At 56.2% G+C, this 56988-nt stretch carries 54 protein-coding genes and 2 tRNA genes (2 of these 56 running past the window's edge); 22 read left to right on the top strand and 34 right to left on the bottom strand.

What is annotated here, in order from left to right:
- Together ACUW6V_RS18075 and ACUW6V_RS18070 are read left to right on the top strand one after the other, a co-directional pair.
- Nucleotides 1-111, top strand: the end of a protein-coding gene (locus ACUW6V_RS18075) for a U32 family peptidase (protein WP_454038738.1). 768 nt of this gene lie to the left of the window's left edge; only the last 111 of its 879 coding nucleotides appear in the window; its start codon lies off the left edge, out of view; the stop codon is at nucleotides 109-111.
- A 152-nt stretch (nucleotides 112-263) separates the two neighbouring features.
- Nucleotides 264-1274 (top strand): luciferase-like monooxygenase, encoded by a 1011-nt coding sequence (locus ACUW6V_RS18070; RefSeq protein ID WP_454038737.1) that lies wholly within the window; start codon nucleotides 264-266, stop codon nucleotides 1272-1274.
- A 43-nt stretch (nucleotides 1275-1317) separates the two neighbouring features.
- Here the strand turns inward: ACUW6V_RS18070 and mtr are convergent, their stop codons facing one another.
- The 18 genes from mtr to rlmE all read right to left on the bottom strand — a co-directional run bounded on the left by mtr (nucleotide 1318) and on the right by rlmE (nucleotide 20834).
- Complete coding sequence (gene mtr / locus ACUW6V_RS18065) at nucleotides 1318-2562, bottom strand: tryptophan permease (protein WP_104678573.1); 1245 nt, start codon at nucleotides 2560-2562, stop codon at nucleotides 1318-1320.
- Nucleotides 2563-2844: 282 nt separating this feature from the next.
- The gene (locus ACUW6V_RS18060) at nucleotides 2845-4752 is read right to left on the bottom strand and encodes a DEAD/DEAH family ATP-dependent RNA helicase (protein WP_007888597.1); all 1908 of its coding nucleotides are present in this window, start codon (nucleotides 4750-4752) and stop codon (nucleotides 2845-2847) included.
- Entirely contained in the window at nucleotides 4745-4825 is an 81-nt protein-coding gene (gene yrbN / locus ACUW6V_RS18055) for a protein YrbN (RefSeq protein ID WP_097563900.1), read from the bottom strand. The genes ACUW6V_RS18060 and yrbN overlap by 8 nt, the downstream gene beginning before the upstream one ends.
- 106 nt (nucleotides 4826-4931) lie before the next feature.
- Nucleotides 4932-5816 (bottom strand): lipoprotein NlpI, encoded by an 885-nt coding sequence (gene nlpI, locus ACUW6V_RS18050; RefSeq protein ID WP_004385054.1) that lies wholly within the window; start codon nucleotides 5814-5816, stop codon nucleotides 4932-4934.
- A gap of 116 nt (nucleotides 5817-5932) precedes the next feature.
- Complete coding sequence (gene pnp / locus ACUW6V_RS18045) at nucleotides 5933-8068, bottom strand: polyribonucleotide nucleotidyltransferase (RefSeq protein ID WP_015387065.1); 2136 nt, start codon at nucleotides 8066-8068, stop codon at nucleotides 5933-5935.
- A 244-nt stretch (nucleotides 8069-8312) separates the two neighbouring features.
- Nucleotides 8313-8582: a 30S ribosomal protein S15 gene (rpsO, locus tag ACUW6V_RS18040; RefSeq protein ID WP_004385056.1), complete on the bottom strand. Its 270-nt coding sequence runs from the start codon at nucleotides 8580-8582 to the stop codon at nucleotides 8313-8315.
- Between the two features lie 143 nt (nucleotides 8583-8725).
- Nucleotides 8726-9670 carry a tRNA pseudouridine(55) synthase TruB gene (gene truB / locus ACUW6V_RS18035; RefSeq protein WP_007872882.1) on the bottom strand — a complete coding sequence of 315 codons (945 nt, stop codon included), beginning with the start codon at nucleotides 9668-9670 and terminating at the stop codon, nucleotides 8726-8728.
- Entirely contained in the window at nucleotides 9670-10071 is a 402-nt protein-coding gene (gene rbfA, locus ACUW6V_RS18030) for a 30S ribosome-binding factor RbfA (protein WP_004385058.1), read from the bottom strand. Before rbfA ends, truB begins: the two co-directional genes overlap by 1 nt.
- A 135-nt stretch (nucleotides 10072-10206) precedes the next feature.
- Nucleotides 10207-12918 carry a translation initiation factor IF-2 gene (gene infB / locus ACUW6V_RS18025; protein WP_454038736.1) on the bottom strand — a complete coding sequence of 904 codons (2712 nt, stop codon included), beginning with the start codon at nucleotides 12916-12918 and terminating at the stop codon, nucleotides 10207-10209.
- A gap of 24 nt (nucleotides 12919-12942) precedes the next feature.
- A complete protein-coding gene (gene nusA / locus ACUW6V_RS18020) occupies nucleotides 12943-14430 on the bottom strand; it encodes a transcription termination factor NusA (protein WP_007780472.1) in 1488 nt (495 codons plus the stop codon).
- 27 nt (nucleotides 14431-14457) lie between these two features.
- Entirely contained in the window at nucleotides 14458-14910 is a 453-nt protein-coding gene (gene rimP, locus ACUW6V_RS18015; RefSeq protein ID WP_004385061.1) for a ribosome maturation factor RimP, read from the bottom strand.
- Nucleotides 14911-15123: 213 nt separating this feature from the next.
- Nucleotides 15124-15200 (bottom strand) — tRNA-Met (locus ACUW6V_RS18010).
- 59 nt (nucleotides 15201-15259) lie between these two features.
- Nucleotides 15260-15346, bottom strand: a tRNA-Leu gene (locus ACUW6V_RS18005).
- 42 nt (nucleotides 15347-15388) lie between these two features.
- The gene (gene secG / locus ACUW6V_RS18000) at nucleotides 15389-15721 is read right to left on the bottom strand and encodes a preprotein translocase subunit SecG (protein WP_004385062.1); all 333 of its coding nucleotides are present in this window, start codon (nucleotides 15719-15721) and stop codon (nucleotides 15389-15391) included.
- A gap of 223 nt (nucleotides 15722-15944) precedes the next feature.
- Entirely contained in the window at nucleotides 15945-17282 is a 1338-nt protein-coding gene (glmM, locus tag ACUW6V_RS17995; RefSeq protein ID WP_004385063.1) for a phosphoglucosamine mutase, read from the bottom strand.
- Nucleotides 17275-18123 carry a dihydropteroate synthase gene (gene folP, locus ACUW6V_RS17990; protein WP_097649774.1) on the bottom strand — a complete coding sequence of 283 codons (849 nt, stop codon included), beginning with the start codon at nucleotides 18121-18123 and terminating at the stop codon, nucleotides 17275-17277. The genes glmM and folP overlap by 8 nt, the downstream gene beginning before the upstream one ends.
- Nucleotides 18124-18213: 90 nt before the next feature.
- On the bottom strand, nucleotides 18214-20148 hold the full coding sequence (gene ftsH / locus ACUW6V_RS17985) for an ATP-dependent zinc metalloprotease FtsH (protein WP_004385065.1): 1935 nt from the start codon (nucleotides 20146-20148) through the stop codon (nucleotides 18214-18216).
- Nucleotides 20149-20204: 56 nt separating this feature from the next.
- Entirely contained in the window at nucleotides 20205-20834 is a 630-nt protein-coding gene (gene rlmE, locus ACUW6V_RS17980) for a 23S rRNA (uridine(2552)-2'-O)-methyltransferase RlmE (RefSeq protein WP_004385066.1), read from the bottom strand.
- Between the two features lie 124 nt (nucleotides 20835-20958).
- Between rlmE and yhbY the strand changes: the two genes are divergently transcribed.
- Entirely contained in the window at nucleotides 20959-21252 is a 294-nt protein-coding gene (gene yhbY, locus ACUW6V_RS17975; RefSeq protein ID WP_004385067.1) for a ribosome assembly RNA-binding protein YhbY, read from the top strand.
- 220 nt (nucleotides 21253-21472) lie between these two features.
- Here the strand turns inward: yhbY and greA are convergent, their stop codons facing one another.
- The gene (gene greA, locus ACUW6V_RS17970) at nucleotides 21473-21949 is read right to left on the bottom strand and encodes a transcription elongation factor GreA (protein WP_004385068.1); all 477 of its coding nucleotides are present in this window, start codon (nucleotides 21947-21949) and stop codon (nucleotides 21473-21475) included.
- A 247-nt stretch (nucleotides 21950-22196) separates the two neighbouring features.
- Here greA and dacB point away from each other — a divergent pair, with 247 nt between their 5' ends.
- From dacB to pmrB, 3 genes are read left to right on the top strand one after another with little or no spacing between them, the layout of a single operon-like run.
- Nucleotides 22197-23630 carry a serine-type D-Ala-D-Ala carboxypeptidase gene (gene dacB / locus ACUW6V_RS17965; protein ID WP_007872860.1) on the top strand — a complete coding sequence of 478 codons (1434 nt, stop codon included), beginning with the start codon at nucleotides 22197-22199 and terminating at the stop codon, nucleotides 23628-23630.
- A 2-nt stretch (nucleotides 23631-23632) separates the two neighbouring features.
- A complete protein-coding gene (gene pmrA / locus ACUW6V_RS17960) occupies nucleotides 23633-24295 on the top strand; it encodes a two-component system response regulator PmrA (protein ID WP_007888632.1) in 663 nt (220 codons plus the stop codon).
- Nucleotides 24292-25356 (top strand): two-component system sensor histidine kinase PmrB, encoded by a 1065-nt coding sequence (gene pmrB / locus ACUW6V_RS17955; protein ID WP_105575919.1) that lies wholly within the window; start codon nucleotides 24292-24294, stop codon nucleotides 25354-25356. The genes pmrA and pmrB overlap by 4 nt, the downstream gene beginning before the upstream one ends.
- Nucleotides 25357-25417: 61 nt before the next feature.
- Here pmrB and cgtA read toward each other — a convergent pair whose 3' ends face one another.
- The 4 genes from cgtA to rplU form a co-directional block, all read right to left on the bottom strand.
- The gene (cgtA, locus tag ACUW6V_RS17950) at nucleotides 25418-26590 is read right to left on the bottom strand and encodes an Obg family GTPase CgtA (RefSeq protein WP_454038735.1); all 1173 of its coding nucleotides are present in this window, start codon (nucleotides 26588-26590) and stop codon (nucleotides 25418-25420) included.
- A 16-nt stretch (nucleotides 26591-26606) separates the two neighbouring features.
- A complete protein-coding gene (locus ACUW6V_RS17945; RefSeq protein ID WP_004385075.1) occupies nucleotides 26607-27572 on the bottom strand; it encodes a DMT family transporter in 966 nt (321 codons plus the stop codon).
- A gap of 95 nt (nucleotides 27573-27667) precedes the next feature.
- On the bottom strand, nucleotides 27668-27925 hold the full coding sequence (gene rpmA / locus ACUW6V_RS17940; RefSeq protein WP_004385076.1) for a 50S ribosomal protein L27: 258 nt from the start codon (nucleotides 27923-27925) through the stop codon (nucleotides 27668-27670).
- Between the two features lie 19 nt (nucleotides 27926-27944).
- Nucleotides 27945-28256 (bottom strand): 50S ribosomal protein L21, encoded by a 312-nt coding sequence (rplU, locus tag ACUW6V_RS17935; protein WP_004385077.1) that lies wholly within the window; start codon nucleotides 28254-28256, stop codon nucleotides 27945-27947.
- A gap of 257 nt (nucleotides 28257-28513) precedes the next feature.
- Between rplU and ispB the strand changes: the two genes are divergently transcribed.
- Together ispB and sfsB are read left to right on the top strand one after the other, a co-directional pair.
- Nucleotides 28514-29485 carry an octaprenyl diphosphate synthase gene (gene ispB, locus ACUW6V_RS17930; RefSeq protein ID WP_319738454.1) on the top strand — a complete coding sequence of 324 codons (972 nt, stop codon included), beginning with the start codon at nucleotides 28514-28516 and terminating at the stop codon, nucleotides 29483-29485.
- 304 nt (nucleotides 29486-29789) lie between these two features.
- Nucleotides 29790-30053: a DNA-binding transcriptional regulator SfsB gene (sfsB, locus tag ACUW6V_RS17925; protein ID WP_004385079.1), complete on the top strand. Its 264-nt coding sequence runs from the start codon at nucleotides 29790-29792 to the stop codon at nucleotides 30051-30053.
- A gap of 113 nt (nucleotides 30054-30166) precedes the next feature.
- On the opposite strand, the gene murA is transcribed toward sfsB, so the two are convergent.
- The 7 genes from murA to mlaF form a co-directional block, all read right to left on the bottom strand.
- Nucleotides 30167-31426 carry a UDP-N-acetylglucosamine 1-carboxyvinyltransferase gene (gene murA, locus ACUW6V_RS17920; protein WP_004385080.1) on the bottom strand — a complete coding sequence of 420 codons (1260 nt, stop codon included), beginning with the start codon at nucleotides 31424-31426 and terminating at the stop codon, nucleotides 30167-30169.
- Between the two features lie 52 nt (nucleotides 31427-31478).
- Complete coding sequence (gene ibaG / locus ACUW6V_RS17915) at nucleotides 31479-31736, bottom strand: BolA family iron metabolism protein IbaG (RefSeq protein WP_004385081.1); 258 nt, start codon at nucleotides 31734-31736, stop codon at nucleotides 31479-31481.
- A gap of 124 nt (nucleotides 31737-31860) precedes the next feature.
- Entirely contained in the window at nucleotides 31861-32163 is a 303-nt protein-coding gene (gene mlaB / locus ACUW6V_RS17910) for a lipid asymmetry maintenance protein MlaB (RefSeq protein WP_004385082.1), read from the bottom strand.
- Complete coding sequence (mlaC, locus tag ACUW6V_RS17905; protein WP_004385083.1) at nucleotides 32163-32798, bottom strand: phospholipid-binding protein MlaC; 636 nt, start codon at nucleotides 32796-32798, stop codon at nucleotides 32163-32165. Before mlaC ends, mlaB begins: the two co-directional genes overlap by 1 nt.
- 15 nt (nucleotides 32799-32813) lie before the next feature.
- On the bottom strand, nucleotides 32814-33365 hold the full coding sequence (gene mlaD / locus ACUW6V_RS17900; RefSeq protein WP_454038734.1) for an outer membrane lipid asymmetry maintenance protein MlaD: 552 nt from the start codon (nucleotides 33363-33365) through the stop codon (nucleotides 32814-32816).
- A 3-nt stretch (nucleotides 33366-33368) separates the two neighbouring features.
- Nucleotides 33369-34151 carry a lipid asymmetry maintenance ABC transporter permease subunit MlaE gene (mlaE, locus tag ACUW6V_RS17895; RefSeq protein ID WP_004385085.1) on the bottom strand — a complete coding sequence of 261 codons (783 nt, stop codon included), beginning with the start codon at nucleotides 34149-34151 and terminating at the stop codon, nucleotides 33369-33371.
- Between the two features lie 7 nt (nucleotides 34152-34158).
- Nucleotides 34159-34974, bottom strand: a complete 816-nt coding sequence (gene mlaF, locus ACUW6V_RS17890; RefSeq protein ID WP_007872833.1) for a phospholipid ABC transporter ATP-binding protein MlaF — start codon at nucleotides 34972-34974, stop codon at nucleotides 34159-34161.
- Nucleotides 34975-35207: 233 nt separating this feature from the next.
- On the opposite strand from mlaF, the gene ACUW6V_RS17885 reads away from it, so the two are divergent.
- From ACUW6V_RS17885 to npr, 11 genes are all read left to right on the top strand, one after another.
- Nucleotides 35208-36185, top strand: a complete 978-nt coding sequence (locus tag ACUW6V_RS17885) for a calcium/sodium antiporter (protein WP_007888668.1) — start codon at nucleotides 35208-35210, stop codon at nucleotides 36183-36185.
- A gap of 14 nt (nucleotides 36186-36199) precedes the next feature.
- Nucleotides 36200-37186 carry an arabinose-5-phosphate isomerase KdsD gene (gene kdsD / locus ACUW6V_RS17880; RefSeq protein WP_041460750.1) on the top strand — a complete coding sequence of 329 codons (987 nt, stop codon included), beginning with the start codon at nucleotides 36200-36202 and terminating at the stop codon, nucleotides 37184-37186.
- Nucleotides 37187-37201: 15 nt separating this feature from the next.
- Entirely contained in the window at nucleotides 37202-37768 is a 567-nt protein-coding gene (gene kdsC / locus ACUW6V_RS17875) for a 3-deoxy-manno-octulosonate-8-phosphatase KdsC (protein WP_032988971.1), read from the top strand.
- Nucleotides 37765-38340 (top strand): LPS export ABC transporter periplasmic protein LptC, encoded by a 576-nt coding sequence (gene lptC / locus ACUW6V_RS17870; protein WP_007872827.1) that lies wholly within the window; start codon nucleotides 37765-37767, stop codon nucleotides 38338-38340. Before kdsC ends, lptC begins: the two co-directional genes overlap by 4 nt.
- Entirely contained in the window at nucleotides 38309-38866 is a 558-nt protein-coding gene (gene lptA, locus ACUW6V_RS17865) for a lipopolysaccharide ABC transporter substrate-binding protein LptA (protein ID WP_004385091.1), read from the top strand. The genes lptC and lptA overlap by 32 nt, the downstream gene beginning before the upstream one ends.
- 6 nt (nucleotides 38867-38872) lie before the next feature.
- On the top strand, nucleotides 38873-39598 hold the full coding sequence (gene lptB, locus ACUW6V_RS17860; RefSeq protein WP_004385092.1) for an LPS export ABC transporter ATP-binding protein: 726 nt from the start codon (nucleotides 38873-38875) through the stop codon (nucleotides 39596-39598).
- A gap of 95 nt (nucleotides 39599-39693) precedes the next feature.
- Complete coding sequence (gene rpoN / locus ACUW6V_RS17855; RefSeq protein WP_004385093.1) at nucleotides 39694-41133, top strand: RNA polymerase factor sigma-54; 1440 nt, start codon at nucleotides 39694-39696, stop codon at nucleotides 41131-41133.
- Between the two features lie 22 nt (nucleotides 41134-41155).
- On the top strand, nucleotides 41156-41443 hold the full coding sequence (gene hpf / locus ACUW6V_RS17850) for a ribosome hibernation promoting factor (RefSeq protein WP_004385094.1): 288 nt from the start codon (nucleotides 41156-41158) through the stop codon (nucleotides 41441-41443).
- A gap of 82 nt (nucleotides 41444-41525) precedes the next feature.
- A complete protein-coding gene (gene ptsN, locus ACUW6V_RS17845; RefSeq protein ID WP_004385095.1) occupies nucleotides 41526-42011 on the top strand; it encodes a PTS IIA-like nitrogen regulatory protein PtsN in 486 nt (161 codons plus the stop codon).
- Nucleotides 42012-42075: 64 nt separating this feature from the next.
- Nucleotides 42076-42930, top strand: coding sequence for an RNase adapter RapZ (rapZ, locus tag ACUW6V_RS17840; protein WP_004385096.1), 855 nt, complete (start codon nucleotides 42076-42078; stop codon nucleotides 42928-42930).
- The gene (gene npr, locus ACUW6V_RS17835; RefSeq protein ID WP_004385097.1) at nucleotides 42927-43199 is read left to right on the top strand and encodes a PTS phosphocarrier protein NPr; all 273 of its coding nucleotides are present in this window, start codon (nucleotides 42927-42929) and stop codon (nucleotides 43197-43199) included. The genes rapZ and npr overlap by 4 nt, the downstream gene beginning before the upstream one ends.
- An 11-nt stretch (nucleotides 43200-43210) precedes the next feature.
- Here npr and mtgA read toward each other — a convergent pair whose 3' ends face one another.
- The 4 genes from mtgA to ACUW6V_RS17815 all read right to left on the bottom strand — a co-directional run bounded on the left by mtgA (nucleotide 43211) and on the right by ACUW6V_RS17815 (nucleotide 48209).
- The gene (gene mtgA / locus ACUW6V_RS17830) at nucleotides 43211-43936 is read right to left on the bottom strand and encodes a monofunctional biosynthetic peptidoglycan transglycosylase (RefSeq protein WP_004385098.1); all 726 of its coding nucleotides are present in this window, start codon (nucleotides 43934-43936) and stop codon (nucleotides 43211-43213) included.
- Nucleotides 43933-44586: an isoprenoid biosynthesis glyoxalase ElbB gene (elbB, locus tag ACUW6V_RS17825; RefSeq protein ID WP_454038733.1), complete on the bottom strand. Its 654-nt coding sequence runs from the start codon at nucleotides 44584-44586 to the stop codon at nucleotides 43933-43935. The genes mtgA and elbB overlap by 4 nt, the downstream gene beginning before the upstream one ends.
- A 236-nt stretch (nucleotides 44587-44822) precedes the next feature.
- Nucleotides 44823-47162 carry an aerobic respiration two-component sensor histidine kinase ArcB gene (arcB, locus tag ACUW6V_RS17820; RefSeq protein WP_007902689.1) on the bottom strand — a complete coding sequence of 780 codons (2340 nt, stop codon included), beginning with the start codon at nucleotides 47160-47162 and terminating at the stop codon, nucleotides 44823-44825.
- Between the two features lie 111 nt (nucleotides 47163-47273).
- Nucleotides 47274-48209, bottom strand: a complete 936-nt coding sequence (locus ACUW6V_RS17815) for a TIGR01212 family radical SAM protein (RefSeq protein ID WP_454038732.1) — start codon at nucleotides 48207-48209, stop codon at nucleotides 47274-47276.
- A 682-nt stretch (nucleotides 48210-48891) separates the two neighbouring features.
- Here ACUW6V_RS17815 and gltB point away from each other — a divergent pair.
- From gltB to ACUW6V_RS17800, 3 genes are all read left to right on the top strand, one after another.
- Complete coding sequence (gene gltB, locus ACUW6V_RS17810) at nucleotides 48892-53352, top strand: glutamate synthase large subunit (protein WP_454038731.1); 4461 nt, start codon at nucleotides 48892-48894, stop codon at nucleotides 53350-53352.
- A 13-nt stretch (nucleotides 53353-53365) separates the two neighbouring features.
- On the top strand, nucleotides 53366-54784 hold the full coding sequence (locus ACUW6V_RS17805; protein WP_023899580.1) for a glutamate synthase small subunit: 1419 nt from the start codon (nucleotides 53366-53368) through the stop codon (nucleotides 54782-54784).
- A 369-nt stretch (nucleotides 54785-55153) separates the two neighbouring features.
- Nucleotides 55154-56988, top strand: partial view of an autotransporter family protein gene (locus ACUW6V_RS17800; protein WP_454038730.1) — the 5' portion only. 745 nt of this gene lie beyond the right edge of the window; 1835 of the gene's 2580 nt are visible here — the first part of the coding sequence; the start codon lies at nucleotides 55154-55156; the stop codon falls past the right edge of the window.

The raw sequence follows: 56988 nt of genomic DNA, 5'->3' as shown, positions 1-56988 counted from the left end.
CTCGACGCGTTCCGGGCCAATGAAAACGGTGCCGCCCCGCTGCCGCTCGCCGCCCACAGCGACTGCAACGGGTACTGGCGCAGGCTCGCCGGGATGGCGCTGCAGTCATAAGAAAAGGCTCACTTTGTTAACAGCATTTTGCGGGAGTTCATGCAGTATGAAAGGACAGCTTTCCGGCCGGGCCGCGGGCAAAATCCCCGAAATGCGCCAGGCTGGAAGAAGACCTTCAATCTGATGACTATGCTGTAATTAAGTGAGCCGTTATGTCTGATAAATCTGTTGTGCCTTTTTCGGTGCTCGATCTCGCACCGATCCCGCAAGGCTCCTCCGCCCGTGAGGCGTTCCATCACTCGCTCGATTTAGCCCGCCTCGCCGAGAAGCGCGGCTACGACCGCTACTGGCTGGCGGAACATCACAATATGACCAGCATCGCCAGCGCCGCGACGTCGGTACTGATTGGCTATCTCGCCGCCAATACCACCACGCTGCGCCTGGGCTCCGGCGGCGTGATGCTGCCTAACCACGCCCCGCTGGTGATTGCCGAGCAGTTCGGCACGCTCGACGCGCTCTATCCTGGCCGTATTGAGCTTGGCCTGGGCCGTGCGCCGGGCAGCGATCAGCGCACGATGATGGCGCTGCGCCGCCATATGAATCATGACATCGATAACTTCCCGCGTGATGTGAAAGAGCTAACGGACTGGTTCGACGCCCGCGATCCGAACCCGGCGGTACGCCCGGTGCCGGGTTACGGCGCAAAACTCCCGGTATGGCTGCTGGGTTCAAGCCTTTACAGCGCGCAGCTGGCCGCGCAGATGGGCCTGCCGTTCGCGTTCGCCTCGCATTTCGCGCCGGATATGCTGTTGCAGGCCCTGCACCTCTACCGCACGCACTTCCAGCCGTCAGAGCGCCTGGAAAAACCGTATGCGATGGTGTGCATTAATATCGTCGCCGCCGACAGCAATCGCGATGCGGAGTTTCTGTTTACCTCAATGCAGCAGGCGTTTGTGAAGCTGCGCCGCGGCGAAACCGGCCAGTTGCCGCCGCCAATTGCGTCTATGGAGAATTTCTGGAGCCCGGCGGAGCAGTACGGCGTTCAGCAGGCGCTCAGTATGTCGCTGGTTGGCGATAAAGCGAAAGTCCGCCACGGACTGTTGTCCATTTTGCGTGAAACCGACGCCGATGAGATTATGGTTAACGGCCAGATTTTCGATCACGACGCGCGGCTGCACTCGTTTGATCTCGCCATGCAGGTGCGGGAAGAACTGTTAAGCTAATGCGGTTTTCGCCCTCTCCCGCCGGGAGAGGGCAAAGCAATGATTACTGATAGACCGGCAGCAGGTTGAAGCTGGAAAGTAAGTGCACTACCGCGTTACCCAGCCCAAACAGCAGGATCAACGCAATCATCCCCTTCCCGCCCCAGACGCGAAAGTGTGGGCTGCCGAAGCGCTTGCGTGACGCACGCGCCAGCAGTGCCGGCACAATCGCCGCCCAGATGGTCGCCGCAAGGCCAGCATAGCCAATCGCATACAGAAAACCGTTCGGCCACAGCAGCCCGCCCGCCATCGGCGGTAAGAACGTCAGCAGCGCGGTTTTGAGACGCCCGCGCGGCGAATCGTCAAAGCCAAAAAGATCGGCCAGATAGTCAAACAGCCCCAGCGTCACGCCCAGGAAAGAACTCGCCACGGCGAAGTTGGAAAACACAATCAGCAGCACATCCAGCGTGCGACTGTTCAGCACGTCGCTCAGCGCGCCCACCAGCACATCGATATTGCCGCCCGCCTTCGCGATGCCGATAAATTCCGGGCGCGGAATGTTGCCCATCGTCGCCAGCAGCCAGACGATATAAAGCGCCAGCGCAATCAGCGTTCCCAGAACCAGGCAGCGAATAATCACGCCCGGCGCTTTGCCATAGTATTTCATAAGGCTCGGCACATTGCCGTGGTAGCCGAAAGACGCCAGGCAAAACGGCAGGGTCATTAAGAGATACGGCGTGTAACTCGGGCTTGCCTCAACGGTGTTAAACAGCGTGGCGGGTCCGACATGGCCCAGCAGGCCGCCGAACGTCAGAAAGAACGTAATGACCTTGGCACCCAGTACAATGGCCGTCATCCGGCTTACGGCATGTGTGGAGAGCCAGACGATAAACGCTACCACCAGCGCGAAGCCGAACCCTGCCAGCCGCGCGGGCACGTCGATATTCATGCCCGCGAGCGTGTGGTGGAGCACTGAGCCGCTGGCTGAGATATAAGCATACGTCAGGATATAGAGCACAAACGCGACGGACGCGCCATTCACCACGTTCCAGCCCTTACCGAGCAAGTCGCGCGTGATGGTGTCGAAGCTGGCGCCGATATGGTAGTTGAGGTTGGCTTCCAGCAGCATTAACCCGGAATGGAGCATACAAAACCAGGTGAACACCAGAGCGAGCAGCGACCAGAAAAACCACGCGCCGGACATTACGACCGGCAGAGAGAACATGCCTGCGCCAATGATAGTACCGGCGATAATCACAACGCCGCTTAAAAGCGAAGGTGAAGCGCTGCGGGCAACGAGTGTGGTCATAAAGCTTTCCCGTGAAAGTGATGCTGATGATTCATTGTACCAGTACGCGAGTACAAAAAGGAGAAAAAATTACGTCTCTAATAAAGCATGACGTCTTCGGCTGGCCGCAGCGCAGTACAGCAGCGAATTTAGCAGGCTGTCGTTTGCGGTACAGCACGTTAGTTTTTATCGTCAGAAAGGCGTGCAGCCAGGAAGAATGGGGCTCTGCAAGGCGAGCGCGCTGAATGGCGCCCATAAAAAAAGCCCCGGCATGGCCGGGGCTTGTTGTCAGACTTTCTGCGCTTATGCGTCGCCGAAACGACGGCGCGGGGTCGCTGCGTCATCACGACGCGGGCCGCGGCCGCCTTCACGACGATCGCCGCCGAAGCTACGACCGCCTTCGCGACGTTCGCCGCTGAAACGACGACCTTCGCCACGGCCTTCACCGCGACCGCCTTCACGGCGTTCGCCACCGAAACCACGACCACCGCCGCCAGGACGACGATCGCCGCGCGGCTGTGCATCACCCATCAGTTGCATATTCATCGGCTTGTTCAGAATACGCGTACGGGTGAAGTGCTGCAGCACTTCGGTCGGCATGCCTTTCGGCAGCTCGATGGTGGAGTGAGACGCGAACAGCTTGATGTTACCAATGTAACGGCTGCTGATATCGCCTTCGTTGGCGATAGCGCCCACGATGTGACGCACTTCGACGCCATCATCACGACCCACTTCGATGCGGTACAGTTCCATATCGCCAGCGTCACGACGCTCGCGACGCGGACGGTCTTCACCGTTGCGGTCGCCACGCGGGCCACGATCGTTACGGTCGCCACGGCGCTCGAAACGGTCATCGCGATCGCGGAATTCACGCTTCGGACGCATCGGCGCATCCGGCGGCAGGATCAGCGGACGTTCGCCCTGCGCCATTTTCAGCAGCGCAGCAGCCAGCGTTTCCACATCCAGCTCGCCTTCCGGCTGAAGCTTGGTCAGCAGCGCACGGTACTGGTCCAGATCGCTGCTTTCCAGCTGCTGCTGGACTTTCGCGGCGAATTTTTCCAGACGGCGTTTGCCCAGCAGTTCTGCGTTCGGCAGCTCTACTTCCGGAATGGTCAGCTTCATGGTGCGTTCAATGTTACGCAGCAGACGACGCTCACGGTTCTCAACGAACAGCAGCGCACGACCTGCACGGCCCGCACGACCGGTACGGCCGATACGGTGAACGTAAGACTCGGAGTCCATCGGGATGTCGTAGTTCACCACGAGGCTGATACGCTCAACGTCCAGACCACGCGCCGCAACGTCGGTTGCGATCAGGATATCCAGACGACCGTCTTTCAGACGCTCCAGCGTCTGCTCGCGCAGGGCCTGGTTCATGTCACCGTTCAGCGCGGCGCTGTTGTAGCCGCTGCGCTCCAGCGCTTCAGCCACTTCCAAGGTCGCGTTTTTGGTGCGCACGAAGATAATCGCCGCGTCAAAATCTTCCGCTTCCAGGAAACGCACCAGCGCTTCGTTTTTACGCATGCCGTACACAGACCAGTAGCTCTGGCTGATGTCCGGGCGAGTGGTGACGCTGGACTGGATGCGCACTTCCTGCGGCTCTTTCATAAAGCGACGGGTGATGCGACGAATCGCTTCCGGCATGGTCGCAGAGAAGAGCGCGGTCTGATGTTCAGCCGGGATCTGCGCCATGATGGTTTCAACGTCTTCGATGAAGCCCATACGCAGCATTTCGTCTGCTTCGTCCAGTACCAGGCCTTTCAGGTTAGAAAGATCCAGCGTACCGCGCTTGAGGTGATCCAGCAGACGGCCCGGCGTACCGACCACAATCTGCGGACCCTGGCGCAGTGCGCGCAGCTGCACGTCATAACGCTGGCCGCCATACAGGGCCACGACGTTTACGCCATGCATATGTTTAGAGAAATCGGTCATGGCTTCAGCAACCTGAACCGCCAGTTCGCGGGTCGGAGCCAGAACCAGGATCTGCGGCGCGCGCAGAGTTTCATCAATATTGTGGAGCAGCGGCAGTGAGAACGCTGCGGTTTTGCCGCTACCGGTCTGGGCCATACCCAGAACGTCGCGACCACCCAGCAGATGCGGAATACATTCTGCCTGGATTGGAGATGGTTTTTCGTAACCCAGATCGTTAAGGGCTTCAAGGATTGGAGCCTTCAGGCCCAGATCAGTAAAAGTGGTTTCGAATTCAGCCATGTAGTACGAGTGCCTCAGAATTAATGGCGGCCAGTCTACATAACTCATCGTGAAAATTTTCTGCAATTTTCATTAAAAGTGTGAACCGGCTCAAAGTAGGTGTATTAACGAACAAACAAGCCCTCACCGGTTAAGGTGATGACTTTAGTAAAAAATCCGTGGGCTGAAATGTTCGTCAGCTATTGCTGGTCCGATTCTGCCAGGTCATCTTGCTCCTGGCCCAAGAGCGCTAATTCCAACAATGCATAACGGTGCTCAACGAAGTTGTGGACGTTGTTAGCAACCGCTAATTTGAACAGTGCCGTGGCGCTGTCCTTATCCCCCAGACTTAGGTAGTACTTACCTAAATAGAAGTTGGTTTCACTGAGATGCTCAGCGAGCGAGGTGTTATCCGTTGCGTCTGCCTTCAGGCGTTCCATTAGCGTTTTTTCGCTAATGTCGCCGAGCCAGAATTCGACAATGTTCCATCCCCACTGTTCTTTGTCCGATTTCTCAAAGCGTTCTTGCAAGGCCGCTTTGGCCTGTTTCTCATCCATTTTGCTTTCAGCAAGGAAGAGCCACAGACTACGGAAAGGATCATTGGGATCGTCGTGATAAAACGCCAGCAGATCATCTTGCGCTAATCGGTAACGTCCGCCGTAATAGAGGGCGATACCGCGATTCAAATGCGCGTAGTTGTAAGTTGGATCAAGCTCAAGTACAGAATCAAACGCTTCATAGGCAGCATCAAAATTGCCTGCCTGCGTTAAATAAATGCCTAAGTAGTTGAATACTTCAGGCATATCGGGGCGTATAGCCAGCGCTTGTGAAAAATCATTCCGCGCCAGTGCCCGCAAACCAAGACTATCATACAACACTCCGCGCTCATATAAAAGCTGTGCGCGTTCATCATCGGTTAAAGCCCGACTTGCGAGGATCTGCTCCATGCGTGCGAGGATCACTTCTTGCTGCAAGGCCGGTTGCAATGGCACCGCCAGGACCTCGCTCTTACGCCAGGCAGAGTTGCTGCATCCTGCCAGCGTGAGTGCTGTCGCAACGAAACACCAGCGCAATAAAGGCTTCATTTCCTACTCCCGAAGACAACTATTGGATGAACGTCCTGTCCCCCGGCTGCAAACGGGGCATCCTGCCTCGTAACAAATGGCTCTCCGTGTCGCCACGGAGAGCTAAACGGCAAACCTTACTCGGCTTCCGGCGCAGCAGGGGCTGCTGCTTCCTGAGTCTGCTCGGTTGCTTCTTTGATGCTCAGACGTACGCGGCCCTGACGGTCAACTTCCAGTACCTTAACCGGTACTTCCTGACCCATCTGCAGATAGTCGGTCACTTTCTCAACGCGCTTGTCGGCGATCTGAGAGATGTGTACCAGACCTTCTTTACCGCCGCCGATAGCGACGAAGGCACCGAAGTCAACGATGCGGGTCACTTTACCATTGTAGATACGGCCCACTTCGATTTCAGCGGTAATTTCTTCGATACGACGAATCGCGTGTTTCGCTTTCTCGCCATCGGTCGCTGCAATTTTCACCGTACCGTCATCTTCGATTTCGATGGTGGTGCCGGTTTCTTCGGTCAGCGCACGAATCACAGAACCGCCTTTACCGATCACGTCTTTGATCTTGTCCGGGCTGATCTTGATGGTGTGAATACGCGGTGCGAACTGAGAGATATCGCCACGCGGTGCGTTGATAGCCTGTTCCATCACGCCAAGAATGTGCAGACGCGCACCTTTAGCCTGATTCAGCGCCACCTGCATGATCTCTTTGGTGATGCCTTCGATTTTGATATCCATCTGCAGCGCAGTGATACCTTCACGGGAACCGGCTACTTTGAAGTCCATGTCGCCCAGGTGGTCTTCATCACCCAGAATGTCGGACAGTACGACAAAGTTTTCGCCTTCTTTCACCAGACCCATCGCAATACCCGCGACAGCGGCTTTAATCGGCACGCCCGCGTCCATCAGCGCCAGAGAAGCGCCACACACGGAAGCCATGGAAGAAGAACCATTGGATTCGGTGATTTCAGACACCACGCGGACGGTGTACGGGAAGCGGTCAGCTGCCGGCATGACTGCCAGTACGCCGCGTTTCGCCAGACGACCGTGACCGATTTCACGACGCTTCGGAGAACCGACCATGCCGGTTTCGCCGACAGAGTACGGAGGGAAGTTGTAGTGGAACAGGAAGCGGTCAGTACGCTCGCCCATCAGTTCGTCGATATTCTGCGCGTCGCGTTCGGTACCGAGCGTCGCGGTAACCAGCGCCTGCGTTTCACCACGGGTGAACAGCGCGGAGCCGTGAGTACGCGGCAGTACGCCAGTGCGCACGTCCAGGCCACGGATCATGTCTTTTTCGCGACCATCGATACGCGGTTCGCCAGCCAGTACGCGAGAACGAACAACGTTCTTCTCGATAGCGTGCAGGATGTCGCCCAGCTCGTTTTCGTCAAGCGCGTCGCCTTCGGCCTGTTCAGCCTGCAGTGCCGCGATAACGTCCGCTTTGATAGCGTCGATCTGGCTGTAACGTTCTTGTTTGTCGGTGATGCGGTACGCGTCGCTCAGACGAGATTCAGCCAGCGCTTTCACGCGCGCGTTCAGCGCTTCGTTAGCGGCTTCAGGCTGCCAGTCCCAGCGCGGTTTGCCCGCTTCTTTCACCAGATCGTTGATGTTCTGAATCACAACCTGCTGCTGCTCGTGGCCGAACACCACGGCGCCCAGCATCTGATCTTCGCTCAGCAGTTCAGCTTCGGATTCCACCATCAGCACGGCGCTTTCAGTACCAGCGACAACCAGATCCAGTTTGCTGGATTTCAGCTCATCCTGGGTCGGGTTCAGTACGTACTGGTCGTTGATGTAACCCACGCGCGCGGCACCAATCGGGCCGTTGAACGGAATACCGGACAGAGACAGCGCAGCGGACGCGCCGATCATGGCGACGATATCCGGGTTAACCTGCGGGTTAACGGAAACGACGGTCGCGATAACCTGAACTTCGTTAACGAAGCCTTCCGGGAACAGCGGACGCAGCGGGCGGTCAATCAGACGCGCGATCAGCGTTTCGCCTTCGCTTGGACGGCCTTCACGACGGAAGAAACCGCCCGGGATGCGGCCAGCAGCGTAGGTACGCTCCTGATAGTTAATGGTCAGCGGGAAAAAGTCCTGGCCGGGCTTCGCTTTTTTAGCACCAACTACGGTCACGAATACCGCAGTGTCATCCATGCTTACCATCACGGCAGCAGTGGCCTGACGAGCCATCATTCCGGTTTCAAGAGTGACAGTATGTTGACCATACTGAAATTTGCGGACGATCGGATTAAGCAAAATTATACCCTTTCTAAATGAAGAACAGCACGCCCAAAGCCGTGCTGACAGTACCCGATCTTCTTTGCATCCTCGCGACTAATGACAACCTTAACCCGCCTGTGCGGATAAAGCCTCTCATTAGCCGCGCGAACCTCTGCAACGAAGATCATACTTAGCAACAATACATGAGTTTACTCGCAATTGCTGCCGTCTGGTCGAAAAAAGGGGCCGTAAAGGCCCCCTTTTCTGAAACTCGCAGTGATTAGCGACGCAGACCCAGGCGCTCGATCAGCGCAGTGTAGCGTGCTACATCTTTACGTTTCAGGTAGTCGAGCAGTTTACGACGCTGAGAAACCATGCGCAGCAGACCACGACGGCTGTGGTGATCTTTTTTGTGCTCTGCAAAGTGACCCTGCAGGTGGTTGATCTGCGCAGTCAGCAGGGCAACCTGAACTTCGGTAGAACCGCTGTCGTTCTCACCACGACCAAACTCAGAAACGATTTTAGCTTTAGCTTCAACGCTTAGAGACATTTTTAACTCCAGTTTATAAAAAATAAGGGTGCCGATCTCTAATTCAGCCACCCGAGGCTACATCTGCATTTAAAATGACGATGTAGTGTTTAGCCGCAATATTCTACCTGTCGCGGCCTGTTATCGCAAGGTAACGACGAGGGTTAAACCGGATACTCTACGACCAGACGGCGAGGTGCCACGCGCCCTTCGCTGTCGATTTCACCCATGCCGAGAAACTTCTGCGCTTCGCCTTCCGTTACGCGAACAAGGCCTTCTGACGGCGCGCCCGTAGTGCGTACCGGATTGCCGTTCTTAAAGTAAACGGATGACGTCAGCGGCAGGTTCACCACGGGGTAATCCGCAGCCGGGCTGTCCATCGGCATTAACAGTGGATCGAGCAGTTCAGACGGCGCGATATCACGCGTCTGTGCTTCTTCAAGCAGCGCGTTGAGCTGCTCAAGCGTTACCATACGCTCGACAGGATATTTACTGACTGCCAGACGACGCAGATAAATCACATGCGCGCCGCAGCCGAGCTTCTCGCCCAAATCGTCAATGATGGTGCGGATGTAAGTCCCTTTCGAGCAGTGCACTTCCAGCTCAAGCTCATCGCCTTCATGACGAATAAACAGCAGCTCATAAACGGTAATCGGGCGCGCTTCACGCGGTACTTCAATCCCCTGACGCGCATACTCGTACAGCGGTTTACCCTGATACTTCAGCGCCGAGAACATGGTCGGCACCTGCAGGGTATCGCCACGGAAGCTTTCCAGCGCATCCTGCAGTTGCTGCTCGCTGAACGTGACCGGGCGCTCTTCCACCACCGTGCCGTCAGCATCAGAAGTGTCAGTACGCTGGCCAAGACGCGCAATCACGCGATAGCGTTTGTCGGAATCAAGCAGATACTGAGAAAACTTGGTCGCTTCACCGAGGCAGATGGGCAGCATGCCGGTCGCCAGCGGGTCCAGCGCGCCGGTGTGACCAGCGCGATTGGCGTTATAAATACGTTTTACTTTTTGCAGCGCATCGTTGGAGGAGAGCCCCTGCGGCTTATCCAGCAACAATACGCCATGCACATCGCGACCGCGACGACGAGGACGACTCATTATTCCTCCTTGTCGTCGTCCGGATTAACGCGACGCTCTTCGTCGTGTTTCACTACGCTGGTGACCAGGTTGGACATCCGCATCCCTTCGACCAGGGAGTTGTCGTAGAAGAAGGTCAGTTCCGGCACGATGCGCAGACGCATCGCTTTGCCCAGCAGGGAGCGAATAAAGCCAGACGCGTCCTGCAGCGCTTTGATACCAGCTTTTACCGCCGCTTCGTCTTTATCGTTCAGGAACGTCACGAACACTTTGGCATACGCCAGGTCGCGGGATACTTCAACGCCCGATACGGTGGTCATCAGCCCAACGCGCGGATCTTTGATTTCGCGCTGCAGAATGATGGCAATCTCTTTTTGCATCTCCTGCGCCACGCGCTGCGGGCGACCAAATTCTTTCGCCATAATAAAATCTCCAGACAAAAAAGGGGCTATTAGCCCCTTTTGAATAGTCATACCGGGTGGCGCTTCGCTAACCCGGCCTACAAAATGTGTCCTAATCCAGGCCCGGCAGACGCAGTGCGCCGGGCATAACAGGGATTAGTCGATGCTGCGCTGGATTTCGATGATCTCGAAGACTTCGATCATGTCGCCAACACGGACGTCGTTGTAGTTCTTAACGCCGATACCACATTCCATGCCGTTACGGACTTCGTTAACGTCATCTTTGAAGCGGCGCAGGGATTCCAGCTCGCCTTCATAGATAACCACGTTGTCGCGCAGTACGCGGATGGGGTTATGACGCTTAATCGTGCCTTCGGTAACCATACAGCCCGCGATCGCGCCGAATTTCGGCGATTTGAACACGTCACGTACTTCGGCCAGACCAATGATCTGCTGTTTCAGCTCAGGCGACAGCATGCCGCTCATCGCCGCTTTCACTTCGTCGATCAGATTATAGATGACGGAGTAGTAGCGCAGATCCAGGCTTTCCGCTTCGATAACACGGCGCGCAGAGGCGTCGGCACGAACGTTGAAGCCCACCAGGATGGCGTTGGAAGCCGCAGCCAGCGTGGCGTCGGTTTCGGTGATACCACCCACGCCGGAGCCAACAATCTTCACCTTCACTTCGTCGGTGGAGAGTTTCAGCAGGGAGTCGGAAATTGCTTCTACGGAGCCCTGTACGTCGGCTTTCAGCACGATGTTGACTTCGTGAACTTCGCCCTCGGTCATGTTCGCGAACATGTTTTCGAGTTTCGATTTCTGCTGACGCGCCAGTTTGACTTCGCGGAATTTACCCTGACGATAGAGCGCCACTTCACGCGCTTTCTTCTCATCACGCACCACGGTCACTTCGTCACCCGCGGCAGGAACGCCGGAGAGCCCCAGAATCTCAACAGGAATGGACGGACCGGCTTCCTGGACTTCCTGGTTCAGTTCGTTACGCATCGCACGCACGCGGCCATATTCGAAGCCACACAGCACGATATCGCCTTTGTTCAGCGTACCTTCGCGAACCAGAACGGTAGCGACCGGACCACGACCTTTATCCAGGAAGGATTCGATAACCACGCCGCTCGCCATACCTTTACGTACCGCTTTCAGTTCCAGAACTTCGGACTGCAGCAGGATGGCGTCCAGCAGCTCATCGATACCGGTACCCGCTTTCGCAGAAACGTGGACGAACTGGCAATCGCCGCCCCACTCTTCCGGGATGATGCCGTGCTGAGACAGTTCGTTTTTAACACGATCCGGATCGGCATCAGGCTTATCGATTTTGTTCACCGCAACGACAACCGGCACTTTCGCCGCTTTCGCATGCTGGATAGCTTCGATGGTCTGAGGCATCACGCCGTCGTCCGCCGCAACCACCAGAACCACGATATCCGTTGCCTGCGCACCACGTGCACGCATCGCGGTAAACGCGGCGTGACCCGGGGTATCCAGGAAGGTGATCATGCCGTTATCGGTCTGCACATGGTATGCACCGATGTGCTGGGTAATGCCGCCCGCTTCACCCGAGGCCACTTTCGTGGAACGGATATAGTCGAGCAGAGAGGTTTTACCGTGGTCAACGTGACCCATGATGGTCACAACCGGCGCGCGCGGCTCAGCCTGTGCGCCCATATCACGGTCGCTCATTACCGCTTCTTCCAGCTCGTTTTCACGACGCAGGATAACTTTGTGGCCCATCTCTTCAGCAACCAGCTGCGCGGTTTCCTGATCGATGACCTGGTTGATGGTCGCCATCGCGCCGAGCTTCATCATCGCTTTGATAACCTGAGAGCCTTTTACAGCCATCTTGTTAGCGAGTTCAGCCACGGTGATGGTTTCACCGATAACAACGTCACGGTTAACCGCCTGAGCCGGCTTGTTGAAGCCCTGCTGCAGGGAGCTGCCTTTACGTTTGCCGCCTTTACCGCCGCGAACGGCTGCACGGGCTTCTTCACGATCCGCTTTGGATTCGGAATGTTTGTTGCTTTTCTTCTGGCGTGCGACTTTCGCCGGACGCGCGCGACCACGGCCGCCTTCTACTTCACGGTCGCTGTCATCTTCTGCCTGACGCGCATGCTGTGAAGTGGTGACATGGTAGTCGCTGGTATCTTCAGATTCTTCTTCGCTGCCGCTTTCCCACTTGGTCGCGTTCTCTTCAGCCATACGACGGGCTTCTTCCGCTACGCGACGGGCATTTTCTTCCAGCTTGCGACGCGCTTCTTCTTCGGCCTTGCGCTTAAGTTCAAGGGCTTCAGCTTCGCGGCGGGCTTTTTCCGCCTGAGCAGCTTTGCTCACTTCGTCAGTTTGTTGATTGCTCACTTTGCTCGTTTCCGCAGCTTCACGTTTCGCTTTATCAGCGGCATCGCGTTTAGCTTGTTCTTCAGCTTCACGTTTAGCCTTATCGCCGGCTTCACGCTTGGCTTTTTCCTCTGCCTCTCGCTTGGCAGCTTCCTCTGCTTCACGACGGGCCTGCTCTTCCGCCTCACGCTTCGCCTGTTCTTCCGCGGCGAGACGCTCTGCCTCTTGCGGATCACGTTTTACAAAGGTGCGTTTTTTGCGGACTTCGATCTGTACCGACTTACTTTTCCCGCCGGTACCCTGAATATTTAAAGTACTGCGCGTTTTGCGCTGTAAAGTCAACTTATCCGGCCCTGAGCCATGTTCGCGGTTCAGGTGCGCCAGTAAGGCTCGTTTCTCTTGTGCCGTCACAGAGTCTTCAGCGGACTTCGGGATCCCTGCATCAGCGAATTGCTGTACCAGGCGGTCCACGGAGGTCTGAATCTCTGCGGCCAGCGCTTTTACGGTTACATCAGTCATGCTGTTCCTTCCTGCTACAGTTTATTACGCTTCGTCGCTAAACCAGCGGATGTTACGAGCGGCCATGATAAGCTCACCGGCTTTCTCATCGGTCAACCCTTCGATATCCGCGAGGTCGTCCACGCCCTGATCGGCGAGGTCATCAAGCGTACACACACCGCGCGCAGCGAGTTTGTAAGCCAGCGTGCGATCCATGCCTTCAAGGTTCAGCAGATCGTCAGCCGGTTTGTTATCGCCGAGGCTCTCTTCCTGAGCCAGCGCAAGGGTGGTGAGCGCGTTCTTAGCACGTTCGCGTAATGCTTCCACGGTCGGCTCATCCAGGCCGTCAATTTCCAGCAGCTCTTTCATCGGCACATAAGCCAGTTCTTCGAGCGTGGAGAAGCCTTCTTCCACCAGAACCGTGGCGAACTCTTCATCAATATCGAGATACTTAGTGAAAGTATCGATAGCGGCGTGCGCTTCAGCCTGATGCTTGGCCTGAAGGTCTTCAACGGTCATGACGTTGAGTTCCCAGCCGCTCAGCTGTGAAGCAAGACGCACGTTCTGGCCGTTACGGCCAATAGCCTGCGCCAGATTGCCCGCTTCGACGGCGATATCCATGGTGTGTTTGTCTTCATCCACCACGATAGAGGCTACATCTGCCGGTGCCATGGCGTTGATAACGAACTGCGCAGGATTATCATCCCACAGCACGATATCAATACGCTCGCCGCCAAGCTCGGTCGACACAGCCTGAACACGCGCGCCACGCATGCCTACGCAGGCACCGACCGGGTCGATACGCTTGTCGTTGGTTTTCACCGCGATTTTAGCGCGTGAGCCCGGATCGCGAGCTGCCGCTTTAATTTCAATCACTTCTTCGCCGATTTCCGGTACTTCGATGCGGAACAGCTCGATCAGCATCTCCGGCTTGGCGCGAGTGACAAACAGCTGAGCGCCGCGTGCTTCAGGACGGACAGCGTACAGTACGCCGCGGATGCGATCGCCCGGGCGGAAGTTTTCACGCGGCAGCATGTCTTCACGCAGAATGACCGCTTCAGCATTGCTGCCGAGGTCCAGCGTGATGTTTTCGCGGTTCACTTTTTTCACCACGCCGGTGATGATTTCACCTTCATGCTCGCGGAACTGGTCAACGACCATCGCGCGCTCAGCTTCACGCACTTTCTGTACGATGACCTGTTTCGCGGTCTGCGTGGTGATACGGTCAAACGTTACGGATTCGATCTGATCTTCAACGTAGTCGCCAACATTCAGGCTCGGATCTTCGTAACGTGCCGCTTCCAGCGTGATTTCGCGGGTCGGCTGGGTAACTTCTTCGACAATGACCCAGCGGCGGAACGTATCGAAATCACCGCTTTTACGGTCGATGCTCACGCGAACATCGATCTCTTGTTCATATTTTTTCTTGGTTGCCGTAGCCAGGGCGCTTTCCAGCGCTTCAAAAATTTTCTCGCGCGGAACCGCTTTTTCGTTGGAAACTGCTTCGACAACAGCCAAAATTTCTTTATTCATCAGGGGCCTTCGCCTCAATCCAGACTGTTAAAATTGGGGTACCAGGTTCGCTCTCTGGATGTTGCTGAGCGCGAACACTTCATCTTTGCCGTCAACTGCAACGGTAATCATCTCGCCATCAACGGCTTTAATGATCCCCTGCCACTTACGACGATTCTGTACCGCCATACGCAGTACCAGCGTCACCTCTTCGCCAGTGTAACGGGCATAATGTTCGGCAGTGAAGAGAGGACGGTCGAGGCCAGGCGAGGAGACTTCCAGGTTATAAGCGACCGTAATAGGGTCTTCGACATCCAGAACGGAGCTAACCTGGTGGCTGACATCAGCACAATCGTCAACAGTGATGCCATCTTCACTATCAATATAGATGCGCAGCGTCGATGTGCGACCGCGAATGAATTCGATGCCGACGAGTTCGTAGCCCAGCGCTTCCACCGGTGCCGTAATCATCTCTGTTAATTTTTGCTCTAATGTGGACAAGCCCACCCCCGGGACATAAAAAAAGGGCATATAGCCCAGTTATTCTTTAGCCAGATAACAAAAAACCCCGATAAATCGGGGCTTTTAATAACTGAACCCTGTAAACCGCGATGCGCGGCCCGGAACACCTTCCAGGGAATTTTCTTTCAAAAACGGTGAGGAAGGCATTCGCTGCACTTCACAGTATATTTGAAAAACAACTCTCAGGGAAAGTGGTTGCGGGGGCCGGATTTGAACCGACGACCTTCGGGTTATGAGCCCGACGAGCTACCAGGCTGCTCCACCCCGCGTCCGAAAACGTGGCAAATACTACGCCTTTAACGTCTAAATTGCAAGTTTTGCTGGGATTTGGTACCGAGGACGGGACTTGAACCCGTAAGCCCAATCGGGCACTACCACCTCAAGGTAGCGTGTCTACCAATTCCACCACCTCGGCACTATAGTGCGCAGTTTCTGTTTACTGCGCGAAGCTGACAAATTAACGCGGGATATCGCTGGTCGGCTTAGCCGGCGCTGCGGGCTGAGTCTGCTCAGTTTTTGCTGGCGCAGTCAGGTTTTCCCACTCGCTTCCTTTATTGGTTTTGTTGCTGTTAATGTTACCCAGCACCAGGCTGATAATGAAGAACAGGGTTGCCAGCACAGCGGTCATACGGGTCATGAAGTTACCAGAACCACTTGAACCGAACAGCGTAGCAGAAGCGCCTGCGCCAAAAGAGGCTCCCATATCAGCGCCTTTACCTTGCTGCAGCATGATAAGACCAACAAGGCCCAGCGCTACAATAAGGAAAACTACCAAAAGAGCTTCGTACATAATCAACCTGTTCCTTGCGGGGTTACCGCAGCCAATTGCTTCAAACCAATAAAGCAGGGGTATTTGTCATTCCCTACTGAAGCGGGTGTGAATACTAACGAAAGAGTCATGGGCGCGCAAGTGCAATTTCATCGACAAATGCTGACTGCGGAAAAAAACGGCAAAACGCGCTAAAATGACGATTTTAAAGGCGACTTTCGTCGCCTTTTTAAACGCTCGGGGCTTAAACGGCTTTCACGGCATCCGCGATACGATGCGCAAACTCCGTCACCTGCGCTTCGTTTTCGCCTTCCACCATCACGCGGATAAGCGGCTCGGTACCGGATTTACGCAGCAGCACGCGTCCGCGTTTACCAAGCGCTTGCTCCACTTCTTCAGTTACCGCTTTCACCGTGTCATGTTCCAGCGGGTCGCCGCTGCCTGGCGTGAAGCGCACGTTCACCAGAATCTGCGGGAAGAGTTTCATCCCGCTGCAGAGATCGTGCAGGCTCATATGGTTACGCGCAATCGCCGTTAACACCTGCAAGGCTGCCACAATGCCGTCGCCTGTGGTGGTTTTATCCAGCAGGATAACGTGGCCTGAGTTCTCCGCCCCGATGCGCCAGCCTTTTTCCTGCATTTTTTCCAGCACGTAACGGTCGCCCACTTTCGCGCGCGCAAACGGAATACCAAGCTGTTTGAGAGCGACTTCCAGCCCCATGTTGCTCATGAGCGTGCCGACCGCGCCGCCGCGCAACTGGCCCTGACGCAATCCTTCACGGGCAATGATATAGAGGATCTGGTCGCCATCCACTTTGTTGCCTTCATGGTCGACCATAATGACGCGGTCGCCATCGCCGTCAAACGCGATACCCAGATCGGCTTTCTCGGCTACGACGCGCTCCTGCAGCAGGCGAACGTCCGTTGCGCCGCATTTTTCGTTGATGTTCAGGCCATCCGGCTCAGAGCCGATGGTTACGACGCGCGCGCCCAGCTCGCGCAGTACATTTGGCGCAATGTGATACGTCGCGCCGTTCGCGCAATCCACCACAATCTTCAGCCCGTTCAGGCTGAGCTCATTCGGGAATGTGCCTTTGCAAAATTCGATATAACGGCCTGCGGCATCCACAATACGGCTCGCTTTACCGAGCTCGGCGGAATCCACGCAGCTGATCTCTTTCTCAAGCTCAGCTTCGATAGCCTCTTCCACTTCATCAGGCAATTTCGTGCCCTCAATGGAGAAAAATTTGATGCCGTTATCGTAAAACGGGTTATGAGAGGCAGAAATGACAATGCCAGCCTCGGCACGAAAAGTACGCGTCAAATAGGCCACGGCTGGCGTGGGCATCGGCCCGGTAAAGAGCGCAGACAGCCCTGCCGCGGCCAGGCCCGCTTCCAGTGCGGATTCCAGCATGTAACCGGAAATACGGGTGTCCTTGCCGATAATGACTTTGCGGGAGCCGTGACGCGCCAGCACTTTACCTGCCGCCCAGCCAAGCTTCAGGACAAAATCAGGGGTAATTGGCGCATCGCCCACGCGACCGCGAATGCCATCGGTCCCAAAATATTTACGGTTACTCATAGTATTTTTTATCCTTCGCTGAAAGAGTTGCTTCCACCACGCGCATCGCTTCGACCGTCTCTTTGACGTCATGAACGCGAACGATCTGCGCGCCCTGCATCGCCGCCATAACCGCACAGGCAAGGCTTCCAGGCAAGCGCTGATCGGGTCCGACGTTAAGTAACTGGCCAATCATCGATTTACGCGACATTCCCACCAGCAAAGGCATTCCGAAACGCCGGAATTCTGAAAGCCGGGCGAGAAGCTGGTAATTGTGGGTCAGATTTTTACCGAAACCGAATCCCGGGTCGAGTATGATTTTTTCTTTTGTAATGCCCGCCGCCTCGCAGCGGGCGATATGCTGCTCAAAAAAACGTGTGACGTCGGCAAAGACATCGTCGTAATGCGGTGCCTGCTGCATCGTTTTCGGCTGGCCCTGCATATGCATCAGGCAAACCGGCAATCCGCTCTCTGCCGCCGCCTCAAGCGCGCCCGGCTCTGTCAGCGATCGAATATCGTTAATGATATGCGCCCCGGCACGCGCCGACTCGCGGATCACTTCTGGTTTGGAGGTATCGACAGACACCCAGACCTCAAAGCGCTGCGCCAGCGCCTCCACTACCGGTATCACGCGGGAAAGCTCTTCTTCCACGCTCACTTCCGCCGCTCCGGGGCGCGTCGACTCGCCGCCAACATCAATAATGGTCGCACCGGCGTTAATCATCGCGTTCGCATGTTTCACCGCCTCTGTGAGCGTGTTGTGCTGACCGCCATCGGAGAAAGAATCCGGCGTAACATTCAGGATCCCCATGACATGCGGGTGAGAAAGTTCGAGCGTTGAGCCCTGGGCGAAGAGTTTCATTGCCATTCCCTTATAAACTTGAATGAACTAAAACAGAAAACCCCGGACAGGCCGGGGTTTTAATTAATACAGCGGTGCTACAGCAGGCAATTATTTATCGCCAAACTGCTCAGACATGGTGTTGCCCGGGTTCGGCGTACGCGGTTCATCGACCGGACGCGGAGCACGCGGCGTACCGTTGCTGTCAGAGTTATTGTTGGCACCCGGATCTTCCCAGCCTGCCGGCGGGCGAACATCACGGCGAGCCATCAGATCGTCGATTTGCGGCGCGTCGATGGTTTCATACTTCATCAGCGCGTCTTTCATGGCATGCAGGATGTCCATGTTATCGTTCAGGATCTGACGAGCGCGGTTGTAGTTACGTTCAATCAGGGCTTTAACTTCCTGATCGATGATACGCGCCGTTTCATCTGACATATGCTTGGCTTTAGCCACGCTACGGCCCAGGAATACTTCGCCCTCTTCTTCCGCATACAGCAGCGGACCAAGTTTGTCGGAGAAGCCCCACTGGGTCACCATGTTACGCGCCAGGTTCGTCGCAACTTTAATGTCGTTAGACGCACCGGTGGAGACATGCTCCGGCCCGTAAATAATCTCTTCCGCCAGACGACCGCCGTACAGCGTGGAGATCTGGCTTTCCAGTTTCTGACGGCTGGCGCTGATAGCGTCGCCCTCAGGCAGGAAGAACGTGACGCCAAGCGCGCGACCGCGCGGGATAATCGTCACTTTATGCACCGGATCGTGCTCTGGCACCAGACGGCCGATAATCGCATGGCCCGCTTCGTGATACGCGGTGGATTCTTTCTGCGCTTCCGTCATCACCATGGAGCGGCGTTCCGCACCCATCATGATTTTGTCTTTCGCTTTCTCGAACTCAACCATTGAAACGACGCGCTTGTTACCGCGTGCGGCAAACAGCGCCGCTTCGTTGACCAGGTTTGCGAGATCGGCGCCGGAGAAGCCAGGCGTACCGCGCGCGATGATTGCCGCGTCGATATCCGGCGCCAGCGGTACGCGACGCATATGTACTTTCAGGATCTGCTCACGGCCACGAACATCCGGCAGACCAACCACGACCTGGCGGTCGAAACGGCCTGGACGCAGCAGCGCAGGGTCAAGCACGTCAGGACGGTTAGTCGCCGCGATGACAATAATGCCTTCGTTGCCTTCAAAACCATCCATCTCAACCAGCATCTGGTTCAGAGTCTGCTCACGTTCATCGTGACCACCGCCAAGACCCGCGCCGCGCTGACGACCCACCGCATCGATTTCATCGATAAAGATAATGCACGGTGCCGCTTTTTTAGCTTGCTCGAACATATCGCGAACACGGGACGCGCCCACACCCACGAACATTTCTACGAAGTCAGAACCGGAAATAGTAAAGAACGGCACTTTCGCCTCGCCCGCGATGGCTTTCGCCAGCAGGGTTTTACCGGTACCCGGCGGGCCGACCATCAGGACGCCCTTCGGAATTTTACCGCCCAGCTTCTGGAAACGGCTCGGCTCGCGCAGGTATTCCACCAGCTCGCCGACTTCCTCTTTCGCTTCGTCACAACCGGCCACGTCAGCGAAAGTGGTTTTAATCTGATCTTCCGTCAGCATGCGCGCTTTGCTTTTGCCGAACGACATGGCGCCTTTGCCACCGCCGCCCTGCATCTGACGCATGAAGAATATCCAGACCCCAATCAGCAGCAGCATCGGGAACCAGGAGATGAAGATAGTGGCCAGCAGGCTCTGCTCTTCAGGCGGTTCACCAACAACTTTTACGTTTTTGGTCAGCAGGTTATCAAGGAGTTTGGGATCGTTTACGGGAATATAAGTCGTGTATCGGTTACTATCTTTCTTGGTAACGTTGATTTCACGTCCGTTGATACGCGCTTCGCGAACCTGGTCCTGGTTAACTTCTTGCAGGAAGGTAGAGTAATCCACCCTACGGCCACTCGACTCGCTGGGCCCAAAGCTCTGGAATACTGACATCAGCACAACTGCGATGACCAGCCAGAGTATTAGGTTTTTCGCCATGTCACTCAAGGGATTAACCTCATATTACAACTGTGTTAACAAACAGCGTCAGGGTACTATAGTTTGCGCCCGGTCGCTACAATGTACACTTCACGTGAACGGGCACGAGAAGAGTCCGGCTTACGAACTTTAACCTTCGTAAACAGGGAGCGAATTTCCCGCAGGTACTCATCGAAACCTTCGCCCTGAAACACCTTCACTACAAAACTGCCGCCCGGTGCCAGCACATCCCGACACATCTCGAGCGCCAGTTCCACCAGATACATGGCGCGGGGGATATCCACAGCCGGAGTCCCGCTCATGTTCGGTGCCATATCTGACATGACAACCTGTACTTTACTGTCACCCACGCGTTCCAGTAACGCCTTCATGACTAATTCATCACGAAAGTCGCCCTGAAGGAAGTCCACACCAACGATAGGATCCATTGGTAAAAGATCGCAAGCGATAATACGGCCTGCTCCTCCGATTTGCGTGACCACATACTGTGACCATCCGCCAGGCGCGGCGCCAAGATCGACAACCGTCATGCCTGGTTTAAAAATCTTGTCACTTTGCTGTATTTCATCAAGTTTAAACCAGGCACGGGAACGTAACCCTTTTTTCTGCGCCTGTTGAACATATTTATCGCTAAAGTGTTCCTGAAGCCAGCGACTGGAGCTGGCAGAACGCTTTTTACCTGTCATTTCACATTCCATCCGGGTTCATCGTGAGCCGCAGGCTCAAAAACCCACGTTTTGCCATTTGGCGATAATTGGGAGATGGCGGTAGAATGACCCGTTTTCAATCCCAACGTAAGCAAAAAATACGATGAATCTGAGTACTAAACAAAAACAGCACCTGAAAGGTCTCGCCCATCCGCTCAAGCCAGTGGTTATGCTTGGCAATAATGGTTTGACCGAAGGGGTACTGGCCGAGATTGAGCAAGCGCTTGAGCACCATGAGTTAATCAAGGTGAAGATCGCCACTGAAGACCGCGAAACTAAGACCCTGATTGTGGATGCCATCGTACGTGAAACCGGCGCCTGCAATGTACAGGTCATCGGGAAAACGCTGGTGCTCTACCGCCCGTCAAAGGAACGTAAAATTTCGCTGCCCCGCTAAGCTGTGGGTTTTGCGAGCGATCGCAGAAGCCGCAAACTACAGGCGAGGGTGCAAAATGCCACGCTCCGTTTGTTGATAAAAGGCCGCGTAGCGGCCTTTTTCCTTTCTTTACAATCTGAACGGCATCGTTGTTATGCCGGTTAAGGTTAATCGCACAAGTCAGTAAATCTGACTATCAGGCGCGCCGCTTACCGAAAAAACGGCCGTTCAGAGGCGGGTATTAAAGATAATCGACTTTGATGATTTCAAATTCGACCTGGCCGCCCGGGGTGTTAATCGTCACCACGTCGTCCAGCTCTTTACCCACCAGACCGCGCGCGATAGGCGAGTTCACAGAAATAAGGTTCTGTTTGAAGTCCGCTTCGTCGTCGCCAACGATGCGGTAGGTCAGCTCTTCATCGGTATCCAGGTTCAGTACCGTCACGGTGGAGCCGAAAATCACGCGGCCATTGTTTGGCATCTTGGTGATATCAATCACCTGGGCGTTCGAGAGCTTCGCTTCGATATCTTTAATACGCCCTTCGCAGAACCCCTGCTGCTCGCGAGCGGCATGGTATTCGGCATTCTCTTTCAGATCGCCATGCTCGCGGGCTTCGGCGATAGCGGCGATGATTTCCGGGCGACGCACGGATTTCAGAAACTCCAGCTCTTCGCGCAGTTTCTCAGCACCACGTAAGGTCATCGGAATAGGTTGCATTTGTTATACCTCTCACTGTCCTGTTAAGAACGGTTCACAGCCCGCTCCGGCTGCACGCCAGCCCGGAAAACCTTCCAGTCCCGGACGGCAAACAAAAGAAAACTGACCCGGAGACAAAGCCCCAGGTCAGGAACGATTTTGCAATTTGATACGTATTTTACCCTGAAGTTCCCGAAGGGTCATCGTTTACTTTGCAGGGCGATGCGCCTTAGTATGACGGCACGTTTCCAGCTGTTACCGCGAGATTATGCGATTTTCCAGATTTGCTGTCGGATTGACCACCAGTGTAGCCCTGAATGCCAGTGCCGCCAATGTCGAAGAGTATATCAATCAGTTACCCGCCGGCGCGAATCTCGCCCTGATGGTGCAAAAAGTCGGAGCCAGCTCCCCTGAGATTGATTTTCACAGCCAGCAGATGGCGCTCCCCGCCAGTACGCAAAAAGTGATCACGGCGCTGGCCGCGCTGTTACAGCTCGGCCCTGACTACCGCTTCACCACAACGCTTGAAAGCCGTGGCGATGTGCGCGACGGCGTGCTTGATGGCGATTTAATCGCGCGTTTCACTGGCGATCCGACCTTTAAGCGCCAGGATATGCGCAATATGGTGACGGCGCTGAAAAAAGCGGGCGTTCAGCAAATAAAAGGAAACGTGCTGATCGACACCTCCGCTTTCGCAAGTCATGACAAAGCGCCCGGCTGGCCGTGGAACGATATGACGCAATGCTTCAGCGCCCCGCCGTCAGCCGCCATTGTCGATCGTAATTGCTTTTCGGTATCGCTCTACAGCGCCCCGCAGGCGGGTGAACCGGCATTTGTACGCATCGCCTCGTATTATCCGGTTAACGTTTACAGTCAGGTAAAAACCCTGCCGCGCGGCTCGTCAGAGGCGCAGTATTGCGAGCTGGATGTGGTCACGGGCGATCTTAACCGCTATACGCTCACTGGCTGTATGACGCAGCGTGCCGATCCGCTGCCGCTGGCCTTCGCCATTCAGGATGGCGCGGGCTATGCCGGCGCGATACTGAAAGCGGAGCTGAAACAAGCGGGCATCACTTATAACGGTACGCTGCTACGCCAGACGCAACCCAACGAGCCGGGGACGGTTATCGCGAGCCGCCAGTCTCCGCCGCTGCACGATCTCCTGCGTGTGATGCTGAAGAAATCCGACAACATGATCGCCGACACGGTGTTTCGCACCATCGGGCGTAACTTTTACGGCGTGCCTGGCACCTGGCGGGCAGGCGCGGATGCCGTCCGCCAGATCCTGCGTCAGAAAGCAGGTGTGGATTTAGGCAATACGATCGTAGTGGATGGTTCCGGCCTGTCGCGCCATAATCTGATAGCCCCCGCGACGATGATGCAGGTGCTGCAATACATTGCCCGCAACGACAGCCAGCTGAACTTTATCTCTATGCTGCCGCTGGCAGGGCACGACGGGTCGTTGCTGTACCGCGCGGGTCTCCACGAGGCGGGCGTTGACGGAAAAGTCTCCGCCAAAACCGGCTCGCTGCAAGGGGTCTATAACCTTGCGGGCTTTATTACGACGGCCAGCGGACAACGCATGGCGTTCGTTCAGTATCTTTCCGGCTACGCCGTAGAGCCTGCCGATCAGCGCAACCGCCGTATTCCGCTGGTGCGCTTTGAAAGCCGGCTTTACCGCGACCTCTACCAGAATAATTAACGATGAAACTGCTGATAGTCGAAGATGATCTGCTGTTACAGGAAGGACTGGCGCTGGCGCTCGGCAACGAGGGCTATGCGCTGGATTGCGCCGCGAATGCCGCTGAGGGCGACGCCCTGCTCCAGAGCGGCGAATACAGCCTGATTATTCTCGACTTAGGCTTGCCGGATAAAGACGGCGCCACGCTGCTCAGCCAGTGGCGCCGAAGCGGTGTGACAACGCCAGTGCTTATTCTTACGGCGCGTGACGCGCTGGCAGATCGCGTAAGCGGGCTTGATGCGGGTGCGGATGATTATCTGGTTAAACCCTTTGCGCTGGCGGAGCTTCACGCCCGCGCGCGGGCGCTTATCCGCCGTTATCAGGGGCACAGCGATAATCTGTTGCAGCACGACGATATCACGCTCAATCTGCAAACCCAGCAGGTACTGCTCCAGGGAATGCCTGTAGAAGTGACGCCCAAAGAGTTTGCGTTACTCACCCGCCTGATGATGCGCATCGGCCAGACGGTGCACCGCGAAACCCTGCAACAGGACATCTACAGCTGGCAGGACGATCCCAGCTCGAATACGCTTGAAGTGCACATCCACAATCTGCGCCGTAAGCTCGGTAAAACCCGCATTCGTACCATACGCGGCGTGGGCTACCGGCTGGAGCGGCCATCATGAACAGCATGCGCCGTCGGCTGATGCTGATGCTTGCGCTGATCCTTCTTTTTTTTCAGCTTATTAGCGTTATCTGGCTGTGGCATGAAAGCCGCGAGCAGATAAGTTTTCTGGTTAATGAAACGCTGTCGGCCAAATCCCGCACCCATCACGTCGAAAAAGAGATCCGCGAGGCAATTGCCTCGTTGCTGGTGCCATCGCTGGTGATGGTGGGGTTTACCCTCGTTTTTTCATTCTGGGCGGTCACGTGGATAACCCGTCCGCTCAGTCAGCTTAGCCAGACGCTTACCCGGCGCTCGGCGGATAATCTTTCCCCGGTGCCGGTGGACTCTGCAATGGAAGAGATACGTGCGGTAACGCTCTCGCTCAACCAGCTCTTTTTACGCCTCGATCACACCATCCAGCAAGAGCGTCTGTTCACGGCAGATGCGGCACATGAACTGCGAACACCGCTCGCCGGTATTCGTCTGCATCTGGAATTGATGGAGCAGTCGGGCGTTTCTCAGGCCACACCGCTGCTCGCCCGTATCGATCGCCTGATGCATACCGTTGAGCAATTACTGATGCTGTCACGCGCAGGCCAGGCGCTGGCGAGCGGGCATTACGAAACGCTGTGCTGGAACGCGGATATTATCGTGCCGCTGCGTAGCGAACTCGACGAGCTGGTACAGCAACGCGGGCAGCACATCGTCTGGCCTCACGACGAAGCCACATCGCGTGTGCAGGGCGACGCCGTGTTGCTGCGGCTGATGCTGCGTAATTTGCTGGAAAACGCCTCGCGTTACAGCCCGGAGCAAAGCTGCATTGTGGTGCAGCTTTCTGCCGAACACGGCGGAAGTCGTCTGAGTGTGATCGATGAAGGGCCAGGCATCCCGCAGGCGCAGCGCGAAGCGATTACCGAGCCTTTCCGGCGGCTCGATCAGCGCTATGGCGGTAGTGGTCTGGGGCTGAGCATTGTGCAGCGCATCGTGCATTTACACCGTGGCAGGCTGATTCTGGAGGATGGTCCAAACGGTGGATTGATGGCGTCGTGCTGGCTACCGGAAGAGATTAACCAGTCATAATTCGTTGAAAACGCATTGAACGTTGGCACCATTAAAAAAGGCCGGTTTCCCGGCCTTTTTGTTAACGCTGATAGACGATCTCGACACCTTCGTCGTCATCTTCGTCCCAGTCGTCGTCCCACTCTTCTTTGGCTTCCGCTTCCATCTCTTCGAGCTGCTGGCGATGATAGTCATCCCACATAAACTCGACTTTTTCAGGCTGCTTCGCTTCTTCTTCGTGAACCACAGGATTTTCGATGATGAAATGCATCACGTCCCAGCAGAGATCTTTCACGTTCATCTGGCTCGCGGCGGAGATCAGATAATATTTTTCTTCCCAGCCCAGCGCGTCGGCGATCGCTTTCGCTTTGGCTTCCGCCTCTTCGCGGCTCAGCAGATCGATTTTATTAAAGACCAGCCAGCGCGGCTTAGAGGCCAGCTTTTCGCTGTATTTCTCAAGCTCACCCACGATGATACGGGCATTTTCCGCCGGATCGGAACCGTCGATCGGATCAAGATCGATCAGGTGCAGCAGTACGCGGCAACGCTCCAGGTGCTTCAGGAAGCGGATGCCGAGGCCCGCGCCTTCCGCCGCGCCTTCAATAAGGCCTGGAATATCGGCAACCACGAAGCTTTTCTCATTATCCATACGCACCACGCCAAGGCTTGGCACCAGCGTGGTAAACGGATAATCCGCCACTTTCGGCTTCGCTGCGGAGACCGCGCGAATAAACGTGGATTTACCGGCGTTCGGCATCCCAAGCATACCAACGTCTGCCAGCAGCATCAGCTCTAATTGCAGATCGCGCTTCTCGCCCGGCGTACCCATGGTTTTCTGGCGCGGAGTACGGTTCACGGAAGATTTGAAGCGGGTGTTGCCAAGGCCGTGCCAGCCGCCCTTCGCAACCATCAGACGCTGACCATGTTTGGTCATATCGCCCATCGTTTCGCCTGTACCCTGATCGATAACACGCGTACCGACCGGCACTTTGATGGTCACATCTTTACCGCGTTTACCGGTGCAGTCGCGGCTCTGGCCGTTCTGACCGCGTTCAGCGCGGAAGGATTTCTCAAAGCGGTAATCGATAAGGGTATTGAGGTTTTCGTCGGCCTCAAGCCAGACATCGCCGCCGTCACCGCCGTCGCCGCCGTCAGGGCCGCCTTTCGGGATATATTTTTCACGACGGAAGCTTACGCAGCCGTTACCGCCGTCACCCGCCACGACCAGGATCGTAGCTTCATCAACAAACTTCATTTTACTTCTCCGTAATTCATTCGCCCGAGCGGGGTATAACGCCAACCGCTTCGTTTTTGCGCCACCGTCCCCAAAGACGGTGACCAATGGCGGAATACATCGCACCCGCAACCACGACAAACGCACCGAGATAACCCAACAGGTTTAACATCGGTCTGGCGAAGAAATCGGGCCAGGCAACAGATAACACATCTGAAAATAACAAGGTAAACAGTGGGGTAAGCGTAATGATGGCGCTCACCTGCGCCGCCTGCCATCTCGCCATCGCCTCAGCCAGCGCGCCATACCCCACGAGAGTATTCAGGCCACAAAAGATAAGGCAGGCCAGTTGCCAGGAACTGAGCTGAAACAGCACGCCAGGCTTCGCGAGCGGCAACAGCGCAATAGTACATAAAGTGTACAGCAAAAAGAGGATCTGTTGCGAGGCCAGACGACGCAGCAGAACCTTTTGCGCCACGCCATAGCTAACCCACACCGTCGCCGCGCCAACGCCGAAGATCACACCCCAGGTGTAATCCGTCAGTCGCGTAAAGATCTCTATCAGGCTGGTATTGAAAAACATCACCAGCCCGCAAAGCAGCATGATTGCCCCGATGATCTGCGTGCCGCGCATCTTTTCCTTAAGGATCAAAACGCTTGCTACCATCATGCCAACCGGCGAAAGCTGGCCTATCACTTGCGAAGCCGTGGGGCTTAAATATTGCAGGGAGGAGCTGAAAAGAATGAAGTTGCCGAAAAGGCCGCCTGTCGCTATCGCCAGCAACACCAGCCAGCGTGGTTTGCGAAACAAGCCCATCGGCGGCAGTTTGCCTTTTATAGCCAGGATCAGCCCAAGTCCGATGCCCGCCATCAGAAAGCGGTAGAACACCACGGTGGGCGGCTCCATCACTTCCAGTACCTGCTTCATTGCAATTGGCAGCGCACCCCAGCACATTGCGGTCGTGAGCGCCAAAAGAATACCAATGCCGGCCTGCTGCTTCATGCCCGTTTTCCCTACAGAAAAAATTACCGGGTTTCCAATGTAAAAAGCCCCGCAACAGGTGCGGGGCTTTAATCCGTTACCGGACCGAGAAAACCTTACTCAGCAACGATGCTGATGTATTTACGGTTGTTCGGGCCTTTAACTTCAAATTTCACTTTACCGTCTGCTTTAGCAAACAGAGTGTGGTCACGACCGCAACCTACGTTGTTACCAGCGTGGAATTTGGTGCCACGCTGACGAACGATGATGCTACCCGCCAGAACGGATTCGCCACCGAAACGCTTAACGCCCAGGCGTTTAGCTTCTGAATCGCGACCGTTACGTGTGGAGCCGCCAGCCTTTTTATGTGCCATTTAAATCTCTCCTCAGGTCTTAGGCGCTGATGCCAGTGATTTTCACATCAGTGAACCACTGACGGTGGCCCTGCTGCTTACGGTAGTGTTTACGACGACGAAACTTAACGATTTTAACTTTCTCGCCACGACCGTGAGCAACAACTTCAGCTTTGATTACGCCGCCATCAACGAAAGGAACGCCGATTTTGACATCTTCACCGTTTGCGATCATCAGAACTTCAGCGAACTCAACAGTTTCGCCAGTTGCGATGTCCAGCTTTTCCAGGCGAACGGTCTGACCTTCGCTTACTCGGTGTTGTTTACCACCACTTTGGAAAACCGCGTACATATAGAACTCCGCTTCCGCGCACGCCTTCTGCTTGATCAGAGTGCGCTATAAATATTCACAATAGGGCGCGAATATTACGCAAATCGGGACGCTTTGACAAGCCCGTTTGTTGTTCGGTGCGGAAAAAAAACACAACCGTGACGGCGGCGTTTATCTGCCGCGTTTTTCCGGTACAATCTGTACTACATTTAGAATCCACTATCCTTACCTTCTCCCTTACAGACTGTGGTAAACAGGACGATAGCCAGACTTTTGCGATGAATTTAGAAAAAATTAATGAGTTAACCGCGCAAGATATGGCCGGTGTCAACGCGACCATCCTTGAACAGCTCAATTCCGACGTACAGCTTATCAATCAGCTGGGCTATTACATTGTCAGTGGCGGTGGTAAACGCATTCGCCCGATGATCGCGGTGCTCGCTGCGCGTGCGCTGGGTTATGAGGGGAAAGCGCATGTCACCATCGCTGCGCTCATTGAATTTATCCACACCGCTACGCTTTTGCATGACGATGTCGTGGATGAATCTGACATGCGTCGCGGCAAAGCGACGGCGAATGCCGCCTTCGGCAACGCCGCCAGCGTTCTGGTGGGAGATTTTATTTACACCCGCGCGTTTCAGATGATGACAAGCCTCGGGTCGCTCAAAGTGCTTGAGGTGATGTCCGAGGCGGTCAACGTGATTGCGGAAGGCGAAGTGCTTCAGCTGATGAACGTGAACGATCCCGACATTACCGAAGAAAGCTACATGCGCGTGATTTACAGCAAAACCGCGCGGCTCTTTGAGGCGGCGGCGCAATGTTCCGGCATCCTGGCGGGTGCCAACGAAGCGCAGGAGCGCGCGTTGCAGGATTACGGTCGCTACCTCGGCACCGCGTTCCAGCTCATCGACGATCTTCTCGATTACAGCGCTGATGGCGAGCGCCTTGGTAAAAATGTCGGAGACGATCTCAACGAAGGCAAACCGACGCTTCCGCTGTTGCATGCGATGCATAACGGCACGCCTGCCCAGGCGCAGATGATCCGCGAGGCGATCGAACAAGGCAACGGGCGTCACCTGCTGGATCCGGTGCTGGAAACGATGGCAGCCTGCGGATCGCTGGAGTGGACGCGCGCGCGCGCCGAAGAAGAAGCGGATAAAGCTATCGCTGCACTTGAGATTCTCTCCCCTTCCCCATGGCGCGATGCCCTGATTGCGCTGGCACATATGTCGGTACAGCGCGACCATTAATCCTTTTTCCGCGCCCATTGGCGCGGAAAATTTCCCGTTCAGCACATTTCCAAAAACGTTGTCAGTAAAGTTCCGGATAACGTTTTTCTCATCCCTTTCACCTGTGGCGTTCTTTACGGATCGAACACGGATCGTTTTGCAACGCCTTGATTACAGCTCTTACATTGCCTTTGTGGTCAGAAGCACACTTCTGAATACAATCAAAAGTAACTGGAACCTTTTAGAAAATTTTGTGTTATAAATGATCAATCAGTTCCAAACGGAGCTGTACAGGGGGGTTTTACTGCCATAACAGGGAGAAATCATGGAACGTAAGTTTATTGACTGGCATCCCGCCGATATTGTCGCCGCGTTACGCAAAAAAGGGTCATCGCTGGCGGCGGAGTCCCGTAAAGCGGGCCTGAGTTCTTCAACACTTGCCAACGCGCTGACGCGCCCGTGGCCGAGAGGCGAAAAGATTATTGCCGAGGCGTTGGGTACAGAGCCGTGGATCATCTGGCCATCACGCTACCACGATCCGATCACGCACGAATTCATCGATCGTTCGCAACTGATTCGTCATCGCTGACAGCACCTGCTGCGGAACTTCACTTCCAGCCCATAAAAAAAGCCTGCCGGGAACGGCTGAGTATCAGCGTATCCCGACAGGCTTACTACAAGCCCTGTAATAGCGAAAAGAGCTTATTCGCCTTTTATACGCTCAATGTTAGCGCCCAGCGCACGCAGCTTATCTTCAATGCCTTCATAGCCGCGATCGATGTGATAAATGCGATCCACAACCGTTGTGCCTTCCGCAATGCAGCCCGCCAGTACCAGGCTTGCGGATGCGCGCAGGTCAGTCGCCATTACCTGCGCGCCGGAAAGTTTCTCAACGCCGTGGCAGATAACGGTATTGCTTTCGATTTCCGCATGCGCGCCCATACGGATAAGCTCCGGCACGTGCATAAAGCGGTTTTCAAAAATGGTTTCAGTGATAACGCCGGTGCCTTCGGCCACCAGGTTCAGCAGTGTGAACTGCGCCTGCATATCGGTCGGGAAAGCCGGATGCGGCGCGGTACGCACGTTCACCGCTTTCGGGCGTTTGCCGTGCATATCAAGGCTAATCCAGTCTTCGCCGGTTTCGATATCCGCGCCCGCTTCGCGCAGTTTCGCCAGTACGGCATCCAGCGTGTCAGGACGCGTGTTGCGGCACATCACTTTACCGCCGGAGATCGCAGCGGCGACCAGGAATGTCCCGGTCTCGATACGGTCCGGCAGAACGCGGTAAACGCCGCCACCGAGACGCTCGACGCCTTCAATGGTGATTTTATCGGTGCCCTGACCGGTGATTTTCGCACCGAGGGTGTTGAGGAAATTCGCGGTATCGACAATTTCCGGCTCGCGCGCGGCGTTCTCAATAACCGTGGTGCCTTCAGCAAGCGTCGCGGCAGACATGATAGTCACGGTCGCACCAACGCTCACTTTATCCATCACGATATGCGCGCCTTTCAGGCGGCCCTGCACAGAGGCTTTAACGTAGCCCTCTTCCAGTTTAATTTCGGCACCCAGTTGCTCGAGACCGGTAATGTGTAAATCGACCGGACGCGCGCCGATAGCGCAGCCACCCGGCAGCGACACCTGGCCCTGACCGAAACGCGCCACCAGCGGGCCCAGCGCCCAGATGGAGGCGCGCATGGTTTTCACCAGTTCATACGGCGCGCAGAAGATATTGACCTGGCTTGCATCGATCCAGACGGAGCCGTTACGCTCCACTTTGGTCCCGAGCTGGCTCAGCAGCTTCATGGTGGTGTCAATATCTTTAAGCTTCGGTACGTTTTGAATTTCTACAGGCTCTTCAGCCAGCAGGGCGGCGAAAAGGATCGGCAGGGCCGCGTTTTTCGCGCCCGAGATCGTCACTTCGCCAGAAAGGCGGCCTGGCCCCTGCACACGGAATTTATCCATCAGAACTGTTCTCTGTTATTCAATCAATTGCTGTCGGCGCGACGCCCACAGCTCAAAAACCGTTGAGTTTGCGCTCGCGCTCCCATTCCTGGGGCGTAAACGTCTTGATGGAGACCGCATGAATGCGGTTATCGGCGATGAACTCCATCAGCGGGCCATAGACCGCCTGCTGTTTCTTCACGCGGCTCATCTCGCCAAACAGCTCACCCACAGCAATGACCTGAAAGTGGCTGCCATCGCCGGAGGAGACGTGGACTTCCTGGAGAGGCAGTGCGTTCATCAGCACCGTCTGAATTTCATGATTTTCCATGGGCTTTATTCATTATTCAGTGAAAACAGCCCAACATCTTAGAGCAAAGTGGCGCTGTCTTAAACAAGCAAAAAAGCCCCGTCAGAGACATGGACGGGGCTTCATCAGTAACGTGCTGAAAATATTAGTCTGTCGTGATCGGCAGAAGGTTTTCAGGCAGGTTATAAAGTTTTGCAAGCGTGGTCAGATTCTCGCTCATTCCTTCAAGCGTCACGCCGCGTCCACCCGCCTGCGTCAGCGCGACCAGATGCACCAGCAGCGCCAGCCCGGCGGTGTCGACACGCTCAAGACCGCTGAGATCGATTCGCTGCAATCCGTCCGTGATGGACTGCCGTTGTTCCCACAGCGGCGTCAGCGTTTCGCGATCCAGCGTGCCGTTTAAGCGCAACTGCGCTTCCTGGCGCTCCCAGTGCAGTTCCGCGGACATTACTGTTTCTGATCCAGCGTAATCGGCTGACGAGCGATAGATTTCAGCTGTTCGGTCAGGCCGTCGATGCCTTTCTGGCGCAGCAGGTCGCTCCACTCGTTCTGCTTGGTCGTAATCATGCTCACGCCTTCCGCGATCATGTCATACGCCTGCCAGTTACCGGTCTGGCTGTTTTTACGCCACTGGAAATCCAGACGTACCGGCGGACGGCCGTTCGGGTCGACGATGGTAACGCGAATCGGAATGATATTGGCGTCGCCCAGCGGCTGCTCCGGCGCAATCTGATAAGTCTGGCCGTGATACATCGCCAGCGCCTGACCGTATGCCTGTTTCAGGTATTCGCGAAACGCGGCGAAATAGGCTTCACGCTGCGCAGGCGTCGCTTCTTTGTAATAGCGGCCCAGCACCAGCGCGCCCGCGTATTTCACCTGAACATACGGCAGCAGTTCCTGATCGACGATATCGCGCAGGTGGTTCGGGTTCTGACGGATTTGCGGCTGTTCGTTTTTCAGGCGATCAAACGTTTTCTTTGCCGCCTCGTTCATCAGCTTATACGGGTTGGATTGATCCGCCGCGGTAGCCGTAGCAAGCGGCGCAATCACCAGCATGGCGACCATTAAAAGACGTTTAAACATATCCGTTTCTCCTGATTAGTTCGTCGCGCCGGCAGGCGGCGTCACGTTATCCGGTTGGGCAGCAGAGCCCTGCTCGCCGCCCTCTTTCTGGTTGTCGCCGCTGTTGCTCTTATAGAGGAACTGGCCAATCAGATCTTCAAGCACCATGGCAGATTTCGTGTCCTGAATGGTGCCGCCATCTTTAAGGATAGTGGTTCCCAGCTCAGGATCTTCAAAACCAACGCTCAGCGCCAGATATTGCTCCCCCAGCAGGCCGGAAGTCCGAATCGCCAGCGAGCTGGTATCCGGAATATGATCGTAGCGCTGTTCGATATCCATCGCGACGCGCGGCAGGTAGGTTTTCGGATCCAGCGTAATGTCAGAAACGCGGCCAATCACCACGCCGCCAATGCGCACCGGCGAGTGCGGTTTCAGGCCGCCGATATTATCAAAGGTGGCGTAAAGCCGGTATGTCGGTTCAGCCCGCAGCGAAGTGACATCCGCCACTTTCAGACAAATGAACAGCGCGGCCAGCAGCGCCACCAGCATGAAAGCGCCAACCCAAATCTCAAATTTCTTCGTTTGCATGCGTTAGTTCCCAAACATCAATGCGGTAAGCACAAAATCAAGGCCAAGCACGGCCAGTGAAGCGTGCACAACGGTACGTGTAGTTGCCCGGCTGATCCCGGCCGACGTCGGGATCGCGTCGTAACCGTTAAAGAGCGCAATCCAGGTCACCGTGATGGCAAACACCACGCTTTTAATCAAACAGTTAATCAGATCCATACGCCAGTCGACGGCGTCCTGCATGGCGGACCAGAAAAACCCGGCATCAATGCCTTTCCAGTTTACGCCGACGAGAGAACCGCCCCAGACGCCCACCGCCACGAAAATTACCGTCAGCAGCGGCAGCGAGATAACGCCCGCCCAGAAGCGCGGCGAAATCACGCGGCGCAGCGGGTCGACCGCCATCATCTCCATGCTGGAAAGCTGCTCGGTCGCTTTCATCAGCCCAATTTCCGCGGTCAACGCCGAACCGGCGCGGCCTGCGAACAGTAGCGCGGCGACAACCGGTCCCAGCTCGCGCAGCAGCGACAGCGCCACCAGCATGCCGAGACTCGTTTCCGCGCTGTAGGTGGTCAGCACCAGATACCCCTGCAGGCCCAGCACCATACCGATAAACAGCCCCGAGACGATGATGATAATCATCGACAGGACGCCCACGTTATAGAGCTGGCGCACCAGCAGCGGGCCGTGTTTGCGAAACTCCGGCTTGCCGATGATGGCGTTGAATAGCATCAGCCCGGCGCGGCCGAAGGAGGCGCTGAATTTAAGCCCGCGTTGCCCCATCGACGCCAGTAAATTTAACAGCATGAGCAGACTAACTCCCTGTTGGCGAAATCAGATCGTGGTGATAATCCCCGGCGGGATAGCGGAAAGGCACCGGCCCGTCGGCGATGCCGTCAAGGAACTGGCGCACGCGCGGATCGGTATTCTCTTGCAGCGCCTGGGCGCTGCCCTGCGCGACAATCCGTTTGTCAGCGACGATATACGCGTAATCCGCGATGCTTAATACTTCCGGCACATCATGCGACACCACCACACAGGTGACGCCGAGCGCACTGTTCAGCTCGGAAATCAGCTTTACCAGCACGCCCATGGTGATAGGATCCTGCCCGACGAACGGCTCGTCGAACATAATAAGATCCGGCTCCAGCGCAATCGCGCGCGCCAGCGCCGCCCGGCGTGCCATACCGCCAGAGAGTTCGGAAGGCATCAGTTTCGCGGCCCCTCTTAACCCCACGGCTTCAAGCTTCATCATGACGGTGCTGCGCAACAGCGGTTCCGGCAGACGGGTATGTTCGCGCAGCGGATAGGCGACGTTTTCAAACACATTCAGATCGGTAAACAGCGCACCGGACTGAAACAGCATGCTCATGCGCTTGCGCACTTCATAAAGCCGCGAGCGGGACATGGCGGGAATATTTTCGCCGTCGAACAGAATTTCCCCGCGATCAGGCGCAATCTGCCCGCCAATCAGGCGCAGCAGCGTGGTTTTACCGATCCCTGACGGCCCCATAATGGCCGTTACCTTACCGCGCGGAACGGTAAGCGAGATATTGTCAAAAATAGATCGGTTGCCGCGCGTAAAGCTCACGCCACGCACGTCAATCAATGTCTCACCGATCTGGCTCATCAACGCATCCTTTATGGTTCGCAGAGTTGTTCATAATGGCGCCAGCCGACACCGCAAAAGGGCTATTTTTACAGAATATCCCCATATGAGGTTAGCGAAAGCTGGCATTTGTTTTACTTTTGGCCCGCATCTGGTCAAAATTAAGAATTTACTTCGTTCATAAACGATCTGTATGCGCGGCCAGCAACTCAGGCACAGTGGACCGGCGATTATACCTGAAGAAAGGACTTTGCATGCTTTTAGCTACGGCGCTGTTGATTATTGGTTTGCTATTGGTGGTCTATAGCGCCGATCGTCTGGTTTTCGCCGCCTCGCTACTCTGCCGCAGTCTGGGCGTGCCGCCGCTCCTGATTGGCATTACCGTCGTCGGTATCGGTACCTCTCTGCCTGAAATCATGGTTTCTGTCGCCGCCGCGCTGCATGGCGAAACCAGCCTCGCCGTCGGTACGGCGATAGGGTCGAATATCACCAATATTCTGCTGATAGCCGGTTTAACGGCGCTGCTGCGTCCGCTGGCGGTGCACTCTTCCATGCTGCGTCGTGAGCTCTCCGCCATGTTGCTGGTGAGCGCCCTGGCGGGTCTGGTGCTGTGGGATGGCATGCTCACCCGTGCTGAAGGTATCTGGCTGTTACTTATCGCCGCCGCCTATTTATGGTTTATCATCCGCCTGGCTCGCCGTGCTGAGCGTCAGGGTAACGACAGCCTGACGCGCGAGCAGCTTGCCGAATTGCCGCGCGAAGGTGGACGCTCGGTCGCGTTTCTCTGGCTTGCCGTGGCGCTTATCATTATGCCGATGGCCACGCGCATGGTGGTGGATAACGCGACCGTACTGGCTCAGGGTTTCGCCATCAGCGAGCTGACCGTCGGCCTGACCGCCATCGCTATCGGCACCAGCCTGCCGGAACTGGCGACCGCCATCGCGGGCGCGCGTAAAGGCGAAGACGATATCGCCATCGGCAATATTATCGGATCGAATGTTTACAATCTGGCTATCGTCCCTGGCCTGCCCGCGCTGCTCGCGCCCGGTCATTTCGATCCGCTGGCGTTTACGCGCGATTACGGCGTCATGCTGCTAGTCAGCGTGATTTTCGTGATGCTGTGCTGGCGTCCTGAGCGGTATCTCGGTAAAAAAACCGGCGCCGGATTATTATGTGGGTTTATCGTTTGGATGGTGATGCTGTTCTGGGCGTCGCCGCGTCTCGTTGGATGAATCGGAATCGCATTATGTCGCAACTAGATTTACCGCCAGGGTTTGACTTTGAACAGGCCGGGAAAGAGGTCCTGACTATTGAGCGCGCAGGCCTGGAACAGCTGGATCAATACATTAACGCCGACTTTGCCCGCGCCTGCGAAAGCATGTTCTACTGCCGCGGCAAAGTGGTCGTGATGGGCATGGGCAAGTCAGGACACATCGGTAAAAAAATGGCGGCCACGCTCGCCAGCACCGGCACACCGTCATTCTTTGTGCATCCGGCCGAGGCGAGCCACGGTGATTTAGGCATGGTGAGCGCGCAGGATATCGTGATAGCGATTTCCAATTCCGGTGAGTCCAACGAAATTCTGGCGCTGATCCCGGTGCTCAAACGTCTGCAGGTACAGCTTATCTGTATGACAGGCCGTCCGGAGAGCGCCATGGCGAAAGCCGCGGACATCCACCTGTGCGTGAAAGTCCCGCACGAAGCCTGCCCGCTCGGTCTTGCGCCGACGTCCAGCACGACCGCAACGCTGGTAATGGGCGACGCGCTCGCCGTCGCGCTGCTGAAAGCGCGCGGCTTTACCGCTGAAGATTTCGCGCTCTCGCACCCAGGCGGCGCGCTCGGGCGCAAGCTGCTGCTGCGCGTTAACGATATCATGCACACGGGCGATGAAATTCCGCACGTCAGCAAAGAGGCCTCTCTGCGCGACGCGCTTCTGGAAATCACCCGCAAAAACCTTGGCATGACGGTCATTTGTGATGACCTGATGAAAATCGAAGGCGTCTTTACCGATGGCGACTTACGCCGCGTCTTTGATATGGGCGGCGATCTGCATCAGATGAAGATTGTCGACGTGATGACGCCAGGCGGCATTCGGGTGCGTCCGGGCACGCTCGCGGTCGATGCGCTTAACCTGATGCAGTCGCGTCATATTACTTCCGTCATGGTGGCTGATGGCGACCAGTTGCGCGGTGTGATACATATGCATGATTTGCTGCGCGCAGGCGTGGTGTAACAAAGGAAAGGTTTAATGAGTAACCCTGATGGCGCCCTCTCTACCTGCTACGGGCCGGTGAGCGCGCAGGTCATTGAGCGGGCGGCGCAAATCCGCCTGCTGATTCTGGATGTCGACGGCGTAATGTCTGACGGCCTGATTTACATGGGCAACAGCGGCGAAGAGCTGAAAGCCTTCAACGTGCGCGACGGCTACGGCATTCGCTGCGCGCTGACGTCCGGCATTGAGGTCGCGATTATCACCGGTCGTAAAGCGAAGCTGCTGGAAGACCGCTGCGAGACGCTCGGCATTACGCATCTTTACCAGGGGCAGTCCGATAAGCTCATCGCTTACCGTCAACTGCTCGAAAAACTGGCGCTTTCTCCAGAAAATGTCGCCTATGTGGGCGATGATTTAATTGACTGGCCCGTCATGGCACAGGTCGGGCTGAGCGTCGCGGTAGCGGATGCGCATCCGCTGCTCACGCCGAAAGCCGATTACGTCACGCGTATTGCTGGCGGGCGCGGCGCGGTGCGCGAAGTGTGTGATCTTCTGCTGCTGGCGCAGGGCAAACTAGATGAGGCCATAGGGCAATCCATATGAGTAAGACCAGACGCTGGGTCATTATCCTGCTGGCGCTGGCCGCGCTGGTGCTGATTGGCATTAATCTGGCCGATCAGGATGAAAGCGGCCCGACGACGGTAAACAGCAACGAACCAACATACCAGAGCGAACAGTCGAATACGCTGGTCTATAGCCCGGAAGGCGCGCTCAACTACCGCCTGGTCGCACAGCATGTCGAATATTTTTCTGACGACGGCGTCTCCTGGTTTACGCAGCCGGTGATGACGACCTTCGATACCAATAAAGTGCCGACCTGGTCGGTCAAGGCGGATCGTGCCAAACTGACCAATGACAGGATGCTCTATCTGACCGGTCATGTGGAAGTGAACGCGCTGACGCCCGATTCACAGTTACGCAAAATTACGACCGACAAGGCGGAGATCAACCTGGTCACCCAGGACGTTACCTCTGATACGCTTGTTACTCTTTACGGCACCAGCTTTAATTCCAGCGGCCTGAAAATGCGCGGGAACCTTCGCAGCAAAAATGCCGAGCTGATTGAAAAGGTTAGAACCTCCTATGAAATCCAGAATAAACAAACTCAGCCTTAATCTCGTACTGACCAGTACGCTGCTGGCGGCAGGCTTTCCGGCGTTCGCGCTGACAGGCGATACCGAACAGCCTATTCACATTGAATCTGACCAGCAGTCGCTGGACATGCAGGGTAACGTGGTCACGTTTACCGGCAACGTCGTGGTGACGCAGGGTTCGATCAAAATCAACGCCGATAAAGTTGTCGTGACGCGTCCTGGCGGCGAGAAAGGTAAAGAAGTGATTGACGGCTATGGCAATCCGGCCACGTTCTATCAGATGCAGGACAACGGCAAGCCGGTGAAAGGCCACGCCGCCAAAATGCACTATGAGCTGCAAAACGACTTTGTGGTGCTGACCGGCAACGCCTATCTTGAGCAGCTCGACAGCAATATCAAAGGCGACAAAATCACTTATCTCGTGAAAGAGCAGAAAATGCAGGCGTTCAGCGAGAAAGGCAAACGCGTGACCACCGTACTGGTGCCGTCGCAGCTGCAAAATAAAGACGGCACCTCTCAGGCGCCCGCCCAGAACAAGAGTAACTAAACCCTTATGGCAACACTCATTGCGAAACACCTGGCGAAAGCCTACAAAGGCCGCCGCGTAGTGGAAGATGTCAGCCTGACGGTGAATTCAGGCGAGATTGTCGGCCTGCTTGGCCCGAACGGCGCGGGTAAAACCACGACATTCTATATGGTGGTGGGCATCGTGCCGCGCGACGCGGGCGACATCATCATTGATGATGAAAATATCAGTCTCTTGCCGCTGCACGCCCGCGCGCGTCGCGGTATCGGCTATCTGCCGCAGGAGGCGTCAATATTCCGCCGCCTGAGCGTCTATGACAACCTGATGGCGGTCCTGCAGATTCGCGACGATCTCAGCACCGAGCAGCGTGAAGATCGCGCCAAAGAGCTGATGGAAGAGTTTCACATCGACCATCTGCGCGATAGCCTCGGCCAGTCGCTCTCCGGCGGTGAACGTCGCCGTGTGGAGATCGCCCGCGCGCTCGCGGCGAACCCGAAGTTTATCCTGCTGGATGAGCCGTTCGCCGGTGTCGACCCGATTTCGGTTATCGACATCAAACGCATTATTGAGCATCTGCGCGACAGCGGCCTCGGCGTGCTGATTACCGACCACAACGTGCGTGAAACGCTGGCCGTCTGCGAACGCGCCTACATCGTCAGCCAGGGCCACCTTATCGCCCACGGCACGCCTGATGAAATCCTGCAGGACGAACAGGTTAAACGCGTATACCTTGGGGAAGAGTTCAGACTCTGATAGGGTAGGGCAACAGGCAGAAACGGCGCGCGACCCGGTGCGCCCTGCTGCACAGGTCTTTTTGACGTTTACACCTGAGGATTTTTGCTCTGAATATGAAGCAAGGTTTGCAACTAAGGCTTAGCCAACAGCTCGCCATGACGCCGCAGTTGCAGCAGGCCATCCGCTTGTTGCAATTGTCCACGCTGGAGCTTCAGCAGGAGCTGCAACAGGCGCTGGAGAGTAACCCCCTGCTTGAACAAACCGACATTCACGACGAAATTGCCACTCAGGAAACGCAGGACAGCGAAGGGCTGGACACCGCCGAAGCGCTGGAGCAAAAAGAGATGCCAGACGAGCTGCCGCTTGACGCCAGCTGGGACGAAATCTACACCGCGGGTACGCCTTCAGGCACCGGCACCGACTATATCGACGACGAACTGCCCGTTTATCAGGGCGAAACCACCCAAAGCCTGCAGGATTACCTGATGTGGCAGGTGGAGCTGACGCCGTTTTCCGATACCGATCGCGCCATCGCCACGGCGATCGTCGACGCGGTGGATGACACCGGCTATCTCACCGTGACGGTGCAGGATATTCTCGACGGCATGGGCGACAGCGATGGCGATATCGGCCTTGAAGAAATCGAAGCCGTGCTTAAGCGCGTTCAGCGTTTCGATCCGGTCGGCGTCGCCGCCCGGGATCTGCGCGACTGCCTGTTGATCCAGCTCTCGCAGTTCAGCGCCGAAACGCCTTTTCTTGCCCAGGCGCGCCAGATAGTCAGCGATCACCTCGACCTGCTGGCCAACCATGATTTCCGCAGCCTGATGCGCGTTACGCGCCTTAAAGAAGATGTGCTCAAAGAAGCCGTTAATCTTATCCAGTCGCTCGATCCGCGCCCCGGTCAGTCGATCCAGACCGGCGAGCCGGAATATGTTATTCCCGATGTGCTGGTGCGCAAGCATAACGGCCGCTGGACGGTCGAGCTTAACGCCGACAGCATTCCCCGGCTTAAAATCAATCAGCAGTACGCCGCCATGTCCGGCAGCGCGCGCAATGAATCCGACAGCCAGTTCATCCGCAGCAACCTCCAGGAAGCCAAATGGCTTATCAAAAGCCTGGAGAGTCGTAACGACACGCTGTTGCGCGTCAGCCGCTGTATCGTCGAACAGCAACAGGCGTTCTTTGAGCAGGGCGAAGAGTATATGAAGCCGATGGTGCTGGCGGATATCGCGCAGGCGGTCGAGATGCATGAATCGACCATCTCCCGCGTCACCACGCAAAAATATCTGCACAGCCCGCGCGGCATCTTTGAATTAAAGTATTTTTTCTCAAGCCACGTGAACACCGAGGGCGGCGGCGAAGCCTCTTCCACGGCTATCCGCGCGCTGGTGAAAAAGTTGATTGCAGCGGAGAACCCCGCGAAACCCTTAAGCGACAGCAAGTTAACGTCTATGCTGTCAGAACAGGGGATCATGGTGGCCCGCCGTACCGTTGCGAAGTATCGAGAATCTTTATCCATACCGCCGTCAAACCAGCGCAAACAGCTGGTCTGACCCAACCGATAAGGAAGACACTATGCAGCTCAACATCACAGGACAAAACGTCGAAATCACTGAAGCGTTGCGCGAATTCGTTAACACCAAGTTCGCCAAGCTGGAGCAGTATTTCGAAAGGATTAATCAGGTCTATATTGTGCTGAAGGTGGAAAAGGTGACGCAGGTCGCCGACGCCACCCTGCATGTGAACGGCGGGGAGCTGCATGCCAGTTCGGAAGGGCAGGATATGTACGCCGCCATTGACGGTTTGATTGATAAACTGGCGCGGCAGCTCACTAAACACAAAGATAAACTGAAACAACATTAATTGTCCGGGCGTTTCGCTGGGACATCGGCGGCTCGTGGCCCGTGCGGCGAGCCGTCGCACCAGAAAACGCTTAGGTGAAATTATGATGAATAATGATTCGGCTCTGCCATTGAGCAATGTATTAAACCAGGAATGCACTCGCAGCGGCGTACACTGCCAGAGCAAAAAGCGCGCCCTGGAAATTATCAGCGAGCTGGCGGCAAAGCAGCTCAGCCTGCCGCCGCAGGTCGTTTTTGAAGCGATCCTCACGCGTGAGCGGATGGGCAGTACCGGCATCGGCAATGGCATCGCCATCCCGCACGGCAAGCTCGAAGAAGATACGCTGCGTGCCGTTGGCGTTTTCGTCCAGCTCGAAACGCCTATCCCTTTCGACGCCATTGATAACCAGCCCGTCGATTTACTTTTTGCGCTGCTGGTGCCGGCGGATCAAACCAAAACGCATCTGCATACGCTCTCTCTGGTGGCGAAGCGGCTGGCGGACAAAACGATTTGTCGCCGTCTGCGCGCCGCGCAAAGCGATGAAGAGCTCTACCAGATAATCACTGAAACCAGTGAAGAGAATGAATGACCGTGCCGACAGGCACAATCCAGGAGGCGCCGGTTACCCGGTCTGAAGTGTGGAGAAACAGCAGATGGTTCTGATGATCGTCAGTGGACGTTCAGGGTCAGGGAAATCGGTCGCCCTGCGTGCACTGGAAGATATGGGGTTCTACTGCGTCGATAACCTGCCTGTCGTGCTGCTGCCTGAACTGGCGCGCACGCTTTCGGAAAGGCAGATATCCGCCGCGGTGAGCATTGATGTTCGCAATATGCCGGAATCCCCGGAGGTGTTTGAGCAGGCGATGAACAACCTGCCGGACGCGTTCTCTCCGCAACTGCTGTTCCTCGACGCCGATCGCAACACGCTTATCCGCCGCTACAGCGATACGCGTCGTTTGCATCCGCTCTCCAGCAAAAATCTCTCGCTGGAAAGCGCCATCGATGAAGAGAACGATCTGCTGGAGCCGCTGCGCTCGCGTGCGGATCTGATCGTCGATACCTCGGAAATGTCGGTGCATGAGCTGGCGGAGATGTTGCGTACGCGCCTTCTTGGCAAGCGCGAGCGCGAACTCACGATGGTGTTTGAATCGTTCGGCTTTAAACACGGCATTCCTATCGACGCCGATTACGTTTTCGACGTCCGTTTCCTGCCGAACCCGCACTGGGACCCGAAACTGCGTCCAATGACCGGCCTCGATAAGCCCGTCGCGGCGTTTCTCGACCGCCATACCGAAGTGCATAATTTCATCTACCAGACCCGCAGCTACCTGGAACTCTGGCTGCCGATGCTGGAAACCAACAACCGCAGCTATCTCACCGTCGCGATTGGCTGCACCGGCGGTAAACACCGCTCTGTTTATATCGCCGAACAGCTGGCGGATTACTTCCGCTCGCGCGGCAAGAACGTTCAGTCCCGCCATCGCACGCTGGAAAAACGCAAATCATGACCGTAAAACAGACCGTTGAAATCACCAACAGGCTCGGGATGCACGCCCGCCCGGCCATGAAGTTGTTTGAACTGGTGCAGAGCTTTGACGCGGAAGTGTTATTGCGTAATGAAGCGGGCACGGAAGCGGAAGCCAGCAGCGTTATCGCGCTACTGATGCTGGATTCCGCCCAGGGCGGGCATATTGAAATTGAAGCCACCGGCCCGCAGGAAAAAGAAGCGCTGGCGGCCGTCATCGCGCTGTTTAACGCAGGCTTTGACGAAGACTGACTGCCCTGCCCTCAGCGCAGCTTATGCTGCGCCATAAACCCTTCACCACCGAGCTGGCGCATCTGGCGCAAAATCCACTGCTGGCGCGCACGCACGTAGCCTGACGGCGCACTCGCCTTATAGCGCAGCGGGTTAGGCAGCACCGCCGCCAGCAGCGCCGCTTCGGATGCCGACAGGCGGCTGGCGGGCTTATTGAAATAGCGCTGTGACGCCTCTTCCACGCCAAACACGCCGTCGCCGAACTCCGCGATATTCAGATAGACCGTCAGAATGCGGCGTTTACTCCAGACGGTTTCAATGCCGAGCGTTAAGCCCGCCTCCAGCCCTTTTCGCACCCAGCTGCGTCCGTCCCATAAAAACAGGTTTTTAGCCGTTTGCTGCGACAGCGTGGACGCCCCGCGGATGCGGCGGCTGTTTTCATTATGCGCGACGGCTTTCTGAATCGCCGCCACGTCAAAGCCCCAGTGCTCCGGGAAGGTCTGATCTTCCGCCGCGATCACCGCAAGCCCCATCCAGGGCGAAATCTCATCCATGCTCACCCAGTCGGAGTGCGCCACGTAGCCAAAATCGCCGCTCAACCACGCGGAGAACTGCCGCTCGACCATAACCGCTGAAAACGGCACCGGCATCACGCTGAACAGCAGAATGCCCGCAATCCAGACGCCGAGCACCGCCAGAATGGCGCGCAGCGCCAGCCGACGCAGACGCACAAACAGCGAGCCGCGCGCTTTACTCATTCGCACATCGCCACCAGGCGCGCCACCAGCTTCTCAATGCCTGCCGCCGCTTCGTCGATGCTTTCCGCCAGCATATAAGCGGGCGTGGTCAGCACTTTGTTATCTTCGTCGACCACAATATCGTCCACCGGGCACGGCACATGTTCGCCACCCATCTCTTCCACCAGTTCGGCAGTATCGATATCGGTGCCGATGGTCAGTCGCAAAGGCGCGGCGATAATTTTCGGCAGCATCGCGGGCGCGATACAGATAAACCCGAGCGGTTTACCGGCTTCGTGCATCGCACGTGCCAGCGCCAGAAGCGCCGGATCAACCGAACATTCGCTGCCACGCGTGGCGAAATCGCACAGGTTTTTGGCGGCACCGAAGCCACCTGGCACCACCAGCGCATCGAGTTCTTCCGCGCGTGCCTGTTCCAGCGGCGTTATCTTGCCGCGGGCGATACGGGCCGCCTCAACGAGCACATTACGCGTCTCGCCGGTCGGTTCGCCCGTGACGTGATTAATCACGTCCGCTTGTGGTTTATCAGGCGCAAAGCAGACAGCCTGCACGCCATTACGGGCCAGCGCCAGCAGGGTTATCACCGCCTCATGAATTTCTGAACCGTCATAAACGCCACAACCGCTTAAAACCACTCCGATTTTTTTCATGATTTATCCTTACGTTAAGCCGTTGAAACCTGGAGTAAAATGTTATTTAAACGTTATGCTTCACACATTTTACTGATTCACATAACAAATCATTTAAGATTTGCTATCTTATGTACGAGCGCCTTGATCACTCAGGCCGCGCCACGTAGTTAAAAAGATCAACATCATTAATCAATGGCGAGGCCACGATTTCCCTGGTGTTGGCGCAGTATTCGCGCACCCCGGTTTAGCCGGGGTCATTTTTTTCCGGCGCCGGCAACCCACGCTTTCAGCGCACCGACGTCGTGTTGCCACTCCTGCTTCAGCTCTTCAATCCATTCCCCAACGTTATCCCACCACGCTGGCAGATCGGGCGACTGGATTTTTTGCGCCAGCTGCTGCAAATGACGCAGCCCGACCGCACCGGCAGCGCCTTTGATTTTATGGCCCTCTTCGACAATGCCTTTTTGATCGCGCGCGGTGAGGTTAGATTCCAGCACGCTCAGGTAGCCCGGCATCATTTTTTCAAACATTGCCAGACCGTCGGTGATGAGTTTAGGGCCAACCAGCTCCAGATACTGTTCCAGCATCGGGAGATCGAGCAGCGCCTGCTGCTTGCCGTCATCGCGTGTCGTCACGTCTTGCTCCTCATCGTCAGCTTGCGTATCCCAGAATTTTTTGATGGTCGCGGTCAGCGCCGGCACCGCCAGCGGTTTGCTCAGCACGTCGTCCATCCCCGCTTCCAGATACTCTTTTTTATCTTTGAGTACGTTGGCGGTCAGCGCCACCAGCGGCGGCAGCGCGTCGCGGGTATAACGGCGGTTCAGTTCGCGAGAGATATCAAGCCCGGTCATGTCCGGCAACTGGATATCCAGCAGCACCAGATCAAACTCGCCGGGGCTGAACATCTCCAGCGCCGCTTTGCCGGTCATGGCCACCTCGACGCTGCAACCGAGTTTTTCCAGCACCGACGTTGCCACGATAACGTTGAGCTCAATATCTTCCACCAGCAACACATGCAGCGCTGGCAGCGGCATCTCGTCGTCGTTGAGCGTATCTTCCACTTCTTCCGCCACGCGCGGTGCCTGCACCGTCAGAACGAACGTCGAGCCCTGCCCCGGTTTGCTGGATACCGTAATATCGCCGCCCATGCTTTTCGCGAGACGGCGCGACACCGCAAGCCCAATCCCTGTGCCCGTCGCCGGTTTGCCGCCCTGGCTGTCTTTCACCTGGTAATACATGGCGAAAATCTTGTCCTGCTCCTCCTGCGGAATACCGATGCCGGAATCTTCCACTTCAAAGCGTAGCTGCTCGTTTTCGTTATAGCTGACGCGCACCGTCACCTGGCCCTGTTGGGTAAATTTCACCGCGTTGCTGATAAGGTTCCAGAGGATCTGCCGCAGGCGCGTGCCGTCGGTCAGCACTTTATGCGGCACCGGACGCACCGGCTCCATCACGAAGCGCAGCCCTTTCTGCTGCGCCTGCAGGCCGGAGAGGTTTTCCAGGTCTGCCAGGAAGCTGGTGAAATCGACGGGCTGGTTATCAAGCTGCACTTTACGGCGCTCAATTTTATCCATGTCGATAATATCGTTGAAGATATTGCCAAGCGTCACGGCGGAAACGTGAATGGTCTTGAGGTATTTTTCCTGCTCTGCGCTGAGTTCGGTATCCAGCAGAATGCGGCTCAAGCCCACAATGCCGTTCAGCGGCGTGCGCAGCTCATGGCTGATGGTAGAGATAAAGGTCGTCTTATCGCGGCTGGCGCGCTCCAGCGCGTCCTGATAGCGCTTACGCTCGGTAATATCGCGCCCGAAACCCATCAGCCCGTGGCGTTTACCCACGCGGTCGTAATACGGCACTTTGCGGATCTCAAAACACGCTTTGCGGCCATCCGGGTAGTCGAGCCACTGCTCGTAAGTCAGCGACACATTATGGCGGAAGACTTTTTCATCGGTCTCCAGCACTTTTTCCGCCGCTTCCGGCGCATACACCTCGTGGGGTTTCAGACCAATCAGCTGTTTTTCGCTTTTACCGGTAAGCAATTCCATTGCCCGGTTGCAGCCCGAAAATTCTTTATCTTCATTACGGTAGAACACCAGATCCGGCGAGGCGTCGAGGAACGAGCGCAGAAAAGAGGATTGCTGCTCCAGCTGAATTTGCGTGACCTCACGCTCTTTCATCTCCACTTTTAGCTGCTCCAGCATATTCTGGCGCTCGGCTTCCGCTTTTTCACGGTCGGCGATTTCCTGATTAAGCTGGGCGATGTTGTCTTTAAGCTTCACGTTGAGCTTGAGATCGCGCTCGCGCATCTCTTCGAGCTTATCCACCAGCTTTGAAAGCCGCTGGCGCGACTCCTCAAGCTGCTCGACCACCACCGACAGAAAGTAGACCGCCCAGGGCGTGATCAACAGACCAAAGAAAATCGAGCGGATGACGTCAATGCTTTCGACCTGACCGTGCAGCACCATTGTCACGGCCATTTGCACCGCCATCGCCAGCACGACCAGCGCAAGGGCCAGCAGCAGCGAAAAACGCACCAGGCCAAGCTTTACCAGTAAATCGACGTAGTACTGCGCCAGCATGCGGATCTGTTTCATAAAGGATTCCTGTACTGATATTCCGTTCAATAATACCTAAATCCGCCCCTCTGGCGGAAACTCAGGCAAAAAAGTGCGGGGTGAGCAGGCGAGTGACGGAAAAAACAGCGTTTAGAGGGGGTCAGGCGCGCCGCGCCAGGGGCGACCGAGCGCCGAGCCCTGCGCGCCGTGCTGGTTGAGATAGCGGTCAATCTCGACCATGCCGGTCCAGCGGTTCTCGCACCACAGCGGCGCAAGTAAGGTCGGACGGCGGGCGCTGGCGGAAATGCGATGGTAGATGATATCCGGCGGCGTATGGCGGATCATCTCACCCGCCGTGACGGTATACTCATCCAGCGCAATGCCGCTAAGCCGCCCGGCTCGCCAGGCTTTCGCCATAATGCTGCCCTCGACGATATGCAGCGGATGCAGCTTAATGCCATCCACACCGATTTCCACCACGCGCTCAAGCGAGAGCAGCGCGTCGCTACGGGTTTCACCCGGCAGCCCGACAATAAGATGTGTGCACACCCGAAGCCCGCGCGCCCGCGCCCGACGCGTCGTCTCCTGGTAACAGGCGAAATCGTGCCCGCGGTTAATCCGGTGCAGAGTTTTATCCTTCGCGCTTTGCAGCCCCAGCTCCAGCCAGACTTCATAGCCTTGCTCATGGTAGCCGGCGAGCAGATCCAGCACGCTCTCCGGCACGCAATCCGGGCGCGTGCCCACACACAGCCCGACCATATCCGCCTGGCTTATCGCCTGCTGGTACATGGCGCGTAAAACGTTCACTTCCGCAAAAGTGCTGGTGTAAGCCTGAAAATAGGCAAGATAACGGCGGGCGCGGTCGACGCGGGCGGCCTGCTGCGTCAGCTGTTGTTGAATGGAGAGATGCTGCTGGGTTTCATCGGCGAAGGACGCGACATTACAAAAAGTGCAGCCGCCGCGCCCCAGCGTGCCGTCGCGGTTCGGGCAACTGAAGCCGCCATGCAATGACAGCTTATGAACTTTCTGACCGTAGCGACGCGTCAGGTCGCCGCCAAACATATTGACTAATTTTTGTAACTGCATAATCTGAAAAGCCGCCCGGCGAAAGGGCGACAGCCTGCCATTTTTACTTCTTTACGGCGATGACCTGGATCAAGCGCCCCGCCCTGCCTTTACCTGATGAATAATCATTCACCATAAACGGCGTTTTAGTCACCAGTACACTAATTACTTTTCCTTATGATCGTGCCGATTATTTAAGGAATATGACGGAGCGCAAAAAACAGAGCGTTTATGCGGCTTGCAGGCGCTTCACAACAGATCATGCTGCTTTAAAACCCAATAACAGTGCGGTATCCACTTCCAGCCGCTTTCTTATAGTGAGTCAGATCACACATCGCCGGGGCTTATTACCCGGAAAACCTAATGTAAAAAAGGTTAAAAGTTCTTATTTATCAATGGAATGGTTGCGCTTTAGCACACTTTTGAATAAATAAGAATGACATTTGACCTGTGTGCGGATTCCCGATAAGTTGGAAATTCGCTGGAAGCTTTCTCGATGGGCGTTCTGCCCATCATATTTATGCAGTAAATGAGATTCCCTCTTAAGTAAGTCCTCAACGACGATGTACCGATGAAAAAGGATATCAGGAGGGCGACACGCAAGGTGTGCGTTTAACGCCATACCCTGTCGCCACACCCTTTTTGCGCCCGCGCGCCATCGGTTCAGGAGGGAATCCCGCAGAGCCTGGGGAGGTTCACTGATATGTTGTACGATAAATCTCTTGAGAGAGATAACTGTGGTTTCGGCCTGATCGCCCACATAGAAGGCGAACCTAGCCACAAGGTTGTGCGTACCGCGATCCACGCGCTGGCCCGTATGCAGCACCGCGGCGCTATCCTCGCGGATGGTAAAACCGGTGACGGCTGCGGCCTGCTGCTGCAAAAGCCGGATCGCTTTTTCCGCATGGTCGCCGAAGAGCATGGCTGGCGCTTAGCCAAAAATTACGCCGTTGGCATGCTGTTCCTGAATCAGGATCCTGAAAAAGCCAGCGCCGCGCGTCGCATCGTTGAAGAAGAGCTGCAGCGGGAAACCCTGTCTATCGTGGGCTGGCGCGTGGTGCCGACCAACGAAGGCGTATTGGGTGAAATCGCGCTCTCCTCGATGCCGCGCATCGAACAGATTTTTGTGAACGCCCCGGCAGGCTGGCGTCCGCGTGATATGGAACGCCGCCTGTTTATCGCGCGTCGCCGTATTGAAAAACGTCTGGTTGACGATAAAGAGTTCTACGTCTGTAGCCTCTCAAACCTGGTGAACATTTATAAAGGCCTGTGTATGCCGGCAGATCTGCCGCGCTTCTACCTGGACCTGGCGGATCTGCGTCTGGAGTCGGCCATCTGCCTGTTCCACCAGCGTTTCTCCACCAACACCGTACCGCGCTGGCCGCTGGCGCAGCCGTTCCGCTATCTGGCGCACAACGGTGAAATCAACACCATTACCGGCAACCGCCAGTGGGCCCGTGCGCGTACCTATAAATTCCAGACGCCGCTGATCCCCGATCTGCACGACGCCGCGCCGTTTGTTAACGAAACAGGCTCTGACTCCAGCTCCATGGATAACATGCTTGAGCTGCTGCTGGCAGGCGGGATGGATATCGTGCGCGCCATGCGTCTGCTGGTGCCGCCGGCCTGGCAGAACAACCCGGATATGGACCCGGAGTTGCGCGCATTCTTTGACTTCAACTCTATGCATATGGAGCCGTGGGACGGCCCGGCGGGCATCGTGATGTCAGACGGTCGTTTCGCGGCCTGTAACCTTGACCGTAACGGCCTGCGCCCGGCGCGCTACGTCATCACGAAAGATAAGCTCATCACCTGCGCCTCCGAAGTGGGTATCTGGGATTACCAGCCGGATGAAGTCGTGGAAAAAGGCCGCGTAGGGCCAGGCGAGCTGATGGTTATCGACACCCGCGGCGGGCGCATTCTGCACTCGGCGGAAACCGACAACGATCTGAAGAGCCGCCATCCGTACAAAGAGTGGATGGAGAAAAACGTTCGCCGTCTGGTGCCGTTTGAAGATTTGCCTGACGATCAGGTCGGTACCCGTGAAATGGACGACGCCCTGCTCGAAAGCTACCAGAAGCAGTTCTTCTACAGCAATGAAGAGCAGGATTCCGTTATCCGCGTGCTGGGTGAAAACGGCCAGGAAGCGGTAGGCTCGATGGGCGACGATACGCCATTCGCCGTGCTCTCCAGCCAGCCGCGCATTATTTATGACTACTTCCGCCAGCAGTTCGCCCAGGTGACTAACCCGCCTATCGATCCGCTGCGTGAAGCGCACGTGATGTCGCTTGCGACAAGCATCGGCCGCGAGATGAACGTCTTCTGTGAAGCTGAAGGCCAGGCGCACCGCCTGAGCTTTAAGTCGCCGATTCTGCTCTACTCCGACTTTAAACAGCTCACCACGCTTGAAGAAGAGCACTACCGCGCCGATACGCTCGACATCACCTTCTCGCCTGCGCAGGCGACGCTGGAAGAGACCGTTAAAGCGCTGTGCGATAAAGCCGAACAGATGGTGCGCAACGGCACCGTGCTGCTGGTGCTCTCGGATCGCAACATTGCCAAAGATCGTCTGCCGGTACCGGCACCGATGGCCGTCGGCGCTATCCAGACGCGGCTGGTGGAACAGAGCCTGCGCTGCGACGCCAATATTATTGTGGAAACCGCCAGCGCCCGCGATCCGCACCACTTCGCCGTGCTGCTGGGCTTCGGCGCCACCGCTATCTATCCGTATCTCGCCTACGAAACGCTGGCGAAACTGGTGGATACCGGCGCTATCGAAAAAGATTACCGCAGCGTGATGCTGAACTACCGCAACGGCATCAACAAAGGGCTTTACAAGATCATGTCCAAAATGGGCATCTCGACCATCGCCTCTTACCGCTGCTCCAAACTATTTGAAGCTGTCGGCCTGCACCGCGACGTCTCCGAGCTCTGCTTCCAGGGCGTGGTCAGCCGCATCGGCGGCGCGGGCTTCGCCGATTTCGAACAGGATCTACTGAACCTGTCGAAGCGCGCCTGGCTTGCGCGCAAACCGCTCGTGCAGGGCGGATTGCTGAAATATGTTCACGGTGGCGAATACCACGCCTACAACCCGGATGTGGTGCGCACCCTCCAGCAGGCGGTACAGAGCGGCGACTACAGCGACTATCAGCAATACGCGAAGCTGGTTAACGAACGTCCGGCGGCGACGCTGCGCGATCTGCTGGCGCTGAACCCGCAGGCGGACGCGGTGCGCGTGGAAGATGTCGAACCGGCAAGCGAATTGTTCAAACGTTTTGATACCGCGGCGATGTCTATCGGCGCGCTGAGCCCGGAAGCGCATGAGTCGCTGGCGGAGGCGATGAACAGCCTCGGCGGTTTCTCGAACTCCGGCGAAGGCGGCGAAGATCCGGCGCGTTACGGCACCAATAAAGTCTCGCGCATTAAGCAGGTGGCCTCCGGCCGCTTCGGCGTGACGCCCGCGTATCTGGTCAACGCCGATGTGATTCAGATTAAAGTGGCGCAGGGCGCGAAACCGGGTGAAGGCGGCCAGCTGCCTGGCGATAAAGTCACCCCGTACATCGCGCGTCTGCGTTATTCAGTGCCGGGCGTGACGCTGATCTCCCCGCCGCCGCACCACGATATCTACTCGATTGAAGATCTGGCGCAGCTGATTTTCGACTTAAAACAGGTCAACCCGAAGGCGATGATCTCCGTGAAGCTGGTGTCTGAGCCGGGCGTGGGCACCATCGCCACCGGCGTGGCGAAAGCCTATGCGGATCTCATTACCATCGCAGGCTACGACGGCGGCACGGGCGCAAGCCCCCTCTCCTCCGTGAAATACGCGGGCTGCCCGTGGGAGCTGGGTCTGGTGGAAACGCAGCAGGCGCTGGTCGCCAACGGTCTGCGCCATAAGATTCGCCTGCAGGTAGACGGCGGCCTGAAAACCGGCCTTGATATCATCAAAGCGGCCATTCTTGGCGCGGAAAGCTTCGGCTTCGGCACCGGCCCGATGGTGGCGCTGGGCTGTAAATATCTGCGTATTTGCCACCTGAACAACTGCGCCACCGGCGTGGCGACCCAGGATGACAAACTGCGTAAAAACCACTACCACGGCCTGCCGTTCAAAGTGACCAACTACTTTGAGTTTATCGCCCGTGAAACGCGTGAAATCATGGCCCAACTGGGCGTGACGCGTCTGGTGGATCTGATTGGCCGCACGGATCTTCTGAAAGAGCTGGAAGGCTTTACGGCGAAGCAGCAAAAACTGGATCTGGCGAAACTGCTGGAAACCGCCGAGCCGCATCCTGGCAAAGCGGTCTACTGCACCGAAAGCAACCCGCCGTTCGATAAAGGCGACCTGAACGCGCAGCTGCTGGCCCAGGCGAAACCGTATGTCGACAGCCGCCAGAGCAAAACGTTCTGGTTTGATATCCGCAACACCGACCGCTCCGTTGGGGCGCTGCTGTCGGGCTACATTGCGCAGTCGCACGGCGATCAGGGGCTGGCTTCCGATCCCATCAAAGCGTACTTCACCGGGACTGCCGGACAGAGCTTCGGCGTCTGGAACGCAGGCGGCGTGGAGCTGCACCTGACTGGCGATGCCAACGACTATGTCGGCAAAGGCATGGCGGGCGGCTTGCTGGCGATTCGTCCGCCGGTAGGGTCGTCATTCAAGAGCTATGAAGCGAGCATTATCGGCAACACCTGCCTGTATGGCGCGACGGGCGGCCGTCTCTACGCCGCAGGCCGCGCGGGCGAGCGTTTCGCGGTGCGTAACTCCGGCGCGATTACCGTTGTGGAAGGCATCGGTGATAACGGCTGTGAATATATGACTGGCGGCATCGTCTGTATTCTCGGCAAAACCGGCGTGAACTTCGGCGCGGGCATGACGGGCGGTTTCGCTTACGTGCTCGATGAAGACGGCGAGTTCCGCAAACGCGTGAACCCGGAGCTGGTGGAAGTGCTGAATGTCGACGAGTTAGCGATTCACGAAGAACACCTGCGCGGGCTTATCACCGAGCATGTTCAACAGACCGGTTCACACCGAGGCGAAGAGATCCTGGCGAACTGGCCGGCGTTCTCAGCCAAATTCGCGCTGGTTAAACCGAAGTCCAGTGATGTAAAAGCATTGTTGGGTCACCGTAGTCGTTCCGCAGCCGAGCTGCGGGTGCAGGCGCAGTAAGAGGTCACGATTGATGAGTCAGAACGTTTACCAATTTATCGACTTACAGCGCGTTGATCCGCCGAAAAAGCCGCTTAAGATCCGTAAAATTGAGTTTGTGGAAATCTATGAGCCCTTCTCAGAAGGCCAGGCCAAAGCGCAGGCAGACCGCTGCCTGTCGTGCGGCAACCCTTACTGTGAATGGAAATGTCCGGTCCATAACTACATCCCTAACTGGCTGAAGCTTGCCAACGAAGGGCGCATTTTCGAAGCCGCTGAGCTGTCTCACCAGACTAACACGCTGCCGGAAGTGTGCGGCCGCGTCTGTCCGCAGGATCGCCTGTGCGAAGGTTCCTGCACGCTGAATGACGAATTCGGCGCGGTGACCATCGGCAACATCGAGCGCTATATCAACGATAAAGCGTTCGAAATGGGCTGGCGTCCCGATCTTTCCGGCGTGAAGCCGACCGGCAAACGCGTCGCTATCGTGGGCGCAGGCCCGGCAGGCCTCGCGTGCGCCGACGTGCTGACGCGCAACGGCGTGAAAGCGGTCGTGTTTGACCGTAACCCGGAAATCGGCGGCCTGCTGACTTTCGGCATTCCGGCCTTTAAGCTCGAAAAAGAAGTCATGACGCGCCGTCGTGAAATCTTCACCGGCATGGGGATTGAATTCCGGCTTAATACCGAAGTGGGCCGCGATGTCCAGATGAGCGATCTGCTGGGCGATTATGACGCTGTCTTCCTCGGCGTCGGCACCTATCAGTCGATGCGCGGCGGGCTGGAAAACGAAGACGCGCCGGGCGTGTATGAAGCGCTGCCGTTCCTTATCGCCAATACCCGTCAGATTATGGGCTTTGAAGAAGACGCGCAGCAGCCGTACATCAGTATGGAAGGCAAACGCGTGGTGGTGCTGGGCGGCGGTGATACCGCGATGGACTGTGTGCGTACCTCGGTGCGCCAGGGGGCGACTCACGTCATCTGCGCTTATCGTCGTGACGAAGAGAACATGCCGGGCTCCCGCCGCGAAGTGAAAAACGCGCGCGAAGAAGGCGTTGAGTTCCAGTTCAACGTGCAGCCGCTTGGCGTTGAAATTAACGCCAACGGCAAAGTGTGCGGCGTGAAAATGGCGCGCACGCAGATGGGCGAGCCGGATGAAAAAGGCCGTCGTCGCGCCGAAATCGTGCCGGGCTCCGAGCATGTGCTGCCGGCTGATGCCGTGGTGATGGCGTTCGGCTTCCGTCCGCACAGCATGGAATGGCTGGCGCAGCACAGCGTGGAGCTGGATTCGCAGGGCCGTGTGATTGCGCCGGAAGGCAATGAAAACGCCTTTCAGACCAGCAACCCGAAAATCTTCGCGGGTGGCGATATCGTGCGTGGCTCCGATCTGGTGGTGACCGCAATTGCTGAAGGCCGTAAAGCAGCAGACGGCATCATGAACTACCTCGAAGTCTGACCGTTTCGTCTGACGTTATAAAGGGAAGCCTCGCGCTTCCCTTTTTTATTTCATTTATCAATAAAGCAACCTTTTTTTCATTCCAGAAAAAGACTTCTGAAAGTAATCAATCATCGGTTAACGCCTCCCGGTTGATTCCTTTTCCTGACTTTTCTCACCAGCTCTCTTCCTTCTAACGGTTTATTATTCACCGATTATTTACAGCATCTATTAATATGGGTTCAGTATGAAATAAGACAGGCAGAACCATAATTTTATTATATTTATAAATTCTGTATCTTTCGGAAAGCATGTTATTTACGAGGACAATGAAATAAGCTGCCGCGACGCCGACACTTAATTCAACGCATTATTATATTGGACGTAATTATGGATACTTCTAAAACATTCAGGATGAACGTTGTCACAAAGCTGATACGCAATATTTTCCCGCTTATCGTTTTGTCCTCGCCAGTGATGGCAAATGCAGAAACTATTATTTCCAAAGATACCAGTAGTAGTTATATCGTCAGCGGTGACACTGATTATATCGTTAACCCTGACGTGACGATGTCCTCGTCAAAAACCAAACCTGCCGTCTCTGTTCAAGGTGAAGACATCGTTACCTTTACGAATAATGGCACCATTAAGAATGATTATGGCAATGCCATGCAGGTTGAAATTGACGGGCAAAGCTCAGACATGTTTACCCTGCAAAATAAAGGAACGATTAGCAGCGTAAATACCGGCATTAGCGTCACTGACGCTCAAAATGTCACCCTCGTTAATACCGGCACTATCTCCGGCAACGATTACGCGATTTCTTTCGAAAACGACGGTAATAATGCGCTGGTGCTTAAAGCAGGCTCCAGCCTCGGTGGCGATGTTATTACCACAGGCTCTGCCAACACGACGATTACCCTGAACGACAGCGGTAACGAGGACAGCAATTTTACCGGCGCGAACGAAGGCGACGGTTTTAAATCGCTGACGATGGACGGCAGCGACTGGACGCTGACCGGTAATGTCGATCTGACGGGTGAAGGCGACAGCCTTATTGTCAAAACCGGCAACCTGACGCTCGGCGGTGACGTAAAAAACAGCGGCGCAACGTTAATTAACGATGCGGCCTCGCTGCAAATCGGTACTGGCACGGGCGACAACGCGTCGCTGGAAGGTAACGTAACCAACAACGGTACGCTGATTTTCAACCAGGCGGCAGATTACATCTTCGCGGGCGATATTTCCGGCACCGGTAACCTCGTCAAAGAAGACGCCAACACGCTAACGCTCACGGGTAACAACAGCTTTAGCGGCGACGCCACGCTTAAAGGCGGCACGACCCTTGTGGCCGAAAACGCCACGATGGGTCCAGACGGCGGCACCGGCATCATTAATATCGATAGCGGTGCTACGCTCGCGTCGGCGGGCACCGTCAACAGCAGCGTGGCGATTGCCGCAGGCGGCGTACTGGCGTCCTGGAATGCTGTCAGTGGCAATGAAAACGCCTCTACCCCGGCTACGGGTAACACCATCAATGGCGACGTGACCAACCAGGGCACGCTGCAAATCGCGGGCAATAACAGCGTTGGTAATGCCTTTACGATTAACGGCAACTACACCGGCGATGAGAATAGCCGCATCGTCATGAATACCGAGGCGGGTGCAGACAACTCTCCAACCGATCATCTCGCCATTACCGGTAATAGCGCTGGCAGCTCCTCACTTGAAGTGGCCAATATCGGCGGTCAGGGCGCACAAACCATCAACGGTATTGAGCTTATCAGCGTTGGCGGCGCGTCTGATGCATCCTTCACGCTCGGTAAACCCGTCGTGGCGGGCATGTGGGAATACGATCTGTATAAGCACGACGACGGTAACTGGTATCTGGAGTCCAAAGCCAGCGATACGCCAGACCCGACGCCGGATCCAACGCCAGACCCGGATGATAATGGCGGCGATAATGGCGGTAACGATAACGGTGGTGATAACGGCGGTAACGATAATGGCGGCGGCGATACGCCACCGGCTCCGGAGGTTTATCGCCCGGAGGCTGGCGTCTATATGGCGAACTACCTGGCCGCACAGCAGATGTTTATTCACAAGCGTGACGACCGCGATCAACTGATGCTGCGCGACGCCGACGATCTGAATACCTGGATGTACGTTAAAGGCGAGTATAACGACGGCAACTTCGCGGACAGCAATCTGAAATATAAAATCCG

Source organism: Cronobacter sp. 153480017-3 (assembly GCF_053627815.1).
This window is presented reverse-complemented; position numbering and strand designations above follow the sequence as displayed.

What these genes read in the sequence shown, in the direction of transcription:
- mlaE (WP_004385085.1), bottom strand. Translation starts at nt 34,151, where the DNA reads ATGCTGTTAAATTTACTGGCGTCGATGGGGCAACGCGGGCTTAAATTC.
- rpmA (WP_004385076.1), bottom strand. Translation starts at nt 27,925, where the DNA reads ATGGCACATAAAAAGGCTGGCGGCTCCACACGTAACGGTCGCGATTCA.
- infB (WP_454038736.1), bottom strand. Translation starts at nt 12,918, where the DNA reads ATGACTGATGTAACCGTAAAAGCGCTGGCCGCAGAGATTCAGACCTCC.
- pmrB (WP_105575919.1), top strand. Translation starts at nt 24,292, where the DNA reads ATGAACAGCATGCGCCGTCGGCTGATGCTGATGCTTGCGCTGATCCTT.
- rbfA (WP_004385058.1), bottom strand. Translation starts at nt 10,071, where the DNA reads ATGGCGAAAGAATTTGGTCGCCCGCAGCGCGTGGCGCAGGAGATGCAA.
- folP (WP_097649774.1), bottom strand. Translation starts at nt 18,123, where the DNA reads ATGAAACTCTTCGCCCAGGGCTCAACGCTCGAACTTTCTCACCCGCAT.
- elbB (WP_454038733.1), bottom strand. Translation starts at nt 44,586, where the DNA reads ATGAAAAAAATCGGAGTGGTTTTAAGCGGTTGTGGCGTTTATGACGGT.
- ACUW6V_RS17815 (WP_454038732.1), bottom strand. Translation starts at nt 48,209, where the DNA reads ATGCAGTTACAAAAATTAGTCAATATGTTTGGCGGCGACCTGACGCGT.
- yrbN (WP_097563900.1), bottom strand. Translation starts at nt 4,825, where the DNA reads ATGAAAATTGCAGAAAATTTTCACGATGAGTTATGTAGACTGGCCGCC.
- ACUW6V_RS17945 (WP_004385075.1), bottom strand. Translation starts at nt 27,572, where the DNA reads ATGAAGCAGCAGGCCGGCATTGGTATTCTTTTGGCGCTCACGACCGCA.
- cgtA (WP_454038735.1), bottom strand. Translation starts at nt 26,590, where the DNA reads ATGAAGTTTGTTGATGAAGCTACGATCCTGGTCGTGGCGGGTGACGGC.
- ACUW6V_RS17805 (WP_023899580.1), top strand. Translation starts at nt 53,366, where the DNA reads ATGAGTCAGAACGTTTACCAATTTATCGACTTACAGCGCGTTGATCCG.
- hpf (WP_004385094.1), top strand. Translation starts at nt 41,156, where the DNA reads ATGCAGCTCAACATCACAGGACAAAACGTCGAAATCACTGAAGCGTTG.
- truB (WP_007872882.1), bottom strand. Translation starts at nt 9,670, where the DNA reads ATGAGTCGTCCTCGTCGTCGCGGTCGCGATGTGCATGGCGTATTGTTG.
- yhbY (WP_004385067.1), top strand. Translation starts at nt 20,959, where the DNA reads ATGAATCTGAGTACTAAACAAAAACAGCACCTGAAAGGTCTCGCCCAT.
- lptB (WP_004385092.1), top strand. Translation starts at nt 38,873, where the DNA reads ATGGCAACACTCATTGCGAAACACCTGGCGAAAGCCTACAAAGGCCGC.
- arcB (WP_007902689.1), bottom strand. Translation starts at nt 47,162, where the DNA reads ATGAAACAGATCCGCATGCTGGCGCAGTACTACGTCGATTTACTGGTA.
- ACUW6V_RS18070 (WP_454038737.1), top strand. Translation starts at nt 264, where the DNA reads ATGTCTGATAAATCTGTTGTGCCTTTTTCGGTGCTCGATCTCGCACCG.
- rpoN (WP_004385093.1), top strand. Translation starts at nt 39,694, where the DNA reads ATGAAGCAAGGTTTGCAACTAAGGCTTAGCCAACAGCTCGCCATGACG.
- rpsO (WP_004385056.1), bottom strand. Translation starts at nt 8,582, where the DNA reads ATGTCTCTAAGCGTTGAAGCTAAAGCTAAAATCGTTTCTGAGTTTGGT.
- glmM (WP_004385063.1), bottom strand. Translation starts at nt 17,282, where the DNA reads ATGAGTAACCGTAAATATTTTGGGACCGATGGCATTCGCGGTCGCGTG.
- rapZ (WP_004385096.1), top strand. Translation starts at nt 42,076, where the DNA reads ATGGTTCTGATGATCGTCAGTGGACGTTCAGGGTCAGGGAAATCGGTC.
- ispB (WP_319738454.1), top strand. Translation starts at nt 28,514, where the DNA reads ATGAATTTAGAAAAAATTAATGAGTTAACCGCGCAAGATATGGCCGGT.
- npr (WP_004385097.1), top strand. Translation starts at nt 42,927, where the DNA reads ATGACCGTAAAACAGACCGTTGAAATCACCAACAGGCTCGGGATGCAC.
- secG (WP_004385062.1), bottom strand. Translation starts at nt 15,721, where the DNA reads ATGTACGAAGCTCTTTTGGTAGTTTTCCTTATTGTAGCGCTGGGCCTT.
- ptsN (WP_004385095.1), top strand. Translation starts at nt 41,526, where the DNA reads ATGATGAATAATGATTCGGCTCTGCCATTGAGCAATGTATTAAACCAG.
- greA (WP_004385068.1), bottom strand. Translation starts at nt 21,949, where the DNA reads ATGCAACCTATTCCGATGACCTTACGTGGTGCTGAGAAACTGCGCGAA.
- lptC (WP_007872827.1), top strand. Translation starts at nt 37,765, where the DNA reads ATGAGTAAGACCAGACGCTGGGTCATTATCCTGCTGGCGCTGGCCGCG.
- rplU (WP_004385077.1), bottom strand. Translation starts at nt 28,256, where the DNA reads ATGTACGCGGTTTTCCAAAGTGGTGGTAAACAACACCGAGTAAGCGAA.
- mtr (WP_104678573.1), bottom strand. Translation starts at nt 2,562, where the DNA reads ATGACCACACTCGTTGCCCGCAGCGCTTCACCTTCGCTTTTAAGCGGC.
- kdsC (WP_032988971.1), top strand. Translation starts at nt 37,202, where the DNA reads ATGAGTAACCCTGATGGCGCCCTCTCTACCTGCTACGGGCCGGTGAGC.
- dacB (WP_007872860.1), top strand. Translation starts at nt 22,197, where the DNA reads ATGCGATTTTCCAGATTTGCTGTCGGATTGACCACCAGTGTAGCCCTG.
- mlaD (WP_454038734.1), bottom strand. Translation starts at nt 33,365, where the DNA reads ATGCAAACGAAGAAATTTGAGATTTGGGTTGGCGCTTTCATGCTGGTG.
- ACUW6V_RS18060 (WP_007888597.1), bottom strand. Translation starts at nt 4,752, where the DNA reads ATGGCTGAATTCGAAACCACTTTTACTGATCTGGGCCTGAAGGCTCCA.
- gltB (WP_454038731.1), top strand. Translation starts at nt 48,892, where the DNA reads ATGTTGTACGATAAATCTCTTGAGAGAGATAACTGTGGTTTCGGCCTG.
- mlaF (WP_007872833.1), bottom strand. Translation starts at nt 34,974, where the DNA reads ATGAGCCAGATCGGTGAGACATTGATTGACGTGCGTGGCGTGAGCTTT.
- mlaB (WP_004385082.1), bottom strand. Translation starts at nt 32,163, where the DNA reads ATGTCCGCGGAACTGCACTGGGAGCGCCAGGAAGCGCAGTTGCGCTTA.
- lptA (WP_004385091.1), top strand. Translation starts at nt 38,309, where the DNA reads ATGAAATCCAGAATAAACAAACTCAGCCTTAATCTCGTACTGACCAGT.
- ftsH (WP_004385065.1), bottom strand. Translation starts at nt 20,148, where the DNA reads ATGGCGAAAAACCTAATACTCTGGCTGGTCATCGCAGTTGTGCTGATG.
- kdsD (WP_041460750.1), top strand. Translation starts at nt 36,200, where the DNA reads ATGTCGCAACTAGATTTACCGCCAGGGTTTGACTTTGAACAGGCCGGG.
- pmrA (WP_007888632.1), top strand. Translation starts at nt 23,633, where the DNA reads ATGAAACTGCTGATAGTCGAAGATGATCTGCTGTTACAGGAAGGACTG.
- ACUW6V_RS17885 (WP_007888668.1), top strand. Translation starts at nt 35,208, where the DNA reads ATGCTTTTAGCTACGGCGCTGTTGATTATTGGTTTGCTATTGGTGGTC.
- sfsB (WP_004385079.1), top strand. Translation starts at nt 29,790, where the DNA reads ATGGAACGTAAGTTTATTGACTGGCATCCCGCCGATATTGTCGCCGCG.
- mtgA (WP_004385098.1), bottom strand. Translation starts at nt 43,936, where the DNA reads ATGAGTAAAGCGCGCGGCTCGCTGTTTGTGCGTCTGCGTCGGCTGGCG.
- nusA (WP_007780472.1), bottom strand. Translation starts at nt 14,430, where the DNA reads ATGAATAAAGAAATTTTGGCTGTTGTCGAAGCAGTTTCCAACGAAAAA.
- ibaG (WP_004385081.1), bottom strand. Translation starts at nt 31,736, where the DNA reads ATGGAAAATCATGAAATTCAGACGGTGCTGATGAACGCACTGCCTCTC.
- nlpI (WP_004385054.1), bottom strand. Translation starts at nt 5,816, where the DNA reads ATGAAGCCTTTATTGCGCTGGTGTTTCGTTGCGACAGCACTCACGCTG.
- murA (WP_004385080.1), bottom strand. Translation starts at nt 31,426, where the DNA reads ATGGATAAATTCCGTGTGCAGGGGCCAGGCCGCCTTTCTGGCGAAGTG.
- rlmE (WP_004385066.1), bottom strand. Translation starts at nt 20,834, where the DNA reads ATGACAGGTAAAAAGCGTTCTGCCAGCTCCAGTCGCTGGCTTCAGGAA.
- mlaC (WP_004385083.1), bottom strand. Translation starts at nt 32,798, where the DNA reads ATGTTTAAACGTCTTTTAATGGTCGCCATGCTGGTGATTGCGCCGCTT.